Here is a 57630-nt window from a genome sequence, read left to right on the forward strand (position 1 = left end):
TGGATTCATCACAAGAAGACACCTTGGGAACAACAAGAAGAACTTCTCAAGCAGAAAATACTCGCGTATTTTGAAAAGCATCGTCAAAGAATCGGTGCCAGAAAAATGAAGCTTTATCTTGAACACGATGAGTCAATCTCCTTCTATGTCTCACTCAAACGAGTTAAACGGCTTATGACGGTCCTTCATCTCAAATGTCAGAGTCGAGTGAAGAAACATCATCGAGTAAAACAAGCGGAGCAAGAGCTTCGAGATAATGTATTAAATCAGCAATTTGATAAAACAACCGGACCAAATCAAATCTGGTTGTCAGATTCTACTGAGGTGCACTATGGAGTTAATGGTGAGTTTAAAGCACGGCTGTGTGGCGTCCTAGATCTGCATGGCAGATATCTCATAGCACATAGTCTGAGTACGACTGAGACTAGTGAAGCTATGATTCAAACCTTCAATCAAGCTTTTCAAAAATCTAGCGAGATACACCCGATGGTTCATACTGACCGTGGGTCAGCATTTACTTCAAAAGCTTTCAATAATTTGATGACTGAGCACGGAGTGATCAGAAGCATGTCACGTCCAGGAACACCATATGATAATGCGCCAATGGAGCGTTGGTGGAATGAATTCAAATTAAACTGGTTAGATAGTCATCCAATGCCAAAGACGAGGGAAGAGTTAGTGAAACTGATTGAAGCCGGCATTTACTACTTCAACTATATTGATCGAACAGCACAAAGAAACGGCTCCACCGCGAATGAATACCGCGATGAGGCCGCTTAAGTAACACTAAAAATTATATTATTTCAACTGTCAACTTGACAGGGACTAGTACATCACTGTGATCAAGCTACCTTTTTTATTAGGCTTTTAGGTCCAGTTGCGTACACTAAAGGCATAAGAAAACTGTTGCTAGTCATCAAGAAGTAATCTTGATGACTAGCAACAGCTAGTTTAGAACCTTATTTTCTACCAGTTAATTTGAGCTTCTGAATTCATGCCCTGATAAATTTTAATCGTGCTTTCCATATAACTCTGTAAGTCAGTTGTACTGGACACAAGACTGCCATAGAACTGCTTGACTAAGAACATGCCAATTAACGAAAGGATTTCATCAGTTGTCAGGTCTTTTCCCTTAGCGTAAACCTCGCCGCTACCTGTGTCGACACCAACTTCAAGCGTTCTTGTATGCCCGAACTGCTCGACAGTGGGGCCATCAGCATGTGTTTTTTCAAGCGCACTCCCAATGTTACTAACTTTTGTTTGCGTCTTAGTCAGAAAGTTGCAATATGACATTCCTAGCATAGCCAGCGAAACGTCGTCTTGCACCGGTTGCTTTTTTACCTTAATTTGCATGTCTGGTTCTACTTCAACAATGAAAATGGGTGCCTTTGTCATAGCTTCTCCTAACTCACTAAAATGATATTTCTAGTGTCTCCCTGACAACGCATTAGACTATGTGGCAAGCAATCTAGCCTTTATAATCAGGGACATTTTTAGATACCTTATAAGTTTAATTTCGAACCGACGAATTGTCAAACCGAGGTCAACATTTTATCAAACAAAACTTCTTCAGGGGTACAGTAATCTAGACCCTCTCTCGGACGGTGATCTAGCTGTCATTGACAGCTCTTAACTTCCTGGTCTGTTCGCGGTTCCAGACTTTTATTTTAGAACCGTAATTGTACCCGCTATGGGTCATTTTATTCAATTAATGTTGTACTTCAATTGTAAATTTGTCGCCCAGTTCGCCCCGTTTCTTACGACAATGGAAAGTTCCAGGAGAATGACTAGGCAGTCAAACGGTTTTCGTTTATAATGGTTAAGATTAAGCATTGAGAGGAGAAGTACGGTGAGTGTCCAGTTCTATATCATCCTAAATGAACACGCGGGTAGTGGCCACGCCAAAGAGGTCTGGCCAGCTATCAAACAACAACTCGACGCCGCTGCGGTCTCCTACGAAGTGGCTGTTTCGGAGTACCCGAATCACGCCGTGCTGCTGAGTGAACAATTTGCAAAACAGTTGCCGGATACCCCTCATCAAGATTGGGTCGTCCTTGCGGTCGGTGGTGATGGCACTTTGCATCAAGCCATCAATGGGCTCACCCGTTTACCCCGACATTATCGGATTCCGGTGGCGTACATCCCAATCGGTTCGGGAAACGACTTCGCCAGAGGCGTCGGCATGGCCCTTGATTGGCAAACGGCGCTGAAACAAGTTATTCAGTGTACCCATACCACCGATATTGACATCGGCAGTTATGATGAAACTATCAAGCAGGAACGTGGCGTCTTTACCAACAATCTGGGGATCGGCTTCGATGCCGCCATTATCTCCCAGGCCAACCAATCTAAGGCGAAGGTCTGGCTGAACAAGCATCACCTGGGTTCCCTTTCTTACCTGGCTTCGGCACTGAGTGTCTATTACAACCAGACGGGGTTCACCCTGACGGTACACGTTGGTAACCAACGTGATATTTACCCGAATGCCTTCCTGGTGACGACCACCAACCATCCCTACTTTGGCGGTGGCGTGGGTATCGCCCCAGGCGCCACGGTTCACGACCACAAGCTTCATCTGGTCGTCATTGAGAAACCGAATTTCTTTAAATTGATCTGGTTAGCCCTGCGGCTCGTATTTAAGCGTCATTTGACATCTAAGGCCGTTCACTACTATCAGGCATCCAATGTCCACCTCACTGTTCCATCCATCGAATACGGCCAATTAGACGGCGAGGAGATGGGGGGACGCTTCTTCGACGTTTACGTCGGTGTCACACAGTACCCCTTCTGGTTTGATATTACCATCTAACGAAAACAACGAAAAAAGGTCAGGACATGATGTCCTGGCCTTTTTTCGTGGCTATCTAACCATTATTTGTTTGTTTAATCTTCCGAAGCAGCCATTGCTTCCAGAATCATGTCCAGCTGAGCGCATTTATCTGACAACGAGGTCATTTCTTCACCATAATGGGGTTCAATTCGTACGGTGTCCTCACTGTGACGAATGCTCTCCGATTCCTTCCGTTTTAATGTCGCCAACTGGTTGTTAGCTTGACGATATTCTTCCAGAATCTCTACTCGATTACTCATCCTTCAACAACTCCTTTAACCAACTATAGAATTTTTTTAACACGTCTATAAATGACTAAAAGGAATCATACCACTTGCCTGTCGATTTGTTAACGATTTTCTTAACTTTTGTTCACGAAAAGGTAAAACTGGCTAAAAGGCCGGCAATTGGTCGCAACAGTCTACTTCAATGTCCCAGCAAATGATGGCATAAAGTACTTGCTAATCTGTTGAACCTTCACGTTGTCCCCTGGTTCAGGTGCGGCAACGAATTGGTTATTCCCTAAGTAGATCGCATCGTGATACGTTGCCCCAGAATTACCCCAGAAGAGGATATCCCCAGGCTTAGCAGTTCCCACGGAGTGCTTCGTGACGAAGGCTTCTTGAGAAACCGTGTTATGTGGCAAGTTCACGCCTAATGCGTTCTTGTAAACGTAAGCGACTAATCCAGAACAGTCCATTCCACTAAGTGAGGATCCACCCCAAACGTATGGAATATTAGCAGAGGCTAACTTCAAAGCTAACCCAGTTACGGAACCACTAGATAAGTTCGCGTTGGTCGTGGCACTCGATGATGAAGACGAAGTCGTCGTAGTCGTCGACTGACTAGCCTGTGAGGCCTGCTTCTTAACGGCTGATTGCGTGGTCGTCTTGATTCGCTTGGTCTGGCTGGTTGCCGTCGCATTCTGGCTACCAGTCTGCGTGGTCTGTTGCGTTTGGCTGGCACTAGCTGGCTGGCTCACGCTACTTTGTTGACTCGTCTGGCTTTGTTGTTGGCTAGACTGTGCCTGTTGAACCTGACTGGAACTTGATTGGCTCACACTAGACTGGCTAGCAACGCTGGACGATGCCTGGCTAGTCTGTGAGTAACTACTTTGACTAGCAGACGATTGTGCGGATTGTGAGACTGGTGTCGTTTCAGCCACTGCTGCGCGCGTATGCTTTTCGGTGCTAGCACTAGACGAACTCGTCGAGACCGTACTTGAAGATGATTGGCTGACACTAGCTGCTTGTTGCTTCTGCTGCTTAGCAGCTGCGGCCTGTTGTTCGGCAACGATCTGAGCCTGAACGGCGTTGGCCTTAGCGGTACTCTGACTCTGTTGTGTCGTTGCGGTCGATGACGTTGTGGACGCACTAGTGGTACTAGTGGCCTTAGCAGCTCCCGTAGGTAACGTTAATTGCTGACCAACACTCAGCATATCCCCAGACAAGTGGTTGGCAGCTTGCAACTGCGCCACGGAAACATGGTAGGCTTGGGCGAGATCCCATAACGTATCGCCAGACTTAACCGTAATTGTTTGCTTGCTCTGTGAGGACTTAACTTGTAATTTCTGACCGACAAAAATCATGTCTGTTGAACTGTCAATTGAATTTTGCTTTTCGAGATCTTGAATGGAAACGCCTAACTTTTGTGAAAGCGCCCAAACGGTGTCCCCGGACTTAACTTGAACGGTATCCGCATTTGCAGTAATGGTGGCACCTGCTGCTAATGCCCCAATGGCACTAACGACGCCAACAACTGCTTTGGTTTTTCGTTGTCCTGTACTCATCTTCACCAACACGTCCTTTTATGACTTTAGATTTTCAAAGCTTGTGAACCCAACCCGCCGAAAATGAAGCAGGTGGTGTTCGTTCATAGTAAATACGAATCACAAATTAATATTACCACACGTTTTCCCAGTTCCTTGTGAATAATTAAGAATTTCATAACTAGTTTTACTCATTGAACTGACGTTCCCTAATTCGTTAATCAATCGCTAAGCGATCGCTGAAAGCCTTGATACCATGGTGAAAAGCGGTTACATTTGTCGAACTCACGTTCATTTTCATTAGCGAACTATCTTGCTTAAAATGATTGGTAATGCATAAACTTTCGTATTCTGATTTCAGTTGCAGCCTACAAGTTCCCGTTGAAGACGCTTTCTGTAAGTTACAATCGTTCCGTTTTGCCTAAAGATTGTGAAATTTAAATTTGGACACAAAAAACGGGAGAAATTCTCCCGTTAATTTGTTATCTCACCAATCTTACGCGTTTCCACCAAAGATGCCGCTGAAGAATGAAACCACTTTATGCCAAATCTGGACAAAGAAATTTTCGGCTTTTTGGGCGTCCGCACTGTTGGCAAAGTCCTTCACGCTAGCCATTTTATTCCCAATACTATTGGCTAAGTTATCAGCCACATTCGTCACGTTTTTAATATAAGTCTTACTGGTTGAAACTGGGGCTGATTGAACCTTACTCAGAGCAACCGCAATATTAGTAATCTGCGTTGAACTGGTTTGGTCCGCAATGCCCTTCTTAGCCAGGGCCTTCTGTAGCATCGCCTCGATATCCGCCTTAGTGGCAAGATCGTTACCATCCTGACGCTGCTTGGCCAGGTCAGACGAGACATCCCCAACCGCTGACATCAACTTACCAGGATACTTGTTATCCTTGCTGTTACTATCAATGGCTGGTTGCGTTGCATCTAGCACACCATTAGCTGCCTGAGTATTTTCGGCATTCAAGGTTAAGCCATCCGCTGCCAGGGCCTTATAAACCCCAGTCAGGGCCGATTCACCAGAAACTGTCTTGTCGGCAGTAACGGTGATAATCACGTCCTTCACCCCGGCCATCGTAGCAACCATGGCATATTGTTGTGAGGTCACTTCGGTAATATTGTTCTGACCATCATAGTCGGCAATGTTGACCTTAACGCCACTGCCTGGGTCGGCAGGAGCTAGTGAAACGGAACTAATCATACTAGCGTCCGTCGTTCCGGCCGAATTCAGGTACTGCGCATAGTCGCTCCCATTAACCGTGAGTTCAGAATAGTTGGATTTGGCCCCTAAGGCTTCACCCACCTTGCTCTTGTCCTCACTGGCTAAACCAGCGCCATAAACCACGTAGGCCTTTGATAAGGCCTTGGTCTGAACGGTACTGCCACTCGAAGCTGAAGAACTGCTAGCGTCCGTCGTGTCCGCATGAACTGCGAGCGTCCGACCACCGAAACCGATTCCCAGTCCCAGCGTTGCCACCGTCAGACCAATTAATAAACGTTTTAACTTCATTAGTTTGCCTCTCTTCTCACTTGATTGACTTCCCTGTGACCTCAGTATATCACGGTCCAGAGCAGTCTTGACGAAACACCCATGAGCTTAGAGAATTCTTCAAATATCGCGTTTATTGCCAGAAACGCCGTGCACCCGCATATTCTGGGGCTAATTTTGATTCCGCCATCTTAATCTTCTGAACTGGTTCTCCCGGCTTGGGCGCATGCAAGAGACAACCCGATCCCGCGTAGAGCCCGACATGATGAATTTCACCAGTCCCATGGTTCTTAGCAAAGAACACTAGATCGCCGGCCGTCAGTTCTTCCGGCGCCACTGGATAACCATTGGCGAACTGGTCACTGGCATCGCGCGGAATGGTGTAACCCAACACACGATGTAAACTGTAAATTAATCCGGAGCAGTCAAATCCTGCTGGTGTCAGCCCGCCCCACAGGTATGGCGTGCCTAGAAATTGTTCGGCCAAGGAAAGGATCCGACTCCCGTCATTCACCCCACTCACGCCAATCTTGGCGGCACTAGCGGCAATCTTTCCTGCCCCCAGTGGTGTCAACACGTCAATCCATTGTGCATCTTGACCAGTTGTTGTGAGAATGGTTCCCATTGGCAATTCTAAACGGGCTTGCTCGTCAGGCCCCAACAGTGTCGTACTTGGCTGAACCAAGCGCACTGTCGTCGTGGGATAATCCAACTCGGCATCGCTTTCGGTCAACTGTGAGAGCGGAATCCAACCGGGATAGCCGCGACGTTCCAACCGATTAGGCTGGCGGGTCACAAAAACCTTTGCCCAGCCCTCGACCTGCTGATCCAGAACAACGCGGTCATTAAACAGGGCTTCGGTTACGAGCGCCTCGTCATCCGACAAACGCTGCAAATCCGCAGGTTTACGGGTGGCCAACCAGGTCGTCAGATCTCCTGATTTAAGATATGCCTGATCACTCTTACCAACTGCCTTGGGTGATGACCATATCAACGCCGTCGGCACCTTGATCCGTCTAATTTCCATTAAAAACCGCCTCCAGTTTCTTTACCCCCAATATACCAATAAATCGGCTAACTTACTAGGCCCGCCCCAATGAAAAAGACCGAGTTAGCTGCGGAAGGCTAACCCGGTCAAGAGGACAACACGTGAAATTATTTAAGTTGCAGGTAGGCTTGAACGACCTTATCCGTCGTAAAGCCAGCCATGGCAATGACTTCTTCGCCCTTACCACTGGCCCCAAAATCATTCTGTGTCAGCGCAACCCCATCGAGACCAACGAACTGATACCAGCTGGATCCACTGGCCATTTCGATCGCCACTCGACGACGAAGCTTCATTGGCAAGACAGATTCTTGGTAATCATGACTCTGGTCATTGAAGGCTTCGAAACTTGGAATCGAAACGACACGAACGTCGTGACCCAACTCTGCCAAGCGTTCCTGGGCGCTCAAGGCCAATTGGACTTCGGAACCAGAGGCCATCAGGATCCCTTCAGCCTCATCCTTAGCATCACGAACCACGTAGCCACCCTGGTTAACGCCAGTGTGAACCTTGGCTGCTGGCAATGGTAAGGTTGGCAAGGCTTGACGCGTCAGCACCAAGGCCACCGGATGATCTGTTGTTTCAAGTGCGGCCTCCCAAGCAGCAGCTGTTTCATTACCATCGGCTGGCCGGAAAACGGTCAGGTTAGGAATGGAACGCAAGGCCGCCAACTGTTCCACAGGTTCATGAGTTGGACCGTCTTCACCAACTGCCAGAGAATCATGCGTGAAGACGTAGATTACTGGCAATTGTTGAATGGCAGCTAACCGCAGGGCTGGCTTCATGTAATCCGAAAAGACGAAGAATGTTGACCCATAAACGCGCGTCCCACCATGTAACGCAATTCCGTTCATGGCAGCCGCCTCGGCAAATTCTCGGACCCCAAACCAGAGATTACGACCCTGGCGATTGGTTGGACTGAACCGTTCCTCGTCGGCCACCGCCGTCTTGTTGGAGCTAAACAGGTCGGCAGACCCACCCCACAAGTTTGGGCAAGACTTACTCAACTGTTGTAGAACCTGTGATCCGCTGGCCCGCGTAGCCAAGGCATCCTTCTTGTAATACGTTGGCACGTTGTCGGCATAATTGTCGGGAAGCGTTTGACTGACTCCCTGAGCAAATTGACGTGACAATTTGGGTTCGGCCTTAGAGTACTGCGCAATTAAGCTGGACCATGACTGATGATTTGCCCAGCCACGCGCCTTAATCGTACTCATGAAGCGTTCCGTAACGGCTTCGGGTACCGTGAAAGGATCTTCGTTCCAGTGGTAGAAATCGCGGGTTGCCACGAGCTCGTCATCACTGAGGGGTGCCCCGTGAACCTTGTTTGTCCCAGCCTTAGGGCTCCCGGCCCCAATCTGTGTCTTTACTTCAATCAAAGTTGGGCCGCCCGCGTTTTGCTTAGCGGATCGAATGGCCGCATCAATTGCCTCAAGGTCGTTACCGTCCTCGACACGCGAGTAATTCCAACCGTAACTTTGGAAACGTTCGCCAACGTTGTCGTGGCTGGCGTTGGTCAGTGGACCATCCAATGAAATATCATTTGAATCATATAAAACGATCAAGCGATTCAATTGAAGTTGCCCGGCTAAACTCGCAGATTCAGCCGCAACCCCTTCTAGTAAGTCCCCATCACCACAGAGGGCATAAGTATAGTGGTCAACCACGTCGTAATCGGGACGATTGTAAACACCACGTAAATGACTCTCGGCAATGGCCATCCCAACAGCCATCCCAATCCCCTGACCCAGTGGACCCGTAGTGGCATCAACACCAGGCGTCACCCCATATTCAGGATGTCCAGGGGTCTTGCTCCCTAACTGGCGGAAGCTCATCAGGTCTTCTCGCGTAATCGCAAAACCACTCAGGTGAAGTAAACTGTAGAGCATGGCTGACCCATGACCGGCGGATAAGACGAAACGGTCGCGGTTGAACCATTGTGGAAACGAAGGATCAACGCGCAAGTGCCGTGAAAACAGCACGTAGGCCATTGGGGCGGCGCCCAAGGGCAACCCTGGATGCCCAGAGTGAGCCCGAGAAATCATATCCATACTTAACATCCGGACGGCCGTAACCGCTTGGGTGTCCACATCATCAAATTTAATTGGTGCCGATTGTTCATTCAACATTTGTTAATTAACCTCACTTTAGTCAACCGGACAGACCACGGTCGACGGAAATTTATAGATTGGTGTCCAAAACACGTCAGGAAATCTTCCCGACTTTCATAACTATACCAATTCATCAGATATAATGCAACCATCTTGCAGAGAGTTATCCTAGCGAGGTTTATAATTAATATAATCTTTAATATTCAGATAGACCGCTTTGATGATGTTGCAACCGGTTGTCTTTTCTGGCCATAAAAAAACGATCCATTTCCAACCAAATTGGAAAGGATCGTTTAACTTACAAATTAGTTTTCAGGACACCCTACTTGCTGGCTTCGATCACTTGATCGTAGGTTGGGATTGAAGGCATAGCCCCTAATCCTTGAACCGTCAATGAGCTGGCACGTTGTGCGAAGACCAAGGCCGTTTCAATATTACTCAGGTCCGGCTTCAATTGTGAGCTCAAGGCACCAATGAAGGTGTCACCGGCAGCGGTCGTGTCAACGGCCTTAACCTTGAAGGCTGGCACGAAGCCGGAAGCCTTTTCGGTAGCATAGTAGGCACCTTTACTACCAACCGTGATAATCAAGTTCTTAACACCCATTTCACGGAATTTCTTAGCGTTGGCGTCCATTGAAGCCACATCAGTGACTTCAATACCCGTCAAGTCGGCACTTTCGGTTTCGTTAGGCACAACCAAATCGGTGTAAGTCAACAGTTCTGGACTGATCTCAGCGGCTGGTGCTGGGTTCAAGATCGTTGTCACACCATGCTTCTTAGCCACCTTAAAAGCGGTTAAAGCAGCAGCTTGTGGTGTTTCGAACTGTGTGATCAAGAAATCTTCGTTCGCAATGTCATCTTCATCGGCCAACACTTCTTTTTCTTCGATCTGTTGGTTGGAACCGCCGTAAACCAAGATACTGTTTTGACCAGCTTCATCCAAGAGAATGAATGCAGACCCGGTTCCGACAGTTTGATCTGTCACGATAGCACTGGTGTCAATGTCATCATTTTGCAGAGATTCAACCATGAAACGACCAGCATCGTCGTTTCCGACCTTACCGATAAACCGCGTTTTGGCACCGGCACGTGCAGCTGCGACGGCTTGGTTAGCACCCTTACCACCAGCGGCACTACTCTTGTTTTCAGTTGACAAAGTTTCACCGGGTAACGGCATGCGAGGTACCCGTAAAGTTGTATCCACGTTGAGACTTCCAAGAACAGTTACTTTGTTTGCCATAATTAAATTCCACTCCTTAACCAAATTCCGTTCGTAAAACGTTTTACTCACTACCGACACGCGCGGCAATTTGTTTTCTTATCACTAGCGTATCATTTTTCGAAAGGGCTTACAAGTCCCAATTGTGAAAAGTTAAGACGAAGCGGGCCCGGTACTCTCACGTTGTTTTAGATCCACCGGTAACTCCACGGCTTGCGGGGCTTGCCGGCTGTTTTGGATGCGGTTAATCAGGAGCATGGTCGCCTGGCGCCCCATCGTCACCACTGGTTGGTGAACGGTACTGAGTTTCGGGACGATATACTCATCAAAGTCGATATCATCGTACCCCATCACTGAAACATCCTCTGGAACCCGTTTACCCTCTTCGTGGAGCCCTCGAATCAGCCCCATTGCCGTTTCGTCGTTAATCGCAAAGACTGCCGTGGCGGAAAGTGCCAGGACCTTAGCGGACGCCTGGTAACCCCCGAGCTTAGACATCGACGACAAGATAATCGACTCGTTCGGTAAGTCCACGCCATCTTGGGCGAGACGATCCTTGAATCCGGCTAACCGAATCCGTAAGTTTTCAGTGGCATGTTCCGGCATGACGACCGCAATCTTACGGTGTCCCAGTGACAGCAGATGTTCCGCCGCCAACCGACCACCATGATCCTCGTCGATGCGGACCCGATCCATACTTGGCCCCCCGTTCTGATCAATCAGGAGGTACGGAATCCCATTCTTTTTCAAAATATTATCAATGGCTTCCGCCGTAATGGACGCACTGGCAATGATTAACCCGTCGACTGCCCGCTTAATCAATTCCTGCAGGTAGTAACTTTCCAAATCTTCGTCATGGTCTGCTCCGAAAATCAACGGAATAAACCGTCGTTCACGGCTCGCCGACTGGACGCCGCGGATGAACATGCTAAAGAATGGGTTTCCCAGGTTGGGCACCAGCACCCCAATCGTCTGGGCAGACTTCATGATGAGGTTACGTGCGTTGAAATCGGGCACGTAGCCCAATTCTTCTTGCAAGTGGTGCACACGGCGCCGGGTCTCCAGGCTAAACCGTTCGCCCTTACCATTTAAAATTTGTGAAACTGTGGTGACTGATACCCCAGCGGCTTCCGCGAGGTCTCGAATCGTTACTTTCCGTGTCATAGCACCCTCCACACCGTCTAGATATCCTCAAGGTTTCCCGTTTCAGTTTCATCTAGCATTTAACTCTAAAACCACTAGCGACTGGCCGTGCGTTTGGCACAGTAGCCCCTAATGGCTAGAAGACAAGTTAATCTTGCTGACTATCGTTTAACTTAACCGCTTGTGAAACGTGACCGTTGGTGGCACCCAACAGTGCCTTGGCCTCAGCAATCGTGCCCTTGGTTTCGATTAAGACAATCGCCAAGGGAACGTTATTGCCAGCACGGTCTAAGGCACGTTCGGCAGCCAAGGTTGACGTCTGAGTAGCCTCGGCAATGATCTTCTTGGCCCGCTCAAAGGTCTTCCCATTTGATGGGACCACGTTAATCATCAGGTTCTGATAAACCTTCCCAGATTTAACCATAATGCCCGTGGACAACATGTTCAAGACCATTTTTTCAGCGGTCCCGGCCTTTAACAAAGTGGCCCCAGTAATGACTTCTGGTCCCACAACTGGGGTGATTGGATAGTCGGCAAGATTGGCCAACGGACTGTCCTCAATACACGAGAACCCAATACCCAAAGCACCCTGATCCTGAGCAAATTGTAAGGCACTCACCGTGTATGGCGTTTGCCCCGATGCGGCACTGGCAATCACCACATCTTTAGGTCCCAGGTTAACTGCCGCCAAATCATCCTGCGCCAGTTCCGGTGAATCTTCAACCGCTTGAATGGTATGGGTCAACGCCTCGGTGCCCCCGGCAATCAAGCCAAAGGTTTGCTCGGCCGTCAAACCATAGGTTGGTTGTAACTCCGTCGCGTCAATAACCCCTAATCGACCTGACGTTCCGGCACCGACATAAATCAATCGGCCACCATCGTCGAACTTAGGGAATGCGGCATCAATCGCCGCGGCAATTTCAGGTAATTGTTTTTGTACCGCACGCGCCACTCGGTGGTCCTCGCGATTAATGGTTGCCACCATTTCCAAAGTCGATTCCCGATCAATATGGGTCGAGCGGTGATTTCGTTGTTCCGTGAGCAAGTCATCAAAATGCATCGTGTAGACCTCCAACTTTCACTATGTATGGCGAATAATGTATTCGCTTTCATGATTACTATGTTAGGTATAACATGTTTTCCAGATAATTTCAACGACCATTTCAATTCCCCCTGATTTTGACTTGATTTTACAAAAAAAGCCCGGGAAAATTTCTCGGACTTTCAATCATTCAACTTTCTTTCATGTCACTCGTTTTTATTGTTCAACTTTCATCCATTGATAACCACGACTCATACCGGCTGGATTCCAAACATAACCAGAAACCTTGGTGTTCCACATTTCAACAGTTGCGGGTTGATAAAGTGGAATAACCCCTTGTTGGGCCATCAAGCGTTTCTCGGCGTGCACCAGATCTTGGTAACGTGCCTCAGGCTGATTGGCATCCTGATTTTCAGAGCGCTTCAAATCGTTGTCATATGTGGCATCTGAGAACCCACCATTGTTGTTGGTGTTCCCTGTTTGCATCAATGACAGGAAGTTAATTGGGTCCGCAAAGTCGGCTCCCCAGTTCGTCAGGACCAGGTCAAAGTCACCGGCAGCCGAACGGCTCAGCCGGGTCTTGTAAGGCAACGTGCGAATACTAATCTTTACATTTGGCACCTTCTGTAATTCGGCCTGAATGTATTGGGCCACCGTCTTACTTACTGAGGTATCGTCGGTCATCAGGCTGAGGTCCAACGTTGACGTCTTGCTCTCCTTCAAGCCAGCTTTCATCAGGCTCTTGGCCTGCTTCAGATCGTAGGCCACGCCAGACTTCACGTAAGCATCCTTAGCGAAGTCTGTCTTGGTCTTGGGGTTACGACTCAGATTGTTCGAAACAAACCCTTGAGGGGCCTGTGAACCATCCCGTAGAACCTTCTTGGCCAATTGTTGCTTGTTGACGGCCAAGGACAACGCCCGACGAACCTTAACGTTCTTCAGGGCCTTCACCCGCTTCTGGTTCATCTGCATGTAGTACATGGTACCCCCAACGAAGGTCTTCATTTCGGGGCTATTCTTCATGTTGGCGACCTGCGTCCCATCCAGCGTTGTCGCATCTAGTTCATGCTTCTGGTAGAGACTCAGTCCGGTTGAAGGATCGGCCACCACTTGGAACTTCATCTGTTGCAAGGTGATTTGCTTTTTATCCCAGAAATGGCGGTTCTTCACCAAGGTCCAGTTCTGATCGGTCCCCTGCCACTTGGTCATGGTAAATGGGCCATCATAGGCCGTCTTTTCGCTACCATGTCCGTAGTCCTTGCCATACTTTTCAACCACGCTTTGTTCTTGTGGGAAGAAGGTTGGAAAGGCCAGTAGTAGCTTGAAGTAAGCCACGGGTTTGCTCAGGGTAACTTGTAGTTGATACTTGCCCGTTGCCTTAACGCCCAACTGACTTGGCGCTAATTTGCCACTTTGAACCTGGTCATAGTTCTTGATCCCGGCCATCAGGTAGGCGTATTCGGCCGCCGTCTTGGGATTAACCGTCCGTTGCCAGGAATAGACAAAGTCCTTGGCCGTCACACGGCTACCGTCGTTCCAACGGTTATTGTGTCGCAAATCAAAGGTATACTGCGTCCCATCCTTGCTGACCGTGGTCTTCGTTGCCATGGCGTTAATGACCTTTTCATTCTTACCGAGACGATACAGCCCCTCTTGCGTATGGTACAGCTGTGTCAAACTCGTCGAATCCGAGGCCTTTGACACGTCCAACGTGGTCACTTCTGACTTGGTTGCCAACTTCACAACCTGTTTGCTAGCCAGCTTCCCCGTTGACTTGGATGACGATGACTGGCCACAAGCGCTGAGTGCGCCAACCATAACCATCGTCAGGCCAATTAAGGCCACAATTCTTTTACCCTTCAAAATCTTGGTCACTCCTCAATATTTAATAAAACTGCTAAATCCCGGATCATCACAAAATAAGAACCATCACCAGAGTGACGGTTCTCGTCCTAACTCACTATCGTTTAAGTTCTAGGGAACCCGGTGAAATAAGGAATCGACCGGTTCCTGATGGTAAATCAAGTCGATGGCTTGACCAAACAGGTCGCCAACCGACAAGATCACAAATTTATCACTTTGTTTCTCTGCTGGCAACTGAATCGAATCGGTGAAGACCACTTTCTTCAATGAAGAGGCGTTAATCCGTTTCACAGCATCACCAGACAGCACAGCATGGGTCGCACAGGCGTAAACGTCTGCCGCTCCAGCAGCCATGAGGGCTTCTGCCGAGACGGTAATCCGCAAGGCAGTGTCAATAATGTCGTCGACCAGGATGGCGTGTTTGCCACGAACGTCCCCAATCACGGCATCCGGATGAGCCGCATTTTCAGTATCCGTCCGGTTATCAATAATGGCAATCGGGGCACCCAATAATTCCGCTAACCGCCGAGCGCGACTGACACCAGCGTGATCCGGGGCCACGACAACGATGTCCTCATCAACGAGATCTGGACTTTTTTCAAAGTAACTCGTCAATAGGTGATCACTCTGCAAGTGGTCAACGGGAATATCGAAGAAACCTTGTAGTTGCGCCGCATGAAGATCTAGGGCAATCACACGATCGACCCCATCCATTTGGAGCAGTGACGCAATTAATTTTGCGGTAATTGGTTCACGTGAACGGGCCTTGCGGTCGGCACGTGAATAACCGTAATACGGGATGACAACGTTAATCTTAGCGGCACTTGCTCGGCGAGCAGCATCCACCATGATTAAGAGTTCCATCAGATTGGTGTTCACCGGATCTGAGACGGATTGAATAATAAAGAGCTTATCGCCCCGAATACTTTCGTCGATACTAATCTGGATTTCACCATCGCTAAAGTGTTTGATCGTTGCTTTACCGAGCGTTACGCCAGCGGCCTTCGCAATCTTTTCAGCGAGTGGCCGGTTAGAGTTCAACGCAAAGACTTTCATTTTTCCAGCTTCGACATGTTCTGCCATAACAGCCTCCCAGTGGGTTCACCACAATTCGTTTATATTTTACTGCCTATATTATCGCAATCTTTTTCCGTAAACGCAACGCTTAAGCCAGACTTTTAGGGCTTTGCCATAAATTGTTGCGGGGTCACACCAGCCATCCCAATCATCGGATCGACCTGACGACCCGTAATCATGGCAAATGTTAACCGGTTTGACGCCGGTTGTGTCTCCTCTGTCGATGAGGTTTCCGGTGTCGCCGTTGGCTCAGCTGTCGCAACCGGCTCATCGGCCTTTTCAGTCTCTGCAGCCTGTGGTTCCACTGCTGCACTGGAGGCTGGCGTTTGCACATGTTCACCATCCGGATCCAAGACCGTCGCGATCCGCTCACTCAACGTGGTGTGCCGGTTCACCGAGAGATTCGTCACACAGGTTTCAAAGGCCTGCGGCTCTCCCAGTAAAATCAGCATATCGGCGGCCCGGGTCACGGCCGTATACAACAGATTGCGCTGAAGCATGCGGTTATACTGGGCGACCATAGGTAAGATCACCATCTTAAATTCAGACCCTTGGGCCTTATGAATCGACATACAATAGGCCAACGTCAGTCGATTCCAATCGTTACGCGCGTAAGTCACTTCCGTCTGTTCGAAGGCAATCGTGAGTTGATCTGACTTGACCTTACTGTGCTTGTCACTCGCCAAATCAATCCCGGTAATGGTCCCGATATCGCCATTAAAGACGTTGTTTTCGGGACTGTTCACCAGGTGCAACACCTTATCTCCAATTCGAAACTGCTGCTGGCGAAATTCGACCTGCTTCTGCCGTTCCGACTTACGGGGATTCAAGATGTCCTGAAGCACCACGTTCAACCGATCGATCCCGGCCGCTCCCCGATACATCGGGGCGAGGACTTGAATGTCACTGGCCGTGAAGCCCTTAGCGTGGGCCTTGGCAACGATCTGGTCGATGACCCCTTCCACTTGGTTCGTGCGACAGGCGATGAACGACCGGTCCTTTTGGTTCTGCGTAAAGTCTGCCGGTAACCGTCCGTCCTTGATGGCATGGGCCAACGGAATAATCGACGACCCATCCCCCTGTCGGTAAATGGTATCCAGTTGAATCTTTTTCAATTGTTGACTGGCTAACAGGTCGTGGAAAACCTGACCGGGCCCCACCGAAGGCAGTTGGTCCTTATCACCGACGAAAATGACCTGCATCCCCACGGGCACCGCCCGTAGGAGGGTTTTCATCAGGTAGACGTCAACCATCGACACCTCGTCGACAATCAAGAGTCCTCCCTCGAGATCCTTCGTTGCCGCGGCATCCAGATCGGCCTCGCGACCCGTCAATCCCAGTAGCCGGTGAATCGTACTGGCCGGTAGCCCGGTGGCTTCGCTCATCCGCTTAGCTGCCCGGCCAGTCGGCGCCGCCAATAGAATTGGAAACGGCCGATCCTTATACTCATTAATATCTAAAGAATAGTCATTGAGCCGGGCATACAGCTGAACCAGACCCCGAATAATCGTGGTTTTCCCGGTTCCGGGTCCCCCGGTTAGCAGTAGAATCTTCGCCTGCACAGCCGCCGCCAGAGCTGCCGTTTGCGACTCATCATAGACAATGTCCAACTGCTTCTCTACAATTCGAATCTGCTTGGCAATGCTCTTCTCATCATACTCGTGTTGTGGGGTGTCCGCTTGAAGCAGTCGCTGCAAATGCTCAGCAACCTGCCATTCCGCATCGTACAGAGCCTTGAGATAAATGCGTTGGTCATCGCCCACGACCTTCTGTTGCTTGGCCAACTCTAAGAGCTGATCCGCCAAGGTTTGCGGGTTCAACCGCACGTTACGCGAATTCTCTAATAGACTCAACGCCTGATTCAACAGCGGTTTTGCCGTGGTAAAGGTATCCCCATTAGCCACGGACAAGTCCGTCAGCGTCTGAAGGAGACCCGCCTGCAAGCGTTCTGGACGATCGGCCGCATAACCCAACTGCGTGGCGATCTGGTCGGCTCGTTTGAAACTGACTCCGGTAATCTCTTCGGCCAACTGGTAGGGATTCTCATGAATTACATCGAGGGTTTTTTCTTGGTAACGGTTATAGATGGCCGCCGCCAGGGTACTCCCGAAACCATAGCTATTGAGACCGATGATAATTTGTTCCATCCCATTATTCGTTTGCAGTTGGCTCACCAGTGTGGCCACGATCTTCGGTGACAATTTCAAGGGGGCCAACACGTTACTATCGTCTAAAATAAGTTCGATCGCGTTGGTTCCCAGGGCATCCACAATCTTCTCGGCCGTCTTCTTCCCTAAGCCTGGGAAGTCTGGGCCACTAAGATAGGCGACCACCCCACTACGGGAAGTTGGCGTTTCATTCTGATAATTATCCGCCTGAAATTGAACCCCGTACTTGGGATGTTCGACCCGCTTGCCGGTAAAACGATAGGTCACATCGTCTTTGATGTCGGCGAAGTTACCCGTCACCACGATTTCATCCTCGTGCCAATCCAGACTGGTCTCTGAAACCTTCACCAACATGACCTTGTAAAAACTGTCCTGACTAGTGAAGAAAATGGCGCTGACGGTGCCCACCACATAGTCGGCCTGCGTTCCCTGGTCGCCCGCTAGTAGATCCATTGATTCGGTGGTCATGCTGTCAGCCTCCTTACGCTACTTGTCCTTGTCTTGATCCGTTCCCCGTTGGGTTTGAACGAATCGTTCAATATCAGCCAGCCGTTGCTGCCCTTTTTCATAATAGGTGGGATCTTCTCGTTTGGCCTGATCAAAGTAAGCTTGGTAAGGTTCACCTTGAACCATGGCAACGAGGCCACGGTCAAAGTTGGCCCGACCACTATCAGGGACGATCGCTAACAACTGGTCATAGTACGTGGCAGCCTGGGCCATATTCCCCAGCGCCAACAGGTTCTCAGCCACGAGTTGGAGCGTCGCCGCATCCTGGGGCTGACTGGCGAGCGCCGTCAAGGCAAAGACCAGGGCCCGCTTGTGATCGCCACTCGCCATGTAGCTCTGAGCCAACATCAAATAACCGGCTCCCTTGAGCTGTTGACCCAACTGATCAAACTGCGCAATCGCCTTAGGATATTCCTGAGCAGCGTAATAGACGTTACCCAAGCCATAATGGAGTTTTTCGACTGTTTCTGGCTGCGTCGCAAATAAACCCAACGCCTTCATGAGTAGCTCTTCGGCCTGATCAAACGAATTCAGATCAACTAAGACCGTTGCTAATTCATAATAGGCATCGGCATCCCCGGGGTGACCGTCAATGTGTTGAACCAATTTGTGAACCATTTGTTCTGAACGTTCTTTTTTTAGGTCACGTTCCCGACCTTGCTTTTTTTCAGTCATACTGCCACCTAAATCGTATCCGTTGGCGTAGCTTCCGCCGTCAGAAAACTTGTATTGTTCCAGTCCAATAACTTAAAGGTTTGACCATCATCCGTGGTTTCCAAGATTGTTAGACTGGTATTCCGTAACCCACCGCGTTTCCTTAAATCCGCGATCGGTGTGCCTAGTAAAGCATTGATTTCCGCATTCAGGGCCGCGCCGTGGCTCACGACCAAGACGTTGGCTTGTGGATCATCGTTGGCCGCAACAATCCGGCGAATTGCCGGCGTCATGCGAGCAATGACTTCTTCAAAAGTCTCGCCGCCGATCCGATCGGTGCGATACTGGTCGGGATGCTCGTGAAAGGCCGCAAGTTCCTCTGGAAATTGTTGTTGGGCGTCCGTAAAGGCCATCCCTTCAAGCTTTCCCAGATGAAATTCCTCTAGCTGACTCAGCAAGGTCAACGGCACCCGTTGGTGGGCCGCCTTAATCACGCGCTGCGCGGTAACCCGTGCCCGTTTAATCGGGCTGGCGTAGGCGTGCTGAAAGGCGACAGGACGCAGGTAACGTCCCACCTGAATCATTTGCTGGTAACTTGCCGTTAACAGCTCAGAATCGCCACCAGCGCCCTGAAACCGGCCCTCCAGATTCCATTGGGTCTTCCCATGTCGCACGAAGTATAATTTCAAACCTTGGTGCCTCACTTTCTCTGATCATATGCCTTATTTTTGTAAAAATGCTGATTAATCGTGTCAGTTGGTCGAGCCGAAAGCCTTGGCGACCCTAACCGAACACCGTTATCGTACCGGTGACTGACAGACTTCCCAGTCACTGGCACACACAGGTTCTATTATGCCAGTTTTCACGGAATTTTCAAAGACGTAACCCTGCGAAAATCGCACCAAATCAAAAGAACCCCAACCATCGTTGCGATGACGGGGATCCTTCTAGAAATTAGATTAATTGTAACTCGCGGTCCTTGTTGTAGGCAGCGTCAATAATGGCACTCCCTAAGCACTCGTCACCGTTGTAGAAGACGACAGCCTGGCCAGGCGTAATTGCCCGCGCTGGGTCATCGAATTCAACCGTGACCTGCTGGCCGTCATCGCTCAAGTGAACGGTCACACCAGTATCCTTTTGACGGTACCGGAACTTGGCTGTGCAATGGAAATCAGTACCGCGGTCAATCGTGTTCACCCAGTGGATGTCAGAAGCAGACAGGTGGGTTGCGTACAGGTGCTCGTTGTGGTAACCCTTCCCCACGTAAAGAATGTTCTTCGTGAGGTCTTTACCGATCACGAACCAAGGCTCGTTGTCCTCACCGTCACCACCGATACCCAGGCCACGACGCTGACCAATGGTATAGTACATCAAGCCGGCGTGGTCGCCCTTGATCTCACCATCAACGGTCATCATCTTGCCGGGCTTGGCTGGCAGGTAGGTGTTCAAGAAGTCCTTGAAGTGACCCTTCTCACCGATAAAGCAGATCCCCATGGAATCCTTCTTATCAGCAGTGGCCAAACCGGCCGCCTTAGCAATCTCACGAACCTGTGGCTTCACGAGGTCCCCGATTGGGAACATCACGCGATCCAACTGCTCCGTGGAGAGCTGACTCAAGAAGTACGTCTGATCCTTGTTCTGGTCAACGGCCCGCATCAAGTGGGCATGACCATCCTCGTCACGAGTCAACTGTGCATAGTGACCCGTTGCGATGTAGTCCGCACCTAATTCCAAAGCATAGTCCAGAAATGCCTTGAACTTGATTTCCTTGTTACAAATAACATCGGGGTTGGGCGTTCTCCCCTTCTTGTACTCGTCCAAGAAGTACGTGAACACGCGGTCCCAGTACTCCTTTTCAAAGTTAACGGAATAGTAAGGAATGCCAATCTTAGCGGCAACCTTTGCTACGTCCTTGTAGTCCTCGGTTGCGGTACAGACACCGTTCTCGTCCGTATCGTCCCAGTTCTTCATGAAGACGCCGATCACGTCGTAACCCTGCTGCTTTAACCGCAAAGCGACAACGGAGGAATCGACCCCGCCACTCATACCAACGACAACCCGTGTTTGGCTGTTGTCCTGCATGGTATCACCATCATTTCTATCAGATTCTGGAGAATCTACGATTTGAAGGTCGCATAAATCCAGTATTGCCTAGTTTACCTATTTTATCCGACGATTGCAAGCCTGGCGTATCTTTTCATAAGTCCCACCATTTTGACTGGCCTAAATCGCATAAAAATTGACGTCCCCAGCGAATGGGAACGTCAATTATCATGGCTTTACGCCTTTTTTTGTAAAATTTCACGATCCAATAAGTTCTGGATAATGAAGTGATACTGTTCGACGTTACCCTCGGCATGGATACCCTTGAAAATGTTAACCCGGGCATTACCGGAAGCATTGGTTGTCGACATCTTGAACCCAGTCAGGTCCTTTGACACAACGACCTTAAGCATTTGATTTTTGTTGTAGGGTGAGGTTGGATCAACCGACCGTTCCAACGTGTAGTTACCTGCGTTAGAAACCTGGAAGCCCACATCCTTTAAGGCATAGGCCTTGATGTTGGGATGTAATTCATAGACATCCGTATCCCCATCAACTTGCATTTCCTTCTTAAATAACATGTTACTTCACCTCGTTCTTTGAAAGTCGCTTGACGATGGCACTGACGTTTTCGATAAAGGCGTCAATGTCTGCACTCGTCGTTTGTGATCCAAAGGATAACCGAATGGATTCGGCAATCCGTGGGCTGTCCGCACCAAACATGGCGGTCAGCACGTGTGAGGGTTCGATTGAACCCGCCGTGCAGGCTGAGCCCCCAGAAACGGCAATCCCCGCCAAGTCTAGGTTAGTCTGCATGACATAAGTGGAGATGCCCTTAATCCAAATGTTTAGGACATGTTCCAGGTTCTCGCCTTCGAGTGATCCGTTAATGGCAAAGTCCACGCCATTGGCGGTTAATCCCGCCACGACCTGGTCCTTAAAGCCATGAAAACGGGCCCGCTTCTCGGCCTTAGCGTCAGCCGTTAACAACTTGGCAGCCGTAGCCATCCCCGCAATAGCTGGAACATTCTCGGTACCGGCCCGACGCTTCTCTTCTTGGTCCCCACCCTTGATCAGGCTGGGGAAGTTAATCCCTTCGCGCTTGTAAAGGAAACCAATCATCTTAGGCCCATTAATCTTGTGAGCCGACGTCGACAACAGATCAATATGATCACGTTGCACGTCGATGTCCAGTGACCCATAGGCCTGAACGGCATCGGTATGGAACCAGGCTTGGTGGTCCTTTAAGATCTCACCGATCTCATGAATCGGCATCCGACTTCCAACCTCATTGTTCCCCATCATGATGGTCACAAGAATTGTGTCATCACGCAGGGCCGCCTTGAAGTCATCCAAACTGATCCGACCGTGCTCATCGACGGGCAGATAGGTCACGTCAAAGCCTTGTTCCTCCAACGCATGCAGAGGTTTCAAAATTGCCTCGTGTTCGATAGCCGTGGTAATGATGTGCTTTCCCAGGCTCTGACGGGCAATGGCCGTTTGCGTCACAGCGGTGTTGTCACTCTCACTCCCACCACTGGTGAAGATGATCTCTTCATCGCTGGCAGCATTGATGCTGTTGGCGATGACCTGACGACTGTTTTCCATTACGGTGTGCGCTTGCCGACCTAAACCATACAGGGTCGACGCGTTCCCGTAAACATTCGCCATCTTATCAACCATCTCATTTAAAACTTCCGGCGCCATCGGTGTGGTGGCGGCGTTGTCCAGGTAGATTTCCCGGACGGCATTACTGTTATCAATGTGAATCTCTTGCACCCTAAAAACCTCCTGAAGGGCCAGGTTAGTTCTGTGCGGCTAACAAGGCCAGTAACATTTGTGCGGAACGGTGGCCCGCATCAATAATAAAATCATCAAAGTTAACACCGGAATCATTGTCGGCATTGTCAGACATGGCGCGAACAACGACGTAAGGCACGTCAAATTGGTGAGCCACTTGGCCCACTGCGGCGCCTTCCATTTCACCGGATAAGGCGTCCGGGAAGTGACCCATGATGGCCTTAATCGTCTCGGGGCTGTTTAAGAATTGGTCACCGGAAACGATCAGACCCAGCTTGGTCTTTAAGCCCGTATCGGCAGCGGCCGCCACGATCTTTTCGCCCCATTCTTTCGACGCTTCGAACCGAGCTGGTTGTTGCGGTAATTGGCCATATTCATAGCCAAAGGCCCGAGCATCGGCATCATGGTAAGCCGTTTCGGTGGAAACCACCACGTACCCAATGTTCAAGTCGGGAGCCAAGGCCCCAGCCGAACCAGAATTGATCACGAGATCAACGTTGAATTGGGTAATCAGTAAGGCCGTCGTTAAACCAGCTTCGACTTTACCAATCCCAGAACGAACCAAGACCACGGACTGACCGCTGATCTGGCCTTCATAGAACTCTAAACCGTGAATGTCGGTTGTTTTGGCATCTGACAAAGCCTCGTGTAGTTCCTTAATTTCTTCTTCCATGGCGCAAATAATTCCGAATGTCATGTGGTGTTCTCCACTCCTTAATCTAGTTTACAAAAAGAATAAAATCCCATAAACCACCAAAATTAACAGAACGAGCCAAAAAATTGCCCAGTTCAAGCGTCGACCCAAGCGTTTCTGCTTGTCGTCGACCGGTTTGACGCGCTGGGCCATGTCCGGTTCTTCAGGGTCGTCATCGCTAGGATTGCCATGCTGCCGGGCATAGTTTCGCTCGACTTGAACCCGCTTGCGATCCCGTTCCTGAAAGTCCTTTTCAGCTTGTTCCTGTTCTCGGCGGTAGTCCGCCCGAGTTTTCGGACGGTCATCAGGGTCTTGCCAGTCATTTGAAGGCACTGCTGTCACCTACTTTTGTAACAGCCAGTAATAAATGGCCGTAATTGTTTTGGCATCGTTAATTTCACCACTAGCCACCATGGCCTGGGCTTCATCTTTCGATACGGTCAACAGTTCCAAGTTTTCCCCTTGGTCCCGGGGTAATTCGGTCGTGACGGGCTTAAGATCAGTCGCTAAAAAGAGGGTCATGTATTCATCAGAAAAGCCCACACTGGAATAAAAGCCAGTGATCTTTTCTAGATGACCCGGTTGATAACGGATCTCTTCATTGAGTTCTCGCATGACCGCGTGTTCCACGTTATCGGCATCTCGGCTATCAAGTTTTCCTGCCGGGATTTCCAAGGTGGCCGCCGCGATCGGTGCCCGCCATTGCCGTTCTAAAATCATCTTGTTGTCCGCTGTCAGGGCCAAAATGCCCACAGCACCAGCATGACGAACGATTTCTCTAGTCGCCATATCGCCATTAGGCAGGCGGACCTGTTGCCGTTCTAACTTCACGATCACACCGTCATATAAGTCCTCGGTGGATTCAACGTGTTCTTCTAAGTCCATGTTAAGCCTCCTCAGCGCTCCCCGTAACCACGGGGGTCACTTTGGCTGCTTGTGGGCCACGACTTCCTTGGACGATGACAAATTGAACGGTTTGGCCCTCTTCCAATTTACGGAAGCCTTCGCCAATAATTGCCGTGTAATAAACAAAGATGTCACCATCGGCAGGCGTGGTAATAAAGCCAAAGCCGCGTTGTTCACTATAACTCTTTACTTTTCCGGTTAACATGGTATCCCTCCCATACATAGCACAAATTATACTCGCTTGCCCGCCCCACCGCAAACAATGGTTCTTGACCGGCCGCGATCCAAAAAACTCCCAGTCCCGACCAAGGTCGAAACAGGGAGTTCAAAAATTAACGATTACTTTTCTTCAAAACCTTCAGTTGCCGTTTCAGGGTAATTAGCCCGAACGATAGCGGCACACCGGGCACAGAAGTGTGGGTAGTCTGAATCACTGCCAACATCTTCCTTGGTCAGACGACAACGGTCACAAACCTCGCCGGCAGCGGCGGTCACCTTCACGGCCATGTGGTCGAAGGTTAAGGCGTCGGCTGGGGCTTGGTCCAGCTTAGCAACGTCTAAGCCAGAAACCAGCAGAATTTGTTGAACGTCAATGTTTAACTTGTCCAACGTGTTGCGCGTCTCGTCATCGATGTAGAGATCCAAGTGGGCTTCAGCAGCCTTCCCGATCAGCTTGGCGTCACGTGCTTCTTCCAACGCCTTCAGCACATGGCTCCGCAACGTCATGAAGGTGTCCCAGGCAGAAACGCCATCGGCCTTGATTTCGTTAACATCGTCCATATCCATCACAACCGGCATTTCAGCTAACTGAACGAATTCTTCGGGTTCCTTTAAGAAGCCCCAGATTTCTTCGGCCGTGTGAGGCAGGATTGGCGTGATCAACTTGGTTAAGGTCACAGCAATCTGGTAGAAGACCGTTTGCATTGAGCGACGAGCGGCACTGTCTTCGGCTTCGATATACAGGATATCTTTGGCGAAGTCGAGGTAGAAGGCTGACAGATCACTGACGACGAAGTTGATGAGTTCCTTGTAAATGTTCAAGAAGTCATAACTTTCGTAGTGGTCACGAACGCTCTTGGTAAAGGCGTTCAACCGGTATAACATGTGGCGGTCAACAGCCATCAATTGGTCGAAAGCCACGCCGTTCGTTTCAGGATCGAAGTCACTGGTGTTGGCCAACAGGTAACGCATCGTGTTCCGCAGCTTCTTGTAGCTGTCGGAAATCTTCACGAAGGATTCCGTTGAGACCCGGACATCGGCAGAGGTATCCACGGAGGTTACCCAGAGACGAACGATGTCGGCCCCCATCTTCTTGATGATTTCATCCGGTGCGATCGTGTTCCCAATAGACTTGGACATCTTGTGACCATCCTTGTCCAAGGTGAACCCTTGGGAAACGACCTGCTTGTATGGTGCCTTGCCGGTCGCGGCAACACTGGCAATCAGACTGGAGTTGAACCAACCACGATATTGGTCGGAACCTTCCAGATACAGATCAGCTGGGAATTTGAGGTAGTCCCGTTCGGCCAGAACCCCTTGGTGTGACGAACCAGAGTCGAACCAGACGTCCATGATGTCGGTTTCCTTGGTGAATTCACCATTTGGTGAGTGTTCACTTGTGAAGCCTTCTGGCAGGAGATCCTTGGCGTCGCGCTTGAACCAGATGTTCGAGCCATACTTGCCAAAGAGATCAGCCACGTGGTTGACCGTTTCTGGTGTGATGATCGCTTCGCCATCTTCACCGTAGAAGATTGGCAATGGCACACCCCAGACCCGTTGACGGGAGATGACCCAGTCGCCACGGTCCTTGATCATGTTTTCCAGACGACGCTTACCCCAATCAGGTTGGAAGCTAACATCCTTTAAGCTGTCCAAGATTTCATCACGAATCTTGTCCACGGAAGCGAACCACTGTGGCGTTGCCCGGAAGATGACCGGCTTCTTTGTCCGCCAGTCAAATGGGTAACTGTGTTCGTAAGGCATGTAGTTCAGTAAGGCCTTGTTTTCCTTCAGCTTGTCGAGGGCAATCTTGTTTGCATCTTCATAAAAGACGCCATCGAAGTCCTCACCGGCTTCAGCGGTCATATACCCTTGGTCGTTAACGGGAACGAGCACAGGTAAGTTGTAGAGCTTACCCACGTTAAAGTCATCTTCCCCTAAACCTGGGGCCGTATGAACCAAGCCAGTCCCGGTTTCAGTCGTTACGAAGTCCCCTAACATCACAACCAGCTTACGATCGCTGATGAATGGATGTTGGGCAATGATGTTGTCCATGTCTTGACCCATGACGGTCTTCAAGACCTTGACGTCTTCCCAACCAAAACGTTCGGCGTTTTCGGCAACCAGGTCACTGGCCAGAACGAACTTGCGGTCTTCCCCAGCGGGTTGAACCACCGCATATTCGATACCGGCATCGATGGTGATCCCTTCGGAACCGGGAATCGTCCAAGGCGTCGTCGTCCAAACGACGAGGTAAGTATCGTCATCTAGGACGCCCTTACCGTCAACGACCTTTTCACCATAAAAGGCGGAAGGTGACGTCACGTCGTGGTATTCCACTTCGGCTTCAGCCATGGCAGATTCGGATGACCATGACCAGTACACGGGCTTCTTGCCCTTGTAGATCAGGCCGCGTTTGGCGAATTCACCGAAGACCCGCACTTCAGCGGCTTCGAATTCTGGATTCAACGTCAAGTATGGATTGTCCCATTCAGCAGCAACCCCTAAACGCTTGAAACCATCGCGTTGTAAGTCAACTTGCTTCAAGGCGTACTCGCGACAAAGGTCACGGAATTCGGCAGTCGACATCTTCTTCCGGTCGTAACCGGCCTTCGTCAATTGTTGTTCAATTGGTAAACCATGGGTATCCCAACCGGGAACGTAAGGGGCCCGGAAGCCACTCATGGACTTGTAACGAACAATGATATCCTTAGAGATCTTGTTCATGGCATGACCCATATGGATTGGGCCATTGGCGTATGGTGGACCATCGTGCAGAATAAACGTTGGCTTCCCCTCGTTTAATTTCTGACGGGCTTCATAAATCTTGTTTTCGGCCCAGGCTTTTTGCCGGTCAACTTCTTTGACCGGTAAATTACCGCGCATTTTAAACTTGGTTTTACCCAAGTTCAACGTGTCTTTCACTCGCATACCGTCATTTCCTCCTTTAAATCATTTCTCACGGTTGGTGAACCGGTGAGCTCAAGCCTGTCACTGGCCTCAGCTCACCGGTCAACCCCTTGCCGTGACCACTCAAACTTTCATGACAAACAAAAAACGACCCTGCCCAAAAGGGACGAGATCGTTCGTGGTACCACCCAAATTTCAGAAGACAAACACCGTTGCCTTCCCTCAGCGTGCCGTATCGGGGCAAACCGCCGTCGCTTACTCAAGGTTCAGCCACGGAACTTGGAGAATGATACCGTCTAAAAGAGCGGGTGTCGGCCTCTCACCATCGCCGACTCGCTAAAACCATCCGATTAGACTGCTTATTTCTCTGTCATTTTTTATTTACTTTTGGTCGTAATGTTCCTGATCGTTATCTGGGAAAATCACAACGGTTTCCCCCTGATCAGTGTCCGTATCGGTAACGGGGGCTTCCTGAACGGGAGCTTCTTCCGTTGCTTGCGGTGCAGTTGAGTTTACGCCCTGAGTTGCCCCATTGTCAAGTCGATCGCCGACGACCTTCTTGATCTCTTCGTAGCTCGACATTGACCCTTCCTTAAGCAAGCTGTCCCAGTCGTTGGACTTCACAACTTCCAACTGACTTTCCAGCATCACCTGAAGACGTTGCCGGAAGACCCGGGTGCTCTTCTTCAAGTCATCGGTCTCCACGGCTAACTTCTTAGCGCGCTTAGAGGCCTCCGTCATGATTTGATTACCCTTGTTGGTTGCTTCTGAAACGATGTCGGAGCTTTGCTTCTGAGCTTCGCGAATAATAATCTCGGATTCTTTTTGTGAGTTGGCCTTAACCTTGTCCGCGGCCTCCTGCGCAACCAGAATGGATTGATTTAAGGAATCTTTCAAGTCGTTAAAGTACTTGAGTTTGCCATTGGCAGAGTCGAGTTGTTCCTCTAATTCCTTGTTGTGATTCAACGTAATTTGGTAATCCTTGATGATCTGATCCAAGAAATCATTGACCTCATCAACGTTGTAACCACGCATCTTCGTACCGAATTCTTTATTATGAATGTCTAATGGACTTAATACCATCTTATTGTTCCCTCCGCATCTATTTCTTCAGCACCGCTAGGGTGACCCGAATCTTTTCTTTCTTGGTTTTCCCGGCAACTTCATCCAAGCGCACCCGACCAAAGCCCCGTACGGACACGATATCCGCGACATCGAGTTCATAATCTGGTTTAGTCGTTTCCGCCCAGTTAACCCGGACGTGGTCCGCCTCAATCAGTTCCTTCGCCCGATGACGGGAGAGGTGGAATCCGGTTCCAACAATATTGTCCAACCGTAAGGAGGACAGGGTTGCTGATTCGGACTCCCACTCGTTCAGTGGCGCAATCAACTCGTTAAAGTCAGCCGGCGTCAGTCGCGCTTTCACCCGACCGATGTGATCCACCTGACCCACAAGATAATCCATCATGGACTTCTCCGTTACCACTTGCCAGACTTGGCCATCCGTTAAGATGTCACCAAGAATTTCACGTTCAATTCCGGCACCTAACAAGGTCCCTAAAATCTGACTGTGATGCAGCGTGGCAAACTTGACCGGGTAATCGACCCGCAATAGGCGCAATTCAAAATCGGCCTCGGTGGGTTCGAAATAGTCGGGAAAGAACAGGGCCCGTCGCATCTCTGCATGCTCATGGCCACCGCGGAACTGAACCTTAACATCCGCTCGGCGGGCTAAGGTGGTGGCAATGTACACCTGACGAGGATTCAAGAAATGGGTGAGAACCGGGCGATACTCGTCCGCAACCTGTTGTAACCATTCGCCAATGGCGTCAATGAACGGCGCCTCATCCGGCCGAAAGTGTTGCGTTATATTCTCATCCACAGCTTCCCCTCCTCACTTAATGAGCTTATAACATCATTCTGAATAACATGATTTCAACCGCACGTAACCCGTATTGAACCAAGGTTAACACGATGATCCCCACAACTGGACCGAAGCCCAAGGGTCCCACCGACGCAAAGTTGAAGTAGCTTAAAAATGGTTCTACTAGGCGTGTAATGACCTGGCCCAATTTAGATTGATAGGCACCAGGCAACCAGCTGAGTAGCGCATACACCACGATTAGGAGTATGTACGCCCGCACCAGCCAGTCTAACGCCGTAAAGATCAAGCTTACGATCGACAGCACAACATCGCTCCTTTATGGTTTGAACTGATTTCCAAGGTTAGCTGCCACATCCCCGCTGACTTCGAAATTATGCGGGGTGCACAGAAAGATCTGTTCACCCACCCGCTTGATTTCGCCGCCGACGGCATAGGCAGTTCCGTTTAGAAAGTCAACGATCCGCTGTGCTTGGGCTTCATCTACCCTTGCAAAATTGACGATAACCGCGTCGCCAGCTGTGAGTTGCTTAGCAATCGACTTGGCATCGGAATAAATTCGTGGCTCGCAGATCGCAATATGACTCGAATTAGGTTTTGCAGACCGCATAGCGACCACCTTTCGACTATCAACCGGCCGTGTTTGGGCAGTTGGTTTCGGCTTAACTACGGGAGTTGTCGATTCCTGATAGTCTTCGTCATAATCATCGTCCATTCCGAAAAACTTACTGAGACTAAACTTTTCCGCCATGGTTGGCCACTCCTCTCACAACGAATTTTTACTGACTACTTCCGCCGACGCTTGAAGAATGGCGGCGTGTCCTCTCCCCGATTACCATCATCATCGTTGGCATCGTCAGAGCTTGGATTGAAGATGTTGAAGTCGGGCTTGTCGACCCCAGCAAATTCATCATGACTCTGGGTAGAACGCTTAGGTTCTGGACGGTGGGCTGGTTCACGAATGTCCCAGTTACCGAATGGATCTTGTTCGTTTTCTTTCGTTGGTTGGCTCTGTTGGTCGTTAGACCCCTTTTGTTCGCTACGACGGGCAACGCGACTGTGAGAAGCTTCGCGTTCCTCACGCTTCTTGTCGATCCCGGTAGCAATCACCGTAACCCGAACTTCATCGCCAAGTTCTTCGTCAATTGACGTCCCGAAGATGATGTTCACGTCACTGGTAGCAGCATCCGACACGATCTGTGAAGCTGCTTGAGCCTCAAACAGAGACAAGTCGGGACCACCCGTGATGTTCAACAGAACTTGTTCGGCACCGTCGATGGAGACTTCCAACAATGGTGACGAGATGGCCTTCTTAGTGGCATCTTCCGTGCGGTTTTCACCACTAGCGGAACCGATACCCATTAAGGCAGACCCTTGATCTTTCATAACCGTCTTCACATCGGCAAAGTCCAAGTTCACATAACCAGGACTCGTGATCAAGTCGGAAATCCCTTGAACCCCTTGACGTAAGACGTTGTCGGCTTCTTGGAAGGCTTCCATCATTGGGGTCTTCTTGTCGACAATCTCTAACAGACGGTTGTTAGCCAGAATGATTAACGTGTCGACGTTTTCCTTCATGGCTGCGACCCCTTCGGCCGCAAAGCGGGCACGACGAGGGCCTTCGAAGCTAAATGGCCGCGTCACAACGCCGACCGTTAAGGCCCCGTTGTCCTTGGCAATCTTAGCCACGATTGGGGCGGCACCGTTACCGGTACCCCCACCCATTCCGGCAGTGACGAAGACCATGTCGGCCCCTTGAAGGGCTTCCGTGATCTGTTCTTCACTTTCTTCGGCAGCCTTGGCCCCAACTTCGGGGTTGGCACCGGCACCCAGACCCTTGGTTAATTTCGGCCCGAGTTGGATTTTAGTTTCAGCTTTGGAAGCTTCCAAAGCCTGAACGTCAGTGTTAGCAACGATAAATTCGACACCTTTAACATCTTCAGTGATCATTCGGTTAACGGCGTTGTTACCACCGCCACCGACCCCGATAACTTTAATGTTAGCGCCATGATTTTGAGCAGAATCTAGTGAGTATTCCATGTTTATCTTTTCCTCCATCTCGCGTTAGTCAAAGAAGTCGCTGAAGAACTTCCGGAACCCTTCGCCCCTTTTTTTCTTCACTTTCGGTTTTGCCTTTGGACGCGGTGCCGATTGGGTCGAAACGTCGTTGGCTGTATCTTCCACAGCCTCGCGTTGTCGAATCTCATCGGTCTCGTCAGCGAGTTGGGTCGAGCCTGTTAAAGCGCTCTTAATAAGTAAGTCAATCTCACTGAGACCCCCAAAGTATTTCACTAATGCCAAAGCTAAGGTAAATGATGGGTGACGCAATCCCATTTGATCTGGGATGTAGACACGCACGTTGGTGCCAAATTCGGCCGTAGCTAAATCTGTAATCCCAGGCAGTGCGGCAACCCCACCGGTCAGGATAATCCCACCAGGTAATTCTAACGCCTGAACCTTATCCAGATTCGTGCGTAGACGCTGGAAGACTTGGTCCAACCGGGCTTCGATAATCTCCGCCAAATACTTCTCAGAGATCGGCGTCGGTTGACTCTGACCCACGACGTCGACAGGGAACTCGTCTTCATCGCTAGCCTGACTTGAATCGGCGTAACCATAGTCACGCTTCAACTTCTCGGCACTGTCGATCGAGGTATTCAAGACCACGGAGATATCCTTGGTGATGAATTGGCCCCCTTCTTGGTCAACGTCAATGTACTTTAATTGGTGGTCGTGAATGACAGCGGCAGTCGCTTGGCCGCCACCCAAATCGATCAGGACGGTCCCAAAGTCTTGTTCACCATCATTCATAACCATCATGCCTTGGGCCATCGGATTGATAACGGTGCCCCGAACGTGTAAGCCAGCCTGTTCGACTGCTTTACGCGTATTGTGCATGATCGTCTTCGGTCCCGTAAACAGGGTGCCGTGGAGCTCGAGACGAACCCCAACCATCCCACGCGGATCCTTGATGCCATCGAAGCCGTCGACCACAAACTCATCGGCAAGGACTTCAACCACTTCACGTTCCGGTGGCAGGCTCTGAATGAGTGCGGCCCCCGCCACACTCCGAACATCCCGACCGGTAATCTCCCGGGATTGATCGTCAATGGCAATCATCCCGCTACATGGTTCAATTTTTAACATATTTGCGGGAATTCCCACAATCACATCATGAATCTCGATGCTGGCCTTCTCTTCGGCTTGTCGAATGGCCCGCTGAATTGCTTCAGCAGCCTTGTCAATATCGACGATAACGCCGCGACTGACACCATTCGAACGTTCATTTCCCACACCAATAACGTTCATTTGCCCTTTAACATTCTCAGCAACAATGACTTTTATTGAGGTGGTTCCTATATCGAGACCAACGTACATCCCTGAATTATCCATAGAAAAAGGAACCTCCTAAGTTAATCTACTATCAACACTGCATGAATTCGCTTTTTCCCCTAATTATTTTTCAGTTTACCACATTTACTAGGGGTTGAAAAAGCCTTATTGACGCTTTTTCGTCACTGCAATCAAAATGAATTATTTCTTGAAGGGATATGAGTACGCCCCGACTTCCAAATTGACAACACCTTTTTGTTTCATCTTCGCCGCAATCCCTGGATAGTACGCCATTTTTTTCGCGAAAGACGGGATACTTGCGTAGACTTCATTCCCATCATTCATGAATAAATGAACCCGGTTCGGATTGTCCTTCGTGGGTGCCGCCTGAATTTCACTGATGCTGCGTTTAATTTCGGCATCTAGGCGCGCATACTGCAAGATCATCCGATGCAGGGTTTTCGCCTGCTTAAATTTACTGTAAACCGGGGTGCCACTCTTCGGCTGGGAGACAGATTGTTCGCTCACCACGCCGTTTTCGAGGATCTCATCGTACTTGCTTCCCCGCATCACGTAGCCCGCCGTGTCATATTCAACGATGGCGATCGTCGCATGATTGGGTTGGCGAAAGGTAATTTTAGCTTGCTTGATTCGTGAATTTCGTTTCGGGGCCTGACGCTCAAATGACGCCGTGTGTCCGAATAACGAATAGATGGATGCCCCAGAACGAACCTGAACGGCATCCTCAACCTCTCTGGCCGTCAGTGCATGCGCACCGGTAACCGTCACTTTTTGAAAGTGGCTTAGTGGACAGAGCAGGTAAATCATAACCAAGATGACCGCCGTGAAGCTGGTCAAGAGAATGGTCAATCGCCGAACTAACTTACGGTTTCGTTGATGTTTTAACCGTGGTAATTTATCGCCAATGCGCTTGGCCTGGTGAATCCAGTTCGGCGTCCGGCGCTGCTTTTTCTTGGCGGCCGCCTGAAGCTGGTAATCTTCCCACGGGGTCAACGACTGTTGTTGCTTTTCATCATGCCGGTTAAGGCGAAACTTCATGGCTGGTCACCTCCCGCTTCATGAAATAAAATCGGCTAGCTAGTTGCGCTTGAGGGCTAGCACCACATCCAAGACGCGGTCGGCGGCATCAGGTACGCCCAACTGCTTGGATGCCTGGGCCATGTCCTGACGCAGTGCATCGTCATTCATCAATTGATCGGCCTTGGCAACTAGGGTTTCTCCGGTCAAGTCAGCTTCTTTGATGATTTCAGCGGCTCCCACGTTAACCAAGGACTGGGCGTTCTTGGTTTGGTGGTCCGCCGTGACATACGGACTAGGAATCAGAATTGAAGGAATCCCGTCCGCCGTAATTTCAGCCAGGCTAGTTGCCCCGGCACGACCAACAATGGCCGCCACCTTTGGCAAAACCTCTGGCATGTTAGGAATGTAAGGCTTCACGACGACGTTGTCATTGAGCGTCACATCTTTTAACTGGTCCATGACGCCATCATAACGCTTCTGCCCCGTAACGAAGACCACTTGGTAGTCGCGTTGATTGAAAGCAGGAATGGCTGCCACCGTAGCGGCGTTAATCTTCAAGGCCCCTTGAGAGCCCCCGAAGACTAATAAGGTTGGCCGATTATCCTGCAAATGGTATTCCGACCAACTGAAGTGGCTAACCACCTCGGCAGCTTCCTGCGCCCGGGGATTCCCGGTCTTGACCATCTTATTGGCTGGTAACTGATCGACAGCCGCGTCAAAGACGTAGGCGATCCGGTCAACGTAACGACTCAGAAAACGGTTGGTAATTCCAACCACACTGTTTTGTTCATGAATCATCGTGGGAATATGTAGACGACTCGCGGCATAGACCACGGCACCGGAAACGTAACCCCCGGTACCGACCACGACGTCGGGCTTGAACTCCCGAATCATCTTCTTGGTCTCGTGGACACTCTTCAAGAACAGGTAAACCGTCTTGAAGTTTTCAAATGAAAGCGACCGTTTGAACCCTTGGATCTTAGTTGACTTGAAGGGAATTCCCTTGGCCGGCACGATGGAACTTTCCAGTCCCCGTTCAGACCCCACGTAGAGGACCTCTGCATCAGGGTCACGCTTCTTTAAGGCTTTGATTAGGGCGAGTGCCGGGTAGATATGACCCCCGGTCCCCCCACCAGATACAATTAATCGCATGTTATTTTTCCTCCTGCTTACCCGTCAACTGTTCAACGGCTTTGATAAACCGGTCCCCCCGAACCTCGAAGTTCGGGTATTGATCCCAGCTTGCGTTCGCCGGTGAGAGTAAGACGATATCTCCCGGTTCGCTAAGTTCATAGGCCAATGGGACGGCCGTTTCAACGTTCTCGGTTAAGCGAATCGTTGGAATTCCCGCCTGTTTAGCTGTATCTTCCAGTAATTTAGCCGTCTGGCCAAAGAGGATGATCGCTTTCACGTGGTCCTTGAAGGATGGCACCATCTTCTCAAAGGTGTAGCCCCGATCGAGGCCACCAGCTAGGAGCACTACGGGGGCCTTGAAGCCCTTCAAGGCCATCTCAGTTGCTTCCATGTCGGTTGCCTTGGAGTCGTTGTAATACTGCCGACCCTCGGCCTCTAACACGAACTGGGTCCGATGCCGAACCCCACCGAAGCTCTTGAGAACACTGACAATAGCGGCCGTGCTGACCCCCTTAATCTTGGCAACCGCGATAGCTGCCAGGGCATTCTCGACGTTGTGATCGCCGGGAACCTTGATGTCGGCCGCGGCCATGATCTTTTCACCGCGGAAATACAAGACACCCTCACGCTCGTAAGCCCCATCTTCAGACTGATCTTGCCGCGTGAACGGCACCACCTTGGCGGCTGAATGGGTGCTTAATTCTCGCCATTCTGGATTGTCAAAGTTGACCACGAAGTAATCGTCGGCCGTTTGGTTGGCCGTAATCTTCATTTTGGCGGCGACGTAGTTAGCTCGCGTCTTGTGATAATCCAAGTGATTGGAGAAGATGTTCGTCAAAACGGCGATATGGGGGTGAAATTCGGTCGTCCCCACCAACATGAAGCTAGAGACTTCGAGAACCAACGTATCCTCAGCTGTCAGTTTTTGAGCCACCATGCTAGCTGGTACGCCGATGTTACCGGCGTAGCGGGCATGGCCGGCCTGCCGATCATGTTCCAACATCTTTTGAATCATTGTCGTCGTGGTGGTTTTCCCGTTACTCCCGGTCACCGCGACCAACTCAGCATCTGCTACTTCGCCTGTCAGTTCCATTTCAGTGATAATCGGCAGCTTGAGCTCTAAAGCTTTCTTGACGATTGGCACATCGTAAGAGATGCCAGGATTCTTCACCATAAGGTCGTAGCCGGCGTCTAAGAGGTCTGGGGTCTGTGACCCTAAGATGACCTTAAACCCCGCTTGTTCGAGCTCCTGAGCGTCTTTATTCTGCTCTAATGGCTGAACATCACTCACCGTGACCACGGCACCCAATCGTTTTAGTAATTTAGCTGCATTGGTTCCACTCTTTGCGAGTCCCAGAACCAAGACCTTCTTACCCTCATATCGCTTAATCTGCTTCATAACTCCGTTCGCTCTCCATTTCTTTCTTATACCTGATATAAAAAAGCTAGCTTGACTCTAACGAGCAAGCTAGCCCATTAGTCTTCAGTCGTTAGTTTGCTAACATGACCCAAACACCACTAACTGCGGTAACTAATCCAATTCCCCAGAAGGTAAAATCAATCTTCCATTCGCTCCACCCCAACATTTCGAAGTGATGATGAATGGGACTCATGAGGAAAATTCGCTTACCTGTTAGTTTGAATGAGGCCACTTGCAAAATAACACTCGCCGTCTCAATCACAAAGACCAACCCGATCCACAACAGGGATAATTCGTGGTGTAACAGGATGGCAACTGCCGCTAAGGCACCGCCTAAGGCCAAAGATCCCGTATCTCCCATAAATATCTTAGCTGGCTTGTGATTAAAGATGAGAAAACCGAGAAGACCGCCGACTACGGCGAAACAAAAAATCGCAATGTTTAATTGATGTTGTTGGAAGGCCACGACCCCATAGGCCGCAAAGGCAATGCTAGCCAACCCACTCACCAAGCCATCCAGACCATCAGAGAGGTTCACCGCATTGGAGAAACCAACCAACCATACAATAATAAAGAGCGCATACCAACCGCTCATCGTCCAATCCCCGAATCCGGGAACGTGGAGCGCCATTGGTAACTGTTCATGGGTGTAAACCCAGAACAAAATGAGGGCCCCAACAATCTGGCCGAGCATTTTCTGCCAAGCCTTGAGTCCTTCATTTTGACGATGGAACAACTTGATACTGTCATCCCAGGCACCTAAGCCCCCATACAATACGAGGATAAATAACAAAATCCACGTGGTTGGTAAGACGTGGTGCGGCTGGACTATCCAGCTCGTTGCCAGGGTCATGACCACAATCGCAATCATGTAGAGCAACCCACCCATGGTTGGCGTCCCGGACTTCTTTTCGTGCCAGCTCGGGCCCTCTTCACGAATCATTTGGCCTTCATGCCGGGCACGGAAGTAACGAATTAAAGCGGGCATAAATGCCACGGTAATTAGAAAACTACCCACCAGGGGTAACAAAATAGTCATCATTGTTCCAATCAATCCTCATTCTCATTTATTTTGGCGTAAAGTGACCGCTAACGTGGCGCCAGACCCCACCGTGGTACCTGCCTTGATACTCTGCTTGGTGACGTACCCGTCGCCAGTCACGTTCAGCTTTAAGCCTTCAATCTGTGCTAATTTTACCACATCACCCTTCGACCAGCCGGTCAAACTTGGCAGAGCGACAGTACCGCCCGTCTTGATGAAGACCCGTTGATCCCGGTATAACGTGGTTCCAGCCGTTACTGACTGTTTTTGAACTTTTTGTCCAGTGCCCAGAGTTGTGACGGTCGCCCCAGCCTTGGTTAGGGCCTGGGTTGCGCTCGCTACCGATTGTCCGGTAACCGATGGCATCTTGTTTTCCTTCGCATTCGTGGTCTCGGTATCCTCTTGTAAGGCCCGAGCCATCACAGGTTTCATGATGGAAGCCAATAGCTGAGTCGCCGTTTTGCTCCCCAGATGCGGTTGCTTCATTGTGATATACATGACGTACTTCGGATGACTCGCCGGCACCATGGCAGCTACGGAATACAGGTAGTTGTCATCCCCGGAGAGATACCCGGACTTCCCAGAACTGACTTGTGCTGTCCCCGTCTTGACGGCAACCCGTTCCCCACTCATTTTGTAGTCGGCTCCAATACCGTACTTCTTATAAACGACATCTTCCATGTGTTTCCGAACGGATTTCGCCGTCGACGCGGAGATAGGATTGGATACAGCCTGTGGTCCATAAGCCTTGACCGTCTTGTTGGTGTTAGGATCGACGACCTTACTGATCACGTAAGGCTTCATCATCTTACCATCATTGCTGACGGCACTAAGCGCCTGCATCATTTGGAAGACCGTGACCTGAATCCCTTGACCAAACGCGGTATCGGCCTGTTCAATTGGTCGTTGAAAGGCGATACTCCCGGTCAATTCACCTGGCAGTCCTGACTTGGTACTCTTCAAGAAGTGGAATCGGTCGATGTACTTCTTCCACGTCTTGTGACCCATCTGTTGTTCCAAATGGGCCATGGCAACGTTACTGGAAACAGCAAACCCCTTGTTATAGGTGATCGTCCCCCAGCCCGCCGTATTCCAGTCAGGCACAACTTGATTTCCAATGGTGTATTTACCAGATTGATACGTGGCATTGCCGTTGTAATTCCCACTGTCGATCGATGATGCCAGCGTGAAAATTTTCATAGTTGATCCGGGTTCGTAGGCATCTTGAACCAATGTGTTCCGCCAGACCTTGTCGAGCCCTTTCTTGGTCGTCGCGTTAAATGTTGGCCGCTGAGTCGCCGCTAAAATGGCCCCAGTCTTGGCGTTCATGAGGACAGCATTCATCGAGTTGGCCTTGACCTGTCCCTGAACCTGGCTCATCTCAGTTTCCAGAAGCGTCTGCAACCGGGTATCCAGCGTCGTATAGACGTTATCCCCATTCTTGGCCTTCTTAGCCTTCTGCTTAGTCCCTGGCAACTGATAACCGTACATATCTTTTTTAATCTTCTGGGACCCATTTGTTCCCGTTAATTCCTTGTTGAAAGCTTGCTCCAGGCCCATCGACCCCGTGAGTGTTGTTTGTCCGGCCTTATTTGTCTGCGCCTGAGCCAAACCAATCAGATGAGAGGCAAAGACCCCATTGGGATATAGGCGAGACTCCTGTTGAATGAAGTTCACCCCACTGAGATGTTTGGCCTGAATCTTTTGCTTGGTCGTCAACGAAATATTCTGACCCGCCGTCCCAAATTCAACTTGGAACGGATGCCCGGAACTCGGATTCAATGTTGCCAAGGCTTTCTTCCGACTGATCGGTAGATACTTGGCGAGCACGTCAGCCACTTTTTCCTTATTGGTCACATAGAGTTTCTGGCCATCGACACTCTTCTGTCGTTTGTCCAGCACCACATAGAGGGAGTACACACTCGTATCCTCAGCGATCGCTTGGCCGTTGGCATCGTATATCGTTCCCCGTCTAGCCTTCAGCGTTTCATTAGCTGTATAGAGCTTCTGAGCTGAGGTACTGAGGTTCACGTTTTGAACCTTTTTCCCAATGGAGATATACGAAAAGCGACCAACGATCAAGATAAACACACCAAGGAAAAGGCAAAAAAGAAAAATACCGAAACTCTTCCGATTTCTGCGCGGATGCTTATTTGTCATTTGTCGCTTTTGAGAATCATTCATTATTTGTTAACATTCCTTATTCTGTCATTTTCCAAGGTCAAGCCTTGCTTTTTGGCAATTTTATCAAGCCGGCTACGACTCTGCAACTCATTTATTTCTTGTTGCGCGTTGGTATTGCGATTTTGATACGTCGTGACAGAATTATTGATACTTTGAAGGTCGTGAACGGTATTGGACATCGCGATTTTAGTGGATACAACACTTACCATTAGTAAGGCCAAAACCAGGCCACAAACGGTCATTAAACACTTTTCAAATTTGGAGAATGGCAGGCGTTTGCCCGACGGTGTGGGATCACTGACGGGTTGAGCCTGTCGTTGAGGTTGTTCTATGTTGGGGCGTTGTTGGGGTTCGGCTGTGAGAGGAACCGCTTCAGCTAAGTTATTTTGCGCCATAATTGATCATCTTCCTATGTCAATATTTAGTGATTGTATAAACTACTTAATTTTTTCTAAAATTCGTAATTTTGCACTGTGGGCACGATGGTTAGCCGCCAATTCTTCCTCAGAAGGTAAAATCGGCTTGCGGTTAACCAACTTGTAATCTGGCTGCAAGTTGTCGGGAATTACCGGAATTCCGTGGGGGAGTTCTGGCAATGAGGACTGTTCGCGGAACATGGTCTTCACCAACCGGTCTTCAAGCGACTGGAAGGTAATGGCACTGATACGACCATGGAGCGCTACTAATCCGACAGCTTGTTCGAGTGAATCCTCCAAGGCCCCTAATTCGTCGTTGACAGCGATTCGGATGGCTTGGAAGACCTTCTTGGCGGGATGGCCCCCGTGACGACGTGCCGCCGCGGGAATCCCTTCCTTGATGATGTCGACCAACTGCCCAGTCGTGTCGATTGGGGCCTCTGCCCGATGCCGTTCAATGGCTCTAGCAATCGGTTTGGCAAACTTCTCTTCACCGTATCGGTGGAAGATCCGCATCAAGTCATTGAACTTCCATTCGTTAACCACGATCCAAGCGGTAAGTTCTGCACTCTGGTCCATGCGCATGTCCAGTGGCGCATCATGCTGGTAGCTGAAACCGCGGTCAGCCTCGTCAAACTGTGGTGAGGAAACCCCTAAGTCATAGAGAATGCCATCGACTTCGGTCACGCCCCGAGCATTTAACTCGGCCTTAATGTCACGGAAATTACTCTTAATAAACGTTAGATTCCCACTGTCGAGATATTTTTTAAGGTGTTCTTGATTGTATGTAATTGCGGTCTGGTCCTGATCGAACGCGTATAAGTGACCTGTCGTCAACTGCTCCAGAATGCGTTGGCTATGACCGCCGCCGCCGAGAGTGCAGTCAACATAGATTCCCGTTGGCTTAATGGCTAAACCAGCCACCGCTTCCTTGAGCAGTACCGTTACATGATGAAAGTCTTCCATAAACACTCTCCTCTCCTTTAGCTACATGCCGAAATCAATCAGATTTTCGGCGATATCATCGAAGTCTTCTTCGGCAGCGGCAGAGAAAGTCTCCCACCGTTCCTGACTCCAAATTTCAAAACGATTAGCCACACCCACAATGACACATTGTTTAGCCAATGCGGCATGGTCTCGTAACGATTTTGGTAAGTTAATTCGGCCTTGTTTGTCGAGCTCACATTCAGTCGCCGCGGAGTAGAAGAACCGGACAAAGGCCCGGGCATCCTTACGGTTCACTGGCAAGGCTTTCAATTTCTCTTGTAATGCCGACCACTCGGTCATTGGATAGCCGAATAAACAACCATCCATCCCCCGGGTAACCACGAATTGTTCCCCAAGTTGGTCGCGAAATTTAGCGGGAATAATAAGTCTGCCCTTGGCATCAATTGAATGCTCGAATTCACCCATGAACATGACCATTACCCCCTATTTGTAACTATTGTCAAGTTTACCACACCCCCCCACTTTCTACCACAACGTTTCCGAATTTTTATAAATTTCCCCACTTGCACCAAAAAAGCCACGGCGAACACTTGTTCACCGTGGCTGAAAGCCCTTTACCAAGACCCTAAAAAACTGGGTTCTTAGTCAAGTTTATTTATATTTATGCATAAAATTAGCTAATGGCTAACAGGAAACAAACCATAAACCCTAGCAACCAATATAAGTCGGTTAATCGCCAGAAAGTTTTAAAGAACGTCGGGTAGATAATTTCGTGGTCCTGAACGGCTTGAATGATGGTGACCAAGATACCAATCGCCATCCAACCAATGACCAACCAGGGGAGCACAACGCCCGCCCCATGCGGGATCAGTGCCAAGGCACAGAACAAGAATAGCGGTGCCATGAGATCCCAGACACTCAAGCCTGTCGGCCAACGGTGTCCGAGCAATCGTTTCACCCCACGAAAAATGATGTAGCCAATGACCAGTATGACCAGTTTTCCGGCTGGTGACGCCCAAAACGACATGCAACTTCCCCCCACGACTTCTGTTCTAATCGTATCGCTGACGCTACCCAAGGCAGGTGTGCACCGGCGACTCTTCGTTATATTATAGGGATTTCCACCATCAGTTGCAATTCACTTTTATAACAACTCGTTGACAACTTTGCCGCGACTGTTGCATTTCACCCCCACCCACGGTAAACTAATTGAGTAAATTGGGACGCAAAGAGGTGGCTATTCGCGCATGGAAAAGAAAAAGAAATCAACATTTCAAAAAATTACCAACGTTTTCGTTTGGATCATGATTATCGCAACTATCGGCTCCTTAGTCTTCGGGGCAATTGCATCCCTCGGCTGGATGGGCTAATCATGTCGCTACCTTTGTTCGCAGGGTAGCGTTTTTTTATGCTGGTATTTACCAAGCTCACTTAACAAACAAACTGACGCTAACTTAAAATACCGTCATCAGAAATCGGAATGACTTCGATTTCTGATGACGGTATTTTTTAATTTCTATTCATTGGGATCAGGCTTATCCGGTTGCTTGTAAACCTGGCGGGGCTTGCTCCCCTCCTGAGGTCCAATATACCCGCGCTGCTCCAGATCATCCATGATCCGAGCCGCCCGATTGTAACCAATCCGGAACCGACGTTGCAACAGCGACGTGCTAGCCTTCTGTTGATCTACCACGAAAGCCAAGGCATCGTCAAACAGGTCGTCATCGCTGTCACCAGCTTCCTCCTGTTTGAGTTCCTCATCGGTCACCATCATGTCTTCATCATATTCCGCCGTCTGTTGCTGCTTGATGAAGTCCACAACGTTCGCCACGTCCTCGTCGGGGATAAACGCCCCCTGGACACGGACCGGTGAATTGGCATCGACGGGTTGATAGAGCATATCTCCCCGACCCAACAGCTTTTCAGCACCGTTAGTATCGAGAATTGTTCGTGAGTCAATCCCACTGGAAACCGCAAAGGCAATCCGAGACGGCACGTTAGCCTTAATCAATCCGGTAATGACATCGACAGATGGCCGTTGCGTCGCCAAGATCATGTGAACCCCGGCGGCCCGTCCCATCTGGGCGAGTCGGATGATGGCATCTTCAACTTCGTTTGACACCGTCATCATCAGATCGGCTAATTCGTCCACGACGACTACGATATACGGTAACGTTGGCCGAGCTTGATCATCTTGGGCATTGGCCTTGCGAACGAAGGCATTGTACCCGGAGATCTTGCGTTGACCGAACTGGGAGAACAACTCATAACGCCGTTCCATTTCCGCCACGACCTTGTGTAGCGCCCGAGCGGCCTTCTTCGGCTCTGAAACCACTGGTGTCAATAAATGGGGAATCCCATTGTAGACACTCAGTTCGACCTTCTTGGGGTCAATTAGCATCAACTTCACTTGGTCTGGCCGGGCATTCATCAACATACTGGTAATAATGCCATTGATGGCCACGGACTTCCCACTACCGGTTGCCCCAGCAATCAGCAAGTGTGGCATCTTGGTGAGGTCCATCGTGACAACCTCTCCCGTCACATTGCGCCCTAATGGCACTTCTAGTGGTTTGTTCGGATGAGCCGGTTGAGCCTCGACCACATCACGAAAGGCAACGGTCGAGACTTCCTTATTGGGCACTTCAATCCCAATCAAGGACTTCCCAGGGATTGGTGCTTGGATCCGAATGCCCTTTGCCGCTAAGGCCAGGGCCAGATCATCGGCCAAGTTCACGATCCGAGAGACCTTCACCCCAATGGCGGGATGGAGTTCATATTCTGTCACCGATGGCCCCAGACTGACGTTCTTAACCTCGGCATCGACACCAAAACTATCGAGTGTCTGTTTTAAAATCTTGGTATTAGCATCGATCGCATTGACCTCATCCGTTTGGTCGGTCGGTGGGACCTGTTTCAACAGATCCGCTGTTGGTAATTTGTAATTGGGATCAACCGGTGTCCCGCTCGTTAAGTCAGGCGCCACGTCAGGCGTTGACTCCTCCTCGACCGGTTTGGTCTGAGGCTTAGTCGTCGGTCGGTCATTGGCCACCGTGATATGATAGCTCGGTTCTTCTTTTGGCTGGGGCTTCGGTTCGGGCAGATCCTTTTTCTCGGGGTCGACGATGGCCGTCGGTTGTGGTTGCGGCTTTCGTGCCCGCTCTTGATGCTTCTGCTTAGCCGCCGCACCCCCACGTTTAAGGGCTTGACCACTGGCATGCATCCCCTTAGACAGCCAACTCCAGGCCGTACTCGTCCAGCGCTGTAGGTCGGCAAAGGGAATCTGGAAGAACACGATAACCCCACCCGCCATGATGATCCAAGCGGCAACTTGTGCCCCCACTAACGCGATTAACCACGCCACGACGCTCAGTTCCAGGGCCCCAATCACCCCGCCACCGAGCTGACTCGTCAGCCCACCAGTAAAGAGATCGGCTAGCCCAGCGTGCCAGATCGTTGAGAGAAACTGGGCATGCTGATTGACCGTCACAAAGTGCGTCGCGGTAATCCACAGTAACCAGCCGGCGTAGACCAGGCCGCCGCCCCACAGATAGTGACGTTTAATGTGCGGCCAAGTTCCGGTAATTAACAAGGCTGCACCTAAGGCTCCCAGAACAACCAACCCAAATTGGTAGCTGTCCCCCAGGAACAAGCGAACCAAATTAGCACAAAGGATTCCTAGCAGCCCGAGATGAAAGAGCCCCAGGGCCACCAGTGCGATTAATATGAGGCCAATGACGTTACTGGTGTAAGGGAACGGCTGGTGACTGGTACGTCGCCGTTTAGTTGGACGCCGTTTGGTAGGCTTGCGGCGCGTTGTTTTTCGTTTGGTCGCCAAAGAACGGCCTCCTTTCAATCCAATTATTTCAGCTTATCGTGCGGATATTGGTGGACCCGCTCCAATCCTGGGAAGCTCTGCTGACGCAAGACTTCATAGATGACAATGGCGGCCGAGTTCGATAGGTTCAGTGCGCGAATATGACTGTCATCTTGTGGAATTCGAATACATTTCTCCATGTTTTTCCGCATAAAGGGTTCGGGTAACCCCGTTGTTTCCTTCCCAAAAAGGAAGTAATGATCGTTGTCATTAAGTTGGTAATCGGGATCCGTATAGTCCTGATCTGCAAACTTTGACACTAAGTAGAGCTGGGACAGATCCGGAATCGAATCCATAAAGGCTGGCAAGTTCTCGTGATACCGAACATCCACCTTATCCCAGTAGTCGAGGCCGGCGCGCTTCAAGTGGGCGTCGTCCACGGAAAACCCCAAAGGCTTGATTAAATCTAAAATAGTATCGGTTCCCGCACAGGTCCGGGCGATGTTCCCTGTATTAGCCGGAAACAATGGTTCGAATAAGGCAATATGATTCGTCATAACTCTCTTCTCCGTTCTGCTGGTTAAGTCTGTCTTCCGATTTGCGAGACAATTTTCCTCGCACCGTCTCATTATTATAGTCACGTCTGACGCGCTTTGACAAGGGACGATCCCGACTATTTTAGGGTTGCGTACGCCCAGCTCAACCGGAAAATTCTACGAATTTCACGGACCTAACATCCCCTGTCATAGAAAAAAGCAGTTCCTCGGTGTTGAAACGGCGAGGGGCTGCTTTAGTGAAGTGCAACTTGTCAGCCACCAACAGTGAGCCACTGATGTCGACTGCCAAACGATTTCTCATGTTCAATATAACACCGCTTTGTGAGCCGTGCAAGCGCCCTGCTCCAGGCACAATGCCCGTTATTCAGCGGTTTTCTGCGCGATCAGCAAGGTGACATCAACGGTAATACTATCGAACGGATTGGCTTGGATAGCAGCCAAGCGTTCCGGCGTCGCGCCCCAGTGCATCGGGGTCATCACGGTTAAATCACTAAACAAGGCCGTAGATACTGGGAATTGGTAGCGAATCCGTTTTGACGTCGCATTAGGATAATGTTGTTCGAAGAGGCGCAAGACTTTCCCATTGTCGTAGGTGGCGTGCGCACTCCCTGCTGGGAAGATACTGTGACGCAACTCAATCAGGTAATCTGAATTGGGAATCACCTTTAGCAGTTGCCCACCCGGTGCCAGTACCCGATTGAATTCCTGATAGGCCGAGGGTGAAAACAGATCGAGAACCGTCGTAAAGGCCCCATCACTAAAGGGCATCTTGGCTAGATCGGCGACACAGAAGAAGGCCGAGCTGGCTAATTGTGTCCCCAGGTTAATCCCGGCCTTCGAGAGGTCAAATCCAATGGCCGTGTCTCGTTGACCACGCTGGGCCAACACATCGGCTAGCGGCGTGCCTTCCCCACAACCAACATCGAGAATGGTCTGGGGTGTAGCGGGCATATTCGCAGCGAACGCCTGGGTAATTCCGGCAAAGAGTCCTGCCTGTAGCAAGCGGCGGCGAGCGGCTAACATGTCGTTGTCATATTCGCTAGCGACCGAACGCTGCATGAAGTACAGGGTTCCCTTTTTAGAGAGGTCCACGCGATGCCCATTCGGACATACGAGACTGTGGCCATCAACCGCATCATATGGCGTCAGACAGACCGGGCACCGAAACAGACCCGTATTCGCGGTTAGAAAGGCCGCCGCCTCATCAATTTTCTTCATCTGAATTTGCTTCCTTTTCCGTGACTGGCGGGACTTCAACGTATCCGCCTGCAAAATTTTGATACCAGTGGAACCCTTCCGTAGCCACAACGCGGATCACGGCATAGCCTGGGATTCCCAGAACCACTCCGAGGACCCCAAAGGCCTTCCCGGCGAGCAACAGGATAAAGATAATGGTTAGTGGGTGAATCTTTAAGGAGCTCCCCAATACCAGTGGTGAGATGAATCGACCTTCAACGGTTTGTTCCACCACAAAGACAATCAGCACCTTAACCAACATCCAAGGTGACATGAATGCCGCCACCACGACCGCGGGAATCATGGCCAGAAACGATCCGAGATACGGAACCAGATTCAAGACCCCTGCCATAATTCCAAGTAATAGCGCAAACTTCAACCCGACGATTAGAAAACCCACATAGAATAGTACGGCCACAAAGAAGGCCACGATTAATTGTCCGCGAACATAGTTACTAACCTGACGATTCATTTCCACCAACAAATGTTTGGTCGTCTTCCGGTACTTGATCGGTAAAATCTTGACCAAGTGATCTGGTAACTGGTGGCCATCTCGTAGGAGATAAAAGAGGATAAACGGTGCGGTCACAATGGCGACAACGACCGAGGCCACCCGACTCACAATACTCCCAACTGATGAAAAGGTCGTCTTTGCTAAGCTCGAGGCCGCCGTGGAGGAGCTATCCGAAAGCTGTTGATTGAACTGATCCAGCTGTGACTTTAGCCCACTTAGTCGGTCATCCTGAAGCCACAGTGACACGGTCCCGGACACTTGGCGCCAATAGTGTGGCCATTCCGTAATCAGGGTCGTCAATTGTTTCTGCACCATAGGAATCAAGCTACCGATTCCCCAGACTAGCAGCACAGCTACAATCACAAACAACCCCGTGATTGTCCAAGTTCGACCAATCCCCCGTTTTTCCAGTCGATCCACCACCGGATTCAACAGGTAGAAGCAGACGCCCGCAATGATAACGGGCAGTCCCACGATCTGCCAGACTAAAACGATGGGTGTTGCGAGCCATGGGACTTTACTTAGGACTAACAAAATGAGTAAAATGAGGAGCGTGATTGTTAATCCAGAGACCAGGCGGTTATTAACCACCCAGTTCCAGAACCACGACCGATTTTTATGAGACTCTGTCTTCAAAGGCTTCACTTCCGTTATTAAAGTGGGTATATTGTACCATACCACGGAGACCGGTGACGACTCTTGAAGAGAGAAAGGAATGAGACATTTGCGAATTATTGAACCATTATTGGAAAACTATGCTGACCTACCCAACGCCATTGAGGCAGGTGCCAAGCGCATCGCCCTCGCCGACAACCTTGCTGTCGGTGGCACGACTATCAGTAAGGGCGTCATGGGAGAAGCCGTCCGCTACGCCCATGAACACCAAGTCACCCTCGACGTCTTAATCGCCCCTAGAGGCGGTCACAGCCCTTATAACGATGTCGAAATCAAGATGATGGAGGCCGACCTGCTCGAGGCACAACAACTTGGCGTCGACGGTGCCATCTTTGGCGCCCTAACCACCCAGCATACGTTGGATGTCGAGGCTCTCAGCCTTCTCATCGCCGCAGCCGGTGGCATGACCATTACGTTCAGTACGGCCTTCGATGACATCCGGCCCCAAGACCGAGGAACCGCCGTTGATTGGCTTAGTAGCCAGGGCTTTGACTATGTCCTGAGTACCGGCGCTGCCAGTGATGACCGGTTGGCCGACTGGACCGCCACCAAGCGGCTCTTAGACTCCGTTAACTTGACGCTGGTTGCCAGCGGTCTCACAGCCCAAGAAATTGAACCCGTTGCTAAGGAACTTGGCACAAACTTCTTCTTTGGCACCGACGTCCTCAAGTAAAATTTTCTAAACGAAAGGCTCCCCACGTCTGTAAATGACGTGAGGAGCCTTTTCTTGTGAACCCCTTGGCCGTTAATCCGAGCCGTCGAAACCGCATTTTCAACGACCGCCGTTAACCCCCAATCAACCCAAATGTTCACTGCCCACAGTCTTAATCGGCCAAGTCAGCCAGCAACGCCTGCCACTTCTGACGAGTTGCTGTGGCCGAGTAGTCATTGGCACGTTTGAGACTGTTTTTCATATAACGACGCTGGCGTTTCGGATCTTTTAAGTAATCACGAACCTTCCAGTATAGAAGATCTTGGTTGTTCCGCTCGACGAGGTTTCCGTTCTCACCGTCGATCACCATCTCATTTGGTCCATACCGAATATCATAACTGATGACTGGCACCCCAAAACTTAGGGCTTCGAGAGTCGTCAGTGAGAAACCTTCCTCGACACTCGTGACCATTTCTAATGACGCCTGCTCGTACTCAGCCGTCAGATCAGGTAGATAGCCTCTGAAGAAGACATTTTTTTCCAAATGATGTTCCGTCACGTAGTCGCGGAGACGCTGTTCCTCGACTCTGCTACCGAACCCAAAGAGATGTAACTCAACGTCTGGAAATTCATCGACAAGTCGACCCACGACTTGGACCTGTTCCATCACTTGTTTTTCTGGTGAGAGCCGCGCAACCCCAATGATTCGGTGAGGCTGCTTCTTTCGCAAATTAACCCGTTGCTTCGTGGTATAGCCGACTGGAATCACCACAATTGGCGGTAATTCTGGGAACCGTTCCCGCAGGTCGGTTCGCTGTAATTCGGTTGAAACCACTATTCGGTCAAACAGTTGCGGATGCTCCAAGACGTATCGATAGGTCCCCTTCAGTGGGCCTTCAATCACGTTGGCTTGGTCACGCGCATGCGTACTGTGGAAGACCGCGCATACGGTCACATCTGGCCGTGTGTCCCCAAAGGCTGGGGCTAGAGGCCCGTTCTTGTCACTGAAGTACACATCCCCCGCCTGATAGAGTTCGTTGAAGAAGAACGTCTGAAGCTCACGTTCCGTATCAAAGAACCACTGCTGGCCGCGATAATCATTCAGAATAATCTGATGTAACTTCGGTTCGCCTGGGTCGTTGGTGTAATACTTTTCCATTTTGACGTGTCCCTCGGTATCCAGGTACACCTCATTCTGAACTTTTTGATTGTCATGCAGGTAACTTACCCGGCTCAGGAAGCCCCGGTTATCGTAATGTTCCCGCTTAACCTTCATCCGTTTTGCATCGAAATAGTTCAGATAAACTAACTGTTTCAACGATTCATCTCTAAAGTGCGCATACATCAGGAAACGGCCCTCAGTGGTAAAGACCCGCACGTCTGGGGCCGAAGCCACCTTTTGAATCCGGTAATGGCACGTCTCTTCCCAATATTTGCACCAGTCAATCGCCTTAACGGGCACACTCACCGTGTCCTGAAAGTAGTCGTAGAGGCTAAAACAGTCGGGACCAATGCCAAAGCGTTCGGCATTAGCGTGAATGCCAGGATTGTATCGCGTATAGACACATTTAGCCGGAAGGTTAGCCGCCTTAAAGAGTTTCAAGCGGTTAACTTGGCCTTGTTCAATCCCCGTTAACTTTGCGTTAAAATACACCGCAACAAAGTAGTTCATGCTTAGGCCTCCTCAGCCACGGCGCGTTGGTTCTGCGTCTGGTGATCAAAGTAGTCCAGCAGAATTTGCCATTTAGCAAAGACCGCATCTTCTGAATAACGTTGTGCATTCTGATAAGCCGCCGCACTAAAGGCAGCCAACCGATCCTGATCACCCAGTAAGGCAATCATATCGTCAGCTAGCCCTTGAACATCGCCATCGGTCGTCAATAGACCACTCTCGCCATTGGCAATGATGTCGCTAGGCCCATACTTCACGTCGTTGGCAATCATTGGCACCCCATGTGACTGGGCTTCCAGTAACATCAGCGAGAAGCCTTCGGCACGACTCGGCAATAGACCCAGCTGAGCACGGTCATAGACTGAGGCGATGTCGTGGGTGTAGCCCTTGAACGAAATCACATCACTCAAGCCACTGTCGGCTACCTGTTGCTTAAAGGCCTTCTCGACATCACCGTTAGCGTAACCCCAGAGCTCAAGCCGAGCATCCGGAAACTTCTCGTGGACCTGGGCAAAGGCTTGAATCGAATGATTCTGTTGCTTTTCTGGCGCCAAACGGGCAACGTGAACCACCAGGTGCTTCTGCCGCTTGCTGAATGGTTCTTGTGGGGCTGCCATCCGTTCATCCGTGACATAACCGACTGGAATCGTAAACGCTGGAATATCGGTGCCGAAGCGATCGGCCACGTCTTGAGATTGTTCCGGTGTGGCAGAGATCACGGCATCCCACTTGTGCCAGTTCATTAAGGCATTTTGATAGTTGTTGTTAAGTGGTGAGTGAATCATATCGGTTGGATCGGCCACGTGGTCATTGTGCAGGTGTAAAACCTTGAAGGCTGGCGTCTGCATGTTGAAGAGCGCCCAGTCACATTCAACGGTCCGGTCACAGATGTAGACGTTGGTTTCTCCATTGACGTTCAATTCATCATAGAAGAAACGTGTCAGGCCATTCATCCCATTAAAGGTCCGACTACTGCCATCCCCATAATTCAAGACGCGCCTGGAAAGATGTTCCTTGCCGGCATGATCAATGAGATGACACTTCTCAATGTGTACCAAGCCATCTGGTCCAAAGTATTGTTCCTGGACGATCTTACCGTCCCAATCGAAGAGCTGTTCCAAACATTTGAAGCCTCGGGTATCCCACCAAACCATCTTGAGCGTCCGCCCATTCACATCAAAGTACTGGATGTTGCTAATCTCATCTTCAGTACCTTTTCGCAGGTAAATAATCATAAGCATCTTCCCTTGCGAGAACACCTGAAGTTGATTGTCCTTCTTGGTACTGGTGGTGTTGCGTGGTAATGAAAAGTCGTTGAGCGTCAGTGGCTTGGTGGCCACCTCTTGGCTCCCACAGAAGAATTCAAATAGGTTCACGAAATTCTCGCGTGGAATACCAGCCTGTTTCAAAATATTAGTCAGGTCCATTGAGAAAATCCGTGTCACAATCTTGGCTGGAATACCATTTTTACGGAAGAGATGGAGTCGGTTAATTTCCGCGTGTTCAATCCCTGATTTTGAGTACTGCATGTTGTCATTTAAGAAATAATACATGAGGCGTCCTCCCTTCTATGCCTGTAAGAAACGCTGCCAACGGTTCCAGACCCGACGTTGCGTCCAGGTCGCATTGGCTGTCTGATAAGCGGCGTGACTCATGGTCTGAAGCGTCTTCGGGTTGCTGAAGAGTTCGGTAACGTGTTCAGCCATTGCCAGTGAATTTCCGCGGTCAACCAAGTAACCGTTATCGCCATCCACAATCAGATCCTTTGGACCGTAATTGAATGGGTAGCTAACGACTGGAATCCCATGGCTCATTGCCTCAAGCATTCCCATTGGCCCACCGTCAGCGATCGACATGTTGACGAGGACTTGATAAGTATCGTATTTCTGGGTCAGCTCTGGAGCGTAGTCCTTGAAGGTCACATTGTGTTCAAGATGAAGTTCGCCGACCAGACTCACCATCTTTTTCTGATAGTCATGGTCACCATAACCATAGAGGTCAAACGTCGCCCCGGGAACCCGATCATGAACTAACGCAAACATCCGTAAGAGCTGATCAATCTGCTTGTCCTGGGCAATCCGTCCAACGTATAGCAAGCTGTTCGCCCGACGTTCAGTCGGCACAACTTCATCGCTACCATCCTTGGCCAATGGTGCCATCGTAACCGCTGGCATATCAAAGACATTGGCTTCTGGGAAACGTGTCCGCAAGTGCTCTGCCTGCTGTTCAGTCCCTGTAATGAAGCCATCAAAGTGCCGGAAGTGGTCAAAGGCCGGCTTCAAGAAGCCATCTAGGTCACCATGAAGCGGATCATCTGGTGTGACCGCGTGATTGATTGGCAGGTAAATGTATTTCCGTGACCCATCATCTAAGTTGAGTAGTGGTCGTACCCCAGTACCAGGACGATCGCTAATAAAGGTCGTTGCCCCAGCATCTTGCTTGCTAAGTTCTGCCAGGAAGAATTCAAATAAGTCATCTTGATTCTGGAAGAAGCGGTCACCTTGACCTTGATAATCTTTCAGAATTACCCGCGACACCATCGGATTGCCGTTCGTATCGGGCACACTATAAATTTCCAGTGCCGTCTGACCGGCTGGCGTGTAGTAACGTTCTAAGACCAACTTGCCATTCTGACCAAAGTACTGGGTGGCTGAACGGAACCCCCGCCAGTCCCACAGATCCGTTTCGATTAAATTGCCCTGATTGTCCGCATGTTCATGATAGAACACCCGACCAATGGTTCCCGGGATGAATCCCACTCGTCCGAGATTGTCATCACCGTTGAGCACTTGACTGAAGTTGGCCCCCACAACCACTTCGGTTTCTACTGGCAGGCGTAAATCATCAGTTCGCATAACTGTCGTTGGCACGTTTGTCGCCTGTTGGAAGAAGTCAAACATGTTCACCACTTCATCATCTGCGAGTCCAAAGGTGGTCAATGTTCGATGCAACAACCGATCATAAATCTTTGTCACAATCTTGGCGGGTTCCTGGTAATGATTAAACAGTTTCACGCGGTTCATTGCGGTATGTTCCACACTTGAATTTTTTTGCAAAATGTATTCGTTAATAAAATAATACACGACTGCCACCTCATTCTTTTCGACTAATTATCCCCGTTACTCTTCCCAGGGATACTTACCTTCATCATTTTTTTCTGTGTGTTTCATCATGTATTCCGTCCGTTCATCCATTCGTTTGCGGGTCTTCCGCTTATTTGCGGATCGGAAAACCAACACCACGATTCCTAAAACAATATAAATGGATAACCGTAGAAAGAACTGAATCTTCTTATAGGCAAAGATACTGGTTAACGTTAGCATGCAAGTGGCTCCTTTCTAATACTTATAGTCATAGTAACTAATCAATCCTGATAAGAAATGTTCACAATCATCGATCCGTGTTCGGAAGTGGTCATTGCGGGCATAGAAGCCACCGACCAATTTGGCTGGATGGTAGAAGTACATTGCCACCTCAGGGAGGAAACTTCCAGCCAACAGCTCATACTCAGCCCGGTACTGCCAAACGGAGCGAAGAGCGGCCACGTCATAAGGAGCCAACAAGTCACCGTTACCAGTCGCTTGAATGGTATCCGTCATCTTGACAGCTGCCGTCAGTAACTCTAAACGCGTCGGATAAGGCATCAATTTGTGCTCGATGTTGTCCAAATCTTCAAAAGCATTCTTCAGCCCCATCACCATATAATCACGGTTATTACCGAAGATTGCTAAGGCATCGTTGACGGCATAAGCAATCCAGTGGTCATGGTTCTTACCATAGTCGTGAGCCACCATGAAGTCCAAAGTTTCCTGAATCAAGGTCTTCACGTGCTCATCCTGTGTCAGGGCATACAGCCGTGACATGGCGAAAACAATTTCACCTTCATAATAAATGACTCGGAAGGCATCCTTAGCACTCAAGTCCGATCGTAACACATGATTGAATCGGCCATCTGGCTGGCGAAAGGCTTCGATTCCTCTAAAGGCCTGCATCGCTTGTTTTTCGAATCGGTCTTCATGAGTGACTTCTTGGTACTTGCACAGTGCCAGAATTAACATTGCCTGTGCCCCAAGTTTCAACTCGGCCTCGCCCTCTTTAGGCTGTTCCACGACGAATAACGCATCGTTTTTTACCATTGTCAGATGTTCCAGCCCCCATTTGAGTGCATGCTTAGCTTGCTTGAGGTCCTCGGAACGCTTGGTAAACGTAATCGCTTCCAATAAAGCATAAATCGAAGAGAAGTGCCGGACACTATTGTAGTTGCTTAAGACTCGCTTGAGGCTTGGAAAGTATCCATAAATGAACTGACCATCGTCTTTTATCTGATTTTTCAGGTAGGTTTCACCTAACCCTAAATAATCTGCCAGTTCTTGCTTGGGTTCCACTAATTGACGAACACCCAGTAACTGCGGGTGATTGTCTTCTAGCCGCCAGACCCGATTGCCATCGGTGAACACGCCGCTGGTTGCGAAGGTCCAGACAGTGTCGCCAGCCTGGATATCAACGTCGACCTTACCATTGCGTTTCATGAGATATTCCGCAATTGCCGAATAATTTACAGTAGCTTTGGCGGTTGTTTTCCCGACTTTATAGTCTTGAGCAGGTTCAAAGAACTCATGACCGTTAATTTCCATTTCTAGGAGTGCCGTTTGGAAATCCTTGTCAAAGCTGACTCCCCGCCGCCAAAAATTGCCACGGGTAATCTTAGCCACATCCGTCGTAAATTTTTCTCGACTAATTTGCTGGATAGAGTGAACGGTTTCTACCCTGATCCAGGATGACGCTACCGCCTTAGTGAGAAGATGTTCAACCTGAACCCAGGCCTTCTTAAACGACTCTTCATGGACCACCGTTACGGCCGCACGATGTCTTTTATCGGAAATTGAAACCACCAACGTTGACTGTCCTGTCACCTGGTTTTGAAGATTACCCCGGTTAATTAGTTCCGCTTTCAAACGCTTAATTAACGCCTTTTTCATCTAATTTCACGCCCCCATAAATCCTTAGTGTTTTACGAGAAAGCCCAATAGAAAATTAGTTTATCTAAATCTCATTCACTATAAACTAATGATACTATTTCTTTCGCGTATTGTCGATTAATAGCCTCGACTTATGTAAGAATCCTCACAGTTTGACCTGTGAGGATCCGGTCATGTAACGTCGCCGTTACACTTTGTACATTGTGTTACTAAACCGTGTGATCGTCATCACTGTTATTTTGACCGTGCTTGCGACCGAAGAACCACCATGAACCACCTGTTGCGGCAGCAATCGCTGCAACAATTGCCCCCCAGAGCGTGGTGTGATTGTCTTCATTGTTATCAGGAGTCGTCGAAGCTGCATCAGCAGAGTTTCCAGAATTCTTGACATTACTATCACTGCCATTACTATTCTTGGAATCCTCTGACTTGCTTTGCTTGTCAGAATCATCCTGACTCGCATCATCCGAAGTACCGGTTGTCCCAGCTGCCGTTAAGTCGACTGGCGTTGCTTGGCCTTGAACCGCATCGCCTGAGTAACCTAAGGTAGTTGCCGTGCCACCTGCAGTGCCCGAAACATTAGTACCAGAACCAGTGCCATTGTTTGAACCACCGTTTGTGTCACTACCGTTACCAGTGCCAGAACCAGAGCCAGAGCCTGAGCCTGAGCCACCGTTTCCGCCGTTTCCATTATTTCCGCCGTCTCCAGCATTCCCATCAGAATCACTATCTGAGTCGGTATTACCATCGGAATCGCTGTCGCTATCCGTATTGCCGTCAGAGTCTGAATCGGAGTCACTGTCGGAGTCTGAATCACTGTCGGAATCAGAGTCACTGTCGGAGTCTGAATCACTGTCGGAATCTGAATCACTATCGGAGTCCGAATCACTGTCAGAATCGGAGTCACTGTCAGAATCAGAGTCACTGTCGGAATCAGAGTCACTGTCGGAATCGGAGTCACTGTCGCTGTCCGAATCACTGTCTGAGTCTGAGTCACTATCTGAGTCCGAGTCACTGTCGGAGTCAGAATCACTGTCGCTATCTGAGTCACTGTCGGAATCGGAGTCACTATCGCTATCCGAGTCACTGTCGGAATCTGAGTCGCTATCTGAATCTGAGTCGCTATCCGAGTCAGAATCACTGTCGGAATCCGAATCACTATCGGAGTCAGAGTCACTGTCGGAGTCAGAATCACTGTCGGAGTCAGAGTCACTGTCGGAGTCAGAATCACTATCTGAGTCTGAGTCACTGTCGGAATCAGAGTCACTGTCGGAGTCTGAATCACTGTCGGAGTCCGAATCACTGTCGGAGTCTGAATCACTGTCGGAGTCTGAATCACTGTCGGAGTCTGAATCACTGTCGGAGTCTGAATCACTGTCGGAATCTGAGTCTGAATCGGAATCGGAATCACTGTCGCTATCCGAATCACTGTCGGAGTCCGAGTCACTGTCGGAATCTGAGTCGCTGTCCGAATCGGAATCACTATCTGAATCAGAATCACTGTCGGAATCTGAGTCGCTGTCCGAATCGGAATCACTATCTGAATCAGAATCACTGTCTGAATCTGAGTCGCTGTCGGAGTCTGAGTCTGAATCGGAATCACTGTCGCTATCGGAGTCTGAGTCACTGTCTGAATCTGAGTCACTGTCGGAGTCTGAGTCACTATCGGAGTCCGAATCACTGTCAGAATCGGAGTCACTGTCGCTATCCGAATCACTATCTGAGTCCGAGTCACTATCGGAGTCTGAATCACTGTCTGAGTCCGAGTCACTGTCGGAGTCTGAATCACTATCGGAATCGGAGTCGCTGTCGGAGTCGGAATCGCTATCGCTGTCCGAATCACTGTCGGAGTCTGAGTCACTGTCGGAGTCTGAGTCGCTGTCCGAATCACTGTCGCTATCGGAATCACTATCTGAGTCCGAATCGCTGTCTGAGTCTGAGTCACTGTCGGAATCAGAGTCACTATCGGAGTCCGAATCACTATCTGAATCAGAATCACTGTCGGAATCTGAGTCGCTGTCTGAGTCTGAGTCGCTATCTGAATCCGAATCACTGTCGGAATCTGAGTCGCTGTCTGAGTCTGAGTCGCTATCTGAATCCGAGTCACTGTCGGAGTCCGAATCACTGTCGCTATCGGAGTCCGAATCGCTGTCCGAATCACTGTCGGAATCAGAATCGCTATCGGAGTCTGAATCACTATCTGAATCGGAGTCGCTGTCTGAGTCTGAATCACTGTCGGAATCCGAATCACTGTCGGAATCTGAGTCACTATCGGAGTCTGAATCACTGTCGGAGTCTGAATCACTATCGGAATCCGAGTCACTGTCGGAATCCGAGTCACTGTCGGAGTCTGAATCACTATCGGAGTCTGAGTCACTGTCGGAATCCGAGTCGCTATCTGAGTCAGAGTCACTGTCAGAATCAGAGTCACTGTCTGAGTCTGAGTCACTGTCGGAATCAGAATCACTGTCGGAGTCCGAATCACTATCGGAGTCTGAGTCACTGTCGGAGTCTGAATCACTGTCGGAATCCGAGTCACTGTCGGAGTCGGAATCACTGTCGGAATCTGAATCACTGTCGGAATCTGAATCACTGTCGGAATCCGAATCGCTATCAGAGTCGGAATCA

At 49.9% G+C, this 57630-nt stretch carries 50 protein-coding genes and 1 pseudogene; 4 read left to right on the plus strand and 47 right to left on the minus strand.

The window, feature by feature from the left end; translation table 11 throughout:
• Window positions 1–780: IS3 family transposase (locus tag OCU14_RS05955; RefSeq protein ID WP_261810221.1), on the plus strand; the 780-nt coding region annotated here is incomplete at its 5' end.
• A 186-nt stretch (window positions 781–966) separates the two neighbouring features.
• Here the strand turns inward: OCU14_RS05955 and OCU14_RS05960 are convergent.
• Complete coding sequence (locus OCU14_RS05960; protein WP_261810222.1) at window positions 967–1395, minus strand: hypothetical protein; 429 nt, start codon at window positions 1393–1395, stop codon at window positions 967–969.
• A 454-nt stretch (window positions 1396–1849) separates the two neighbouring features.
• On the opposite strand from OCU14_RS05960, the gene OCU14_RS05965 reads away from it, so the two are divergent.
• Window positions 1850–2809, plus strand: a complete 960-nt coding sequence (locus OCU14_RS05965; protein ID WP_261810223.1) for a diacylglycerol/lipid kinase family protein — start codon at window positions 1850–1852, stop codon at window positions 2807–2809.
• A 74-nt stretch (window positions 2810–2883) separates the two neighbouring features.
• Here the strand turns inward: OCU14_RS05965 and OCU14_RS05970 are convergent, their stop codons facing one another.
• The 36 genes from OCU14_RS05970 to OCU14_RS06145 all read right to left on the minus strand — a co-directional run bounded on the left by OCU14_RS05970 (window position 2884) and on the right by OCU14_RS06145 (window position 41927).
• A complete protein-coding gene (locus tag OCU14_RS05970; protein ID WP_261810224.1) occupies window positions 2884–3090 on the minus strand; it encodes a hypothetical protein in 207 nt (68 codons plus the stop codon).
• Window positions 3091–3251: 161 nt separating this feature from the next.
• Complete coding sequence (locus OCU14_RS05975) at window positions 3252–4619, minus strand: LysM peptidoglycan-binding domain-containing protein (RefSeq protein WP_261810225.1); 1368 nt, start codon at window positions 4617–4619, stop codon at window positions 3252–3254.
• Between the two features lie 475 nt (window positions 4620–5094).
• Window positions 5095–6120 (minus strand): DUF1002 domain-containing protein, encoded by a 1026-nt coding sequence (locus OCU14_RS05980; RefSeq protein WP_261810226.1) that lies wholly within the window; start codon window positions 6118–6120, stop codon window positions 5095–5097.
• 112 nt (window positions 6121–6232) lie between these two features.
• The gene (locus OCU14_RS05985) at window positions 6233–7126 is read right to left on the minus strand and encodes a C40 family peptidase (RefSeq protein WP_261810227.1); all 894 of its coding nucleotides are present in this window, start codon (window positions 7124–7126) and stop codon (window positions 6233–6235) included.
• Between the two features lie 128 nt (window positions 7127–7254).
• Complete coding sequence (gene tkt / locus OCU14_RS05990) at window positions 7255–9273, minus strand: transketolase (protein WP_261810228.1); 2019 nt, start codon at window positions 9271–9273, stop codon at window positions 7255–7257.
• A gap of 304 nt (window positions 9274–9577) precedes the next feature.
• Entirely contained in the window at window positions 9578–10495 is a 918-nt protein-coding gene (gene rbsK, locus OCU14_RS05995; protein WP_261810229.1) for a ribokinase, read from the minus strand.
• Between the two features lie 132 nt (window positions 10496–10627).
• Entirely contained in the window at window positions 10628–11638 is a 1011-nt protein-coding gene (gene rbsR, locus OCU14_RS06000) for a ribose utilization transcriptional repressor RbsR (protein WP_261810230.1), read from the minus strand.
• Window positions 11639–11765: 127 nt separating this feature from the next.
• Complete coding sequence (gene murQ, locus OCU14_RS06005; RefSeq protein WP_261810231.1) at window positions 11766–12677, minus strand: N-acetylmuramic acid 6-phosphate etherase; 912 nt, start codon at window positions 12675–12677, stop codon at window positions 11766–11768.
• Between the two features lie 198 nt (window positions 12678–12875).
• On the minus strand, window positions 12876–14522 hold the full coding sequence (locus OCU14_RS06010; protein WP_261810232.1) for a peptide ABC transporter substrate-binding protein: 1647 nt from the start codon (window positions 14520–14522) through the stop codon (window positions 12876–12878).
• A gap of 111 nt (window positions 14523–14633) precedes the next feature.
• Complete coding sequence (locus OCU14_RS06015; protein ID WP_261810233.1) at window positions 14634–15605, minus strand: ribose-phosphate diphosphokinase; 972 nt, start codon at window positions 15603–15605, stop codon at window positions 14634–14636.
• A gap of 95 nt (window positions 15606–15700) precedes the next feature.
• Window positions 15701–18235, minus strand: a complete 2535-nt coding sequence (gene recD2 / locus OCU14_RS06020) for an SF1B family DNA helicase RecD2 (RefSeq protein ID WP_261810234.1) — start codon at window positions 18233–18235, stop codon at window positions 15701–15703.
• Window positions 18236–18253: 18 nt separating this feature from the next.
• Window positions 18254–18949, minus strand: coding sequence for a tetratricopeptide repeat protein (locus tag OCU14_RS06025; protein ID WP_261810235.1), 696 nt, complete (start codon window positions 18947–18949; stop codon window positions 18254–18256).
• Between the two features lie 8 nt (window positions 18950–18957).
• A complete protein-coding gene (locus tag OCU14_RS06030; protein WP_261810236.1) occupies window positions 18958–19617 on the minus strand; it encodes a histidine phosphatase family protein in 660 nt (219 codons plus the stop codon).
• A gap of 265 nt (window positions 19618–19882) precedes the next feature.
• Window positions 19883–21010: a tRNA 2-thiouridine(34) synthase MnmA gene (gene mnmA / locus OCU14_RS06035; protein ID WP_261810237.1), complete on the minus strand. Its 1128-nt coding sequence runs from the start codon at window positions 21008–21010 to the stop codon at window positions 19883–19885.
• Between the two features lie 197 nt (window positions 21011–21207).
• On the minus strand, window positions 21208–21552 hold the full coding sequence (locus tag OCU14_RS06040) for a DUF1831 domain-containing protein (protein ID WP_261810238.1): 345 nt from the start codon (window positions 21550–21552) through the stop codon (window positions 21208–21210).
• Window position 21553: 1 nt separating this feature from the next.
• The gene (locus OCU14_RS06045; RefSeq protein WP_373875077.1) at window positions 21554–22678 is read right to left on the minus strand and encodes a cysteine desulfurase family protein; all 1125 of its coding nucleotides are present in this window, start codon (window positions 22676–22678) and stop codon (window positions 21554–21556) included.
• A gap of 97 nt (window positions 22679–22775) precedes the next feature.
• Window positions 22776–23468, minus strand: a complete 693-nt coding sequence (locus OCU14_RS06050) for a 5'-methylthioadenosine/adenosylhomocysteine nucleosidase (protein ID WP_261810240.1) — start codon at window positions 23466–23468, stop codon at window positions 22776–22778.
• 27 nt (window positions 23469–23495) lie between these two features.
• Window positions 23496–23798, minus strand: a complete 303-nt coding sequence (locus OCU14_RS06055; protein ID WP_261810241.1) for a hypothetical protein — start codon at window positions 23796–23798, stop codon at window positions 23496–23498.
• Window positions 23799–23807: 9 nt separating this feature from the next.
• Complete coding sequence (locus tag OCU14_RS06060) at window positions 23808–24350, minus strand: NUDIX hydrolase (protein ID WP_261810242.1); 543 nt, start codon at window positions 24348–24350, stop codon at window positions 23808–23810.
• A 1-nt stretch (window position 24351) separates the two neighbouring features.
• On the minus strand, window positions 24352–24576 hold the full coding sequence (locus OCU14_RS06065; RefSeq protein WP_125546862.1) for a cold-shock protein: 225 nt from the start codon (window positions 24574–24576) through the stop codon (window positions 24352–24354).
• Between the two features lie 134 nt (window positions 24577–24710).
• Entirely contained in the window at window positions 24711–27521 is a 2811-nt protein-coding gene (gene ileS / locus OCU14_RS06070; protein ID WP_261810243.1) for an isoleucine--tRNA ligase, read from the minus strand.
• 360 nt (window positions 27522–27881) lie between these two features.
• Window positions 27882–28583, minus strand: coding sequence for a DivIVA domain-containing protein (locus tag OCU14_RS06075; protein WP_261810244.1), 702 nt, complete (start codon window positions 28581–28583; stop codon window positions 27882–27884).
• A gap of 19 nt (window positions 28584–28602) precedes the next feature.
• Complete coding sequence (locus OCU14_RS06080; protein ID WP_261810245.1) at window positions 28603–29382, minus strand: YlmH family RNA-binding protein; 780 nt, start codon at window positions 29380–29382, stop codon at window positions 28603–28605.
• Window positions 29383–29407: 25 nt separating this feature from the next.
• Window positions 29408–29689 (minus strand): YggT family protein, encoded by a 282-nt coding sequence (locus OCU14_RS06085; RefSeq protein ID WP_057879406.1) that lies wholly within the window; start codon window positions 29687–29689, stop codon window positions 29408–29410.
• A 12-nt stretch (window positions 29690–29701) separates the two neighbouring features.
• Window positions 29702–30133: a cell division protein SepF gene (locus tag OCU14_RS06090; RefSeq protein WP_057879407.1), complete on the minus strand. Its 432-nt coding sequence runs from the start codon at window positions 30131–30133 to the stop codon at window positions 29702–29704.
• Between the two features lie 35 nt (window positions 30134–30168).
• Entirely contained in the window at window positions 30169–31422 is a 1254-nt protein-coding gene (gene ftsZ, locus OCU14_RS06095; protein WP_261810246.1) for a cell division protein FtsZ, read from the minus strand.
• A 24-nt stretch (window positions 31423–31446) separates the two neighbouring features.
• Window positions 31447–32775, minus strand: coding sequence for a cell division protein FtsA (gene ftsA / locus OCU14_RS06100; RefSeq protein ID WP_261810247.1), 1329 nt, complete (start codon window positions 32773–32775; stop codon window positions 31447–31449).
• Window positions 32776–32916: 141 nt separating this feature from the next.
• Entirely contained in the window at window positions 32917–33774 is an 858-nt protein-coding gene (locus OCU14_RS06105) for a cell division protein FtsQ/DivIB (protein WP_261810248.1), read from the minus strand.
• A gap of 39 nt (window positions 33775–33813) precedes the next feature.
• On the minus strand, window positions 33814–34908 hold the full coding sequence (gene murG / locus OCU14_RS06110; RefSeq protein ID WP_261810249.1) for an undecaprenyldiphospho-muramoylpentapeptide beta-N-acetylglucosaminyltransferase: 1095 nt from the start codon (window positions 34906–34908) through the stop codon (window positions 33814–33816).
• Between the two features lies 1 nt (window position 34909).
• Complete coding sequence (gene murD, locus OCU14_RS06115; protein WP_261810250.1) at window positions 34910–36289, minus strand: UDP-N-acetylmuramoyl-L-alanine--D-glutamate ligase; 1380 nt, start codon at window positions 36287–36289, stop codon at window positions 34910–34912.
• Window positions 36290–36380: 91 nt separating this feature from the next.
• The gene (gene mraY / locus OCU14_RS06120) at window positions 36381–37352 is read right to left on the minus strand and encodes a phospho-N-acetylmuramoyl-pentapeptide-transferase (RefSeq protein ID WP_373875076.1); all 972 of its coding nucleotides are present in this window, start codon (window positions 37350–37352) and stop codon (window positions 36381–36383) included.
• Window positions 37353–37373: 21 nt separating this feature from the next.
• A complete protein-coding gene (locus OCU14_RS06125) occupies window positions 37374–39536 on the minus strand; it encodes a penicillin-binding transpeptidase domain-containing protein (RefSeq protein WP_261810251.1) in 2163 nt (720 codons plus the stop codon).
• Complete coding sequence (ftsL, locus tag OCU14_RS06130) at window positions 39536–39931, minus strand: cell division protein FtsL (protein WP_057879415.1); 396 nt, start codon at window positions 39929–39931, stop codon at window positions 39536–39538. The genes OCU14_RS06125 and ftsL overlap by 1 nt, the downstream gene beginning before the upstream one ends.
• Before the next feature lie 42 nt (window positions 39932–39973).
• Window positions 39974–40918 carry a 16S rRNA (cytosine(1402)-N(4))-methyltransferase RsmH gene (gene rsmH, locus OCU14_RS06135; protein ID WP_261810252.1) on the minus strand — a complete coding sequence of 315 codons (945 nt, stop codon included), beginning with the start codon at window positions 40916–40918 and terminating at the stop codon, window positions 39974–39976.
• Window positions 40919–40939: 21 nt separating this feature from the next.
• A complete protein-coding gene (gene mraZ, locus OCU14_RS06140) occupies window positions 40940–41371 on the minus strand; it encodes a division/cell wall cluster transcriptional repressor MraZ (RefSeq protein WP_057879417.1) in 432 nt (143 codons plus the stop codon).
• Window positions 41372–41573: 202 nt separating this feature from the next.
• Complete coding sequence (locus OCU14_RS06145) at window positions 41574–41927, minus strand: DUF3397 family protein (RefSeq protein ID WP_261810253.1); 354 nt, start codon at window positions 41925–41927, stop codon at window positions 41574–41576.
• Window positions 41928–42147: 220 nt separating this feature from the next.
• On the opposite strand from OCU14_RS06145, the gene OCU14_RS06150 reads away from it, so the two are divergent.
• Window positions 42148–42270 (plus strand): DUF4044 domain-containing protein, encoded by a 123-nt coding sequence (locus tag OCU14_RS06150; RefSeq protein ID WP_125545224.1) that lies wholly within the window; start codon window positions 42148–42150, stop codon window positions 42268–42270.
• A gap of 146 nt (window positions 42271–42416) precedes the next feature.
• Here OCU14_RS06150 and OCU14_RS06155 read toward each other — a convergent pair whose 3' ends face one another.
• From OCU14_RS06155 to OCU14_RS06170, 4 genes are all read right to left on the minus strand, one after another.
• Complete coding sequence (locus OCU14_RS06155; RefSeq protein ID WP_261810254.1) at window positions 42417–44738, minus strand: FtsK/SpoIIIE family DNA translocase; 2322 nt, start codon at window positions 44736–44738, stop codon at window positions 42417–42419.
• 23 nt (window positions 44739–44761) lie between these two features.
• Window positions 44762–45274: a tRNA (cytidine(34)-2'-O)-methyltransferase gene (locus OCU14_RS06160; RefSeq protein ID WP_057879420.1), complete on the minus strand. Its 513-nt coding sequence runs from the start codon at window positions 45272–45274 to the stop codon at window positions 44762–44764.
• Window positions 45275–45634: 360 nt separating this feature from the next.
• Window positions 45635–46492, minus strand: a complete 858-nt coding sequence (locus OCU14_RS06165; protein WP_261810255.1) for a methyltransferase domain-containing protein — start codon at window positions 46490–46492, stop codon at window positions 45635–45637.
• Window positions 46479–47660, minus strand: coding sequence for an AI-2E family transporter (locus OCU14_RS06170; protein ID WP_261810256.1), 1182 nt, complete (start codon window positions 47658–47660; stop codon window positions 46479–46481). The genes OCU14_RS06165 and OCU14_RS06170 overlap by 14 nt, the downstream gene beginning before the upstream one ends.
• A 79-nt stretch (window positions 47661–47739) precedes the next feature.
• Here OCU14_RS06170 and OCU14_RS06175 point away from each other — a divergent pair, with 79 nt between their 5' ends.
• The gene (locus tag OCU14_RS06175) at window positions 47740–48372 is read left to right on the plus strand and encodes a copper homeostasis protein CutC (RefSeq protein WP_261810257.1); all 633 of its coding nucleotides are present in this window, start codon (window positions 47740–47742) and stop codon (window positions 48370–48372) included.
• 151 nt (window positions 48373–48523) lie between these two features.
• Here the strand turns inward: OCU14_RS06175 and asp1 are convergent, their stop codons facing one another.
• The 6 genes and pseudogenes from asp1 to OCU14_RS06205 all read right to left on the minus strand — a co-directional run.
• Window positions 48524–50023 carry an accessory Sec system glycosyltransferase Asp1 gene (asp1, locus tag OCU14_RS06180; RefSeq protein WP_261810258.1) on the minus strand — a complete coding sequence of 500 codons (1500 nt, stop codon included), beginning with the start codon at window positions 50021–50023 and terminating at the stop codon, window positions 48524–48526.
• 2 nt (window positions 50024–50025) lie between these two features.
• Window positions 50026–51576, minus strand: coding sequence for a glycosyltransferase family 4 protein (locus OCU14_RS06185; RefSeq protein WP_261810259.1), 1551 nt, complete (start codon window positions 51574–51576; stop codon window positions 50026–50028).
• A 15-nt stretch (window positions 51577–51591) separates the two neighbouring features.
• Window positions 51592–53106 carry a glycosyltransferase gene (locus OCU14_RS06190; RefSeq protein WP_261810260.1) on the minus strand — a complete coding sequence of 505 codons (1515 nt, stop codon included), beginning with the start codon at window positions 53104–53106 and terminating at the stop codon, window positions 51592–51594.
• Between the two features lie 36 nt (window positions 53107–53142).
• Complete coding sequence (locus OCU14_RS06195) at window positions 53143–53346, minus strand: hypothetical protein (protein WP_261810261.1); 204 nt, start codon at window positions 53344–53346, stop codon at window positions 53143–53145.
• A 15-nt stretch (window positions 53347–53361) separates the two neighbouring features.
• Window positions 53362–55002, minus strand: a complete 1641-nt coding sequence (locus tag OCU14_RS06200) for a glycosyl transferase family 1 (RefSeq protein ID WP_261810262.1) — start codon at window positions 55000–55002, stop codon at window positions 53362–53364.
• 209 nt (window positions 55003–55211) lie between these two features.
• A pseudogene (locus OCU14_RS06205) lies at window positions 55212–57630 on the minus strand (serine-rich repeat glycoprotein adhesin); the annotation flags it as partial.

The sequence above is a fragment of the Levilactobacillus humaensis genome, from assembly GCF_024345185.1.
GTDB classification, from domain to species: domain Bacteria; phylum Bacillota; class Bacilli; order Lactobacillales; family Lactobacillaceae; genus Levilactobacillus; species Levilactobacillus humaensis.

What these genes read in the sequence shown, in the direction of transcription:
- OCU14_RS05960 (WP_261810222.1), bottom strand. Translation starts at nt 1,395, where the DNA reads ATGACAAAGGCACCCATTTTCATTGTTGAAGTAGAACCAGACATGCAA.
- OCU14_RS05970 (WP_261810224.1), bottom strand. Translation starts at nt 3,090, where the DNA reads ATGAGTAATCGAGTAGAGATTCTGGAAGAATATCGTCAAGCTAACAAC.
- OCU14_RS05975 (WP_261810225.1), bottom strand. Translation starts at nt 4,619, where the DNA reads ATGAGTACAGGACAACGAAAAACCAAAGCAGTTGTTGGCGTCGTTAGT.
- OCU14_RS05980 (WP_261810226.1), bottom strand. Translation starts at nt 6,120, where the DNA reads ATGAAGTTAAAACGTTTATTAATTGGTCTGACGGTGGCAACGCTGGGA.
- OCU14_RS05985 (WP_261810227.1), bottom strand. Translation starts at nt 7,126, where the DNA reads ATGGAAATTAGACGGATCAAGGTGCCGACGGCGTTGATATGGTCATCA.
- tkt (WP_261810228.1), bottom strand. Translation starts at nt 9,273, where the DNA reads ATGTTGAATGAACAATCGGCACCAATTAAATTTGATGATGTGGACACC.
- rbsK (WP_261810229.1), bottom strand. Translation starts at nt 10,495, where the DNA reads ATGGCAAACAAAGTAACTGTTCTTGGAAGTCTCAACGTGGATACAACT.
- rbsR (WP_261810230.1), bottom strand. Translation starts at nt 11,638, where the DNA reads ATGACACGGAAAGTAACGATTCGAGACCTCGCGGAAGCCGCTGGGGTA.
- murQ (WP_261810231.1), bottom strand. Translation starts at nt 12,677, where the DNA reads ATGCATTTTGATGACTTGCTCACGGAACAACGAAATCACCGCTCGACC.
- OCU14_RS06015 (WP_261810233.1), bottom strand. Translation starts at nt 15,605, where the DNA reads ATGGCAGAACATGTCGAAGCTGGAAAAATGAAAGTCTTTGCGTTGAAC.
- recD2 (WP_261810234.1), bottom strand. Translation starts at nt 18,235, where the DNA reads ATGACCACCGAATCAATGGATCTACTAGCGGGCGACCAGGGAACGCAG.
- OCU14_RS06025 (WP_261810235.1), bottom strand. Translation starts at nt 18,949, where the DNA reads ATGACTGAAAAAAAGCAAGGTCGGGAACGTGACCTAAAAAAAGAACGT.
- mnmA (WP_261810237.1), bottom strand. Translation starts at nt 21,010, where the DNA reads ATGCAGGACAACAGCCAAACACGGGTTGTCGTTGGTATGAGTGGCGGG.
- OCU14_RS06040 (WP_261810238.1), bottom strand. Translation starts at nt 21,552, where the DNA reads ATGTTATTTAAGAAGGAAATGCAAGTTGATGGGGATACGGATGTCTAT.
- OCU14_RS06045 (WP_373875077.1), bottom strand. Translation starts at nt 22,678, where the DNA reads ATGGCGCCGGAAGTTTTAAATGAGATGGTTGATAAGATGGCGAATGTT.
- OCU14_RS06050 (WP_261810240.1), bottom strand. Translation starts at nt 23,468, where the DNA reads ATGACATTCGGAATTATTTGCGCCATGGAAGAAGAAATTAAGGAACTA.
- OCU14_RS06060 (WP_261810242.1), bottom strand. Translation starts at nt 24,350, where the DNA reads ATGGACTTAGAAGAACACGTTGAATCCACCGAGGACTTATATGACGGT.
- OCU14_RS06065 (WP_125546862.1), bottom strand. Translation starts at nt 24,576, where the DNA reads ATGTTAACCGGAAAAGTAAAGAGTTATAGTGAACAACGCGGCTTTGGC.
- ileS (WP_261810243.1), bottom strand. Translation starts at nt 27,521, where the DNA reads ATGCGAGTGAAAGACACGTTGAACTTGGGTAAAACCAAGTTTAAAATG.
- OCU14_RS06075 (WP_261810244.1), bottom strand. Translation starts at nt 28,583, where the DNA reads ATGGTATTAAGTCCATTAGACATTCATAATAAAGAATTCGGTACGAAG.
- OCU14_RS06090 (WP_057879407.1), bottom strand. Translation starts at nt 30,133, where the DNA reads ATGGCGGAAAAGTTTAGTCTCAGTAAGTTTTTCGGAATGGACGATGAT.
- ftsZ (WP_261810246.1), bottom strand. Translation starts at nt 31,422, where the DNA reads ATGGAATACTCACTAGATTCTGCTCAAAATCATGGCGCTAACATTAAA.
- ftsA (WP_261810247.1), bottom strand. Translation starts at nt 32,775, where the DNA reads ATGGATAATTCAGGGATGTACGTTGGTCTCGATATAGGAACCACCTCA.
- OCU14_RS06105 (WP_261810248.1), bottom strand. Translation starts at nt 33,774, where the DNA reads ATGAAGTTTCGCCTTAACCGGCATGATGAAAAGCAACAACAGTCGTTG.
- murG (WP_261810249.1), bottom strand. Translation starts at nt 34,908, where the DNA reads ATGCGATTAATTGTATCTGGTGGGGGGACCGGGGGTCATATCTACCCG.
- murD (WP_261810250.1), bottom strand. Translation starts at nt 36,289, where the DNA reads ATGAAGCAGATTAAGCGATATGAGGGTAAGAAGGTCTTGGTTCTGGGA.
- mraY (WP_373875076.1), bottom strand. Translation starts at nt 37,352, where the DNA reads ATGATGACTATTTTGTTACCCCTGGTGGGTAGTTTTCTAATTACCGTG.
- OCU14_RS06125 (WP_261810251.1), bottom strand. Translation starts at nt 39,536, where the DNA reads ATGAATGATTCTCAAAAGCGACAAATGACAAATAAGCATCCGCGCAGA.
- ftsL (WP_057879415.1), bottom strand. Translation starts at nt 39,931, where the DNA reads ATGGCGCAAAATAACTTAGCTGAAGCGGTTCCTCTCACAGCCGAACCC.
- rsmH (WP_261810252.1), bottom strand. Translation starts at nt 40,918, where the DNA reads ATGGAAGACTTTCATCATGTAACGGTACTGCTCAAGGAAGCGGTGGCT.
- mraZ (WP_057879417.1), bottom strand. Translation starts at nt 41,371, where the DNA reads ATGTTCATGGGTGAATTCGAGCATTCAATTGATGCCAAGGGCAGACTT.
- OCU14_RS06145 (WP_261810253.1), bottom strand. Translation starts at nt 41,927, where the DNA reads ATGTCGTTTTGGGCGTCACCAGCCGGAAAACTGGTCATACTGGTCATT.
- OCU14_RS06150 (WP_125545224.1), top strand. Translation starts at nt 42,148, where the DNA reads ATGGAAAAGAAAAAGAAATCAACATTTCAAAAAATTACCAACGTTTTC.
- OCU14_RS06160 (WP_057879420.1), bottom strand. Translation starts at nt 45,274, where the DNA reads ATGACGAATCATATTGCCTTATTCGAACCATTGTTTCCGGCTAATACA.
- OCU14_RS06165 (WP_261810255.1), bottom strand. Translation starts at nt 46,492, where the DNA reads ATGAAGAAAATTGATGAGGCGGCGGCCTTTCTAACCGCGAATACGGGT.
- OCU14_RS06175 (WP_261810257.1), top strand. Translation starts at nt 47,740, where the DNA reads ATGAGACATTTGCGAATTATTGAACCATTATTGGAAAACTATGCTGAC.
- asp1 (WP_261810258.1), bottom strand. Translation starts at nt 50,023, where the DNA reads ATGAACTACTTTGTTGCGGTGTATTTTAACGCAAAGTTAACGGGGATT.
- OCU14_RS06185 (WP_261810259.1), bottom strand. Translation starts at nt 51,576, where the DNA reads ATGTATTATTTCTTAAATGACAACATGCAGTACTCAAAATCAGGGATT.
- OCU14_RS06195 (WP_261810261.1), bottom strand. Translation starts at nt 53,346, where the DNA reads ATGCTAACGTTAACCAGTATCTTTGCCTATAAGAAGATTCAGTTCTTT.
- OCU14_RS06200 (WP_261810262.1), bottom strand. Translation starts at nt 55,002, where the DNA reads ATGAAAAAGGCGTTAATTAAGCGTTTGAAAGCGGAACTAATTAACCGG.